Source organism: Sulfitobacter guttiformis (genome assembly GCF_003610455.1).
Classification (GTDB): Bacteria; Pseudomonadota; Alphaproteobacteria; order Rhodobacterales; family Rhodobacteraceae; genus Sulfitobacter; species Sulfitobacter guttiformis.
On record NZ_RAQK01000001.1, the window covers coordinates 1881759 to 1939429 of the forward strand.

Annotated in this window: 52 protein-coding genes and 1 pseudogene (2 of these 53 cut by a window edge); 32 read left to right on the plus strand and 21 right to left on the minus strand. The window is 56.4% G+C overall.

The genetic code is table 11. The annotated features are described in order from the left end of the window. The 4 genes from C8N30_RS09300 to rarD form a co-directional block, all read left to right on the plus strand. Positions 1 to 588 carry the final stretch of a GcvT family protein gene (locus tag C8N30_RS09300; RefSeq protein ID WP_025064236.1) on the plus strand. The gene continues 1860 nt to the left of window position 1, outside the view, so only the last 588 of its 2448 coding nucleotides appear in the window; its start codon lies beyond the left edge, outside the window; the stop codon is at positions 586 to 588. Beyond that, complete coding sequence (locus C8N30_RS09305; RefSeq protein WP_025064237.1) at positions 585 to 1487, plus strand: homocysteine S-methyltransferase family protein; 903 nt, start codon at positions 585 to 587, stop codon at positions 1485 to 1487. Before C8N30_RS09300 ends, C8N30_RS09305 begins: the two co-directional genes overlap by 4 nt. Positions 1488 to 1500: 13 nt before the next feature. Beyond that, the gene (locus C8N30_RS09310) at positions 1501 to 3945 is read left to right on the plus strand and encodes a GcvT family protein (RefSeq protein ID WP_025064238.1); all 2445 of its coding nucleotides are present in this window, start codon (positions 1501 to 1503) and stop codon (positions 3943 to 3945) included. Between the two features lie 66 nt (positions 3946 to 4011). Further along, positions 4012 to 4929 carry an EamA family transporter RarD gene (gene rarD, locus C8N30_RS09315; protein WP_025064239.1) on the plus strand — a complete coding sequence of 306 codons (918 nt, stop codon included), beginning with the start codon at positions 4012 to 4014 and terminating at the stop codon, positions 4927 to 4929. On the opposite strand, the gene C8N30_RS09320 is transcribed toward rarD, so the two are convergent. After that, complete coding sequence (locus tag C8N30_RS09320) at positions 4926 to 5336, minus strand: nuclear transport factor 2 family protein (protein ID WP_025064240.1); 411 nt, start codon at positions 5334 to 5336, stop codon at positions 4926 to 4928. The two genes, rarD and C8N30_RS09320, sit on opposite strands and share 4 nt — an antisense overlap. A 75-nt stretch (positions 5337 to 5411) precedes the next feature. Here C8N30_RS09320 and C8N30_RS09325 point away from each other — a divergent pair, with 75 nt between their 5' ends. Beyond that, a complete protein-coding gene (locus C8N30_RS09325; RefSeq protein ID WP_025064241.1) occupies positions 5412 to 6059 on the plus strand; it encodes a pseudouridine synthase in 648 nt (215 codons plus the stop codon). 107 nt (positions 6060 to 6166) lie between these two features. On the opposite strand, the gene C8N30_RS09330 is transcribed toward C8N30_RS09325, so the two are convergent. Further along, positions 6167 to 7594, minus strand: coding sequence for an aldehyde dehydrogenase family protein (locus C8N30_RS09330; RefSeq protein WP_025064242.1), 1428 nt, complete (start codon positions 7592 to 7594; stop codon positions 6167 to 6169). Between the two features lie 129 nt (positions 7595 to 7723). On the opposite strand from C8N30_RS09330, the gene C8N30_RS09335 reads away from it, so the two are divergent. Beyond that, entirely contained in the window at positions 7724 to 8377 is a 654-nt protein-coding gene (locus tag C8N30_RS09335) for a peroxiredoxin (RefSeq protein ID WP_025064243.1), read from the plus strand. 146 nt (positions 8378 to 8523) lie between these two features. Here C8N30_RS09335 and C8N30_RS09340 read toward each other — a convergent pair whose 3' ends face one another. Then, positions 8524 to 9072 (minus strand): L,D-transpeptidase, encoded by a 549-nt coding sequence (locus tag C8N30_RS09340; RefSeq protein WP_025064244.1) that lies wholly within the window; start codon positions 9070 to 9072, stop codon positions 8524 to 8526. Between the two features lie 346 nt (positions 9073 to 9418). Beyond that, positions 9419 to 11551 (minus strand): polyribonucleotide nucleotidyltransferase, encoded by a 2133-nt coding sequence (gene pnp / locus C8N30_RS09345; protein WP_025064245.1) that lies wholly within the window; start codon positions 11549 to 11551, stop codon positions 9419 to 9421. 832 nt (positions 11552 to 12383) lie between these two features. Here pnp and C8N30_RS19580 point away from each other — a divergent pair. Continuing rightward, positions 12384 to 13196: pseudogene (locus C8N30_RS19580) on the plus strand (integrase core domain-containing protein); the annotation flags it as partial. A gap of 833 nt (positions 13197 to 14029) precedes the next feature. Here C8N30_RS19580 and C8N30_RS09365 read toward each other — a convergent pair. The 7 genes from C8N30_RS09365 to rbfA all read right to left on the minus strand — a co-directional run bounded on the left by C8N30_RS09365 (position 14030) and on the right by rbfA (position 19537). Beyond that, a complete protein-coding gene (locus tag C8N30_RS09365; RefSeq protein ID WP_025064248.1) occupies positions 14030 to 14443 on the minus strand; it encodes a hypothetical protein in 414 nt (137 codons plus the stop codon). Positions 14444 to 15176: 733 nt separating this feature from the next. After that, complete coding sequence (gene rpsO / locus C8N30_RS09370; RefSeq protein WP_025064249.1) at positions 15177 to 15446, minus strand: 30S ribosomal protein S15; 270 nt, start codon at positions 15444 to 15446, stop codon at positions 15177 to 15179. A gap of 165 nt (positions 15447 to 15611) precedes the next feature. Then, positions 15612 to 16676, minus strand: a complete 1065-nt coding sequence (locus C8N30_RS19795) for a calcium-binding protein (protein ID WP_025064250.1) — start codon at positions 16674 to 16676, stop codon at positions 15612 to 15614. Between the two features lie 115 nt (positions 16677 to 16791). After that, complete coding sequence (locus C8N30_RS09380; protein WP_025064251.1) at positions 16792 to 17307, minus strand: DUF1643 domain-containing protein; 516 nt, start codon at positions 17305 to 17307, stop codon at positions 16792 to 16794. Between the two features lie 7 nt (positions 17308 to 17314). Beyond that, entirely contained in the window at positions 17315 to 18238 is a 924-nt protein-coding gene (gene truB, locus C8N30_RS09385; RefSeq protein ID WP_025064252.1) for a tRNA pseudouridine(55) synthase TruB, read from the minus strand. Between the two features lie 91 nt (positions 18239 to 18329). Further along, positions 18330 to 19118, minus strand: a complete 789-nt coding sequence (locus C8N30_RS09390; protein ID WP_025064253.1) for a phosphodiester glycosidase family protein — start codon at positions 19116 to 19118, stop codon at positions 18330 to 18332. Then, the gene (gene rbfA, locus C8N30_RS09395) at positions 19115 to 19537 is read right to left on the minus strand and encodes a 30S ribosome-binding factor RbfA (RefSeq protein WP_025064254.1); all 423 of its coding nucleotides are present in this window, start codon (positions 19535 to 19537) and stop codon (positions 19115 to 19117) included. The genes C8N30_RS09390 and rbfA overlap by 4 nt, the downstream gene beginning before the upstream one ends. An 84-nt stretch (positions 19538 to 19621) precedes the next feature. On the opposite strand from rbfA, the gene dapB reads away from it, so the two are divergent. After that, positions 19622 to 20437, plus strand: coding sequence for a 4-hydroxy-tetrahydrodipicolinate reductase (gene dapB / locus C8N30_RS09400; RefSeq protein WP_025064255.1), 816 nt, complete (start codon positions 19622 to 19624; stop codon positions 20435 to 20437). Between the two features lie 105 nt (positions 20438 to 20542). Further along, positions 20543 to 20899 (plus strand): hypothetical protein, encoded by a 357-nt coding sequence (locus C8N30_RS09405; RefSeq protein ID WP_025064256.1) that lies wholly within the window; start codon positions 20543 to 20545, stop codon positions 20897 to 20899. Between the two features lie 82 nt (positions 20900 to 20981). On the opposite strand, the gene C8N30_RS19595 is transcribed toward C8N30_RS09405, so the two are convergent. After that, on the minus strand, positions 20982 to 21122 hold the full coding sequence (locus tag C8N30_RS19595; protein WP_051567310.1) for a DUF1674 domain-containing protein: 141 nt from the start codon (positions 21120 to 21122) through the stop codon (positions 20982 to 20984). 188 nt (positions 21123 to 21310) lie between these two features. Between C8N30_RS19595 and C8N30_RS09415 the strand changes: the two genes are divergently transcribed. From C8N30_RS09415 to C8N30_RS09445, 7 genes are all read left to right on the plus strand, one after another. Beyond that, positions 21311 to 22582, plus strand: coding sequence for an RsmB/NOP family class I SAM-dependent RNA methyltransferase (locus C8N30_RS09415; RefSeq protein WP_025064258.1), 1272 nt, complete (start codon positions 21311 to 21313; stop codon positions 22580 to 22582). A gap of 291 nt (positions 22583 to 22873) precedes the next feature. Then, positions 22874 to 24643, plus strand: coding sequence for a heparinase II/III family protein (locus C8N30_RS09420; RefSeq protein ID WP_025064259.1), 1770 nt, complete (start codon positions 22874 to 22876; stop codon positions 24641 to 24643). A 20-nt stretch (positions 24644 to 24663) separates the two neighbouring features. Beyond that, positions 24664 to 26250 carry a bifunctional phosphoribosylaminoimidazolecarboxamide formyltransferase/IMP cyclohydrolase gene (gene purH, locus C8N30_RS09425; protein ID WP_025064260.1) on the plus strand — a complete coding sequence of 529 codons (1587 nt, stop codon included), beginning with the start codon at positions 24664 to 24666 and terminating at the stop codon, positions 26248 to 26250. A gap of 21 nt (positions 26251 to 26271) precedes the next feature. Beyond that, a complete protein-coding gene (gene lspA / locus C8N30_RS09430; protein ID WP_025064261.1) occupies positions 26272 to 26796 on the plus strand; it encodes a signal peptidase II in 525 nt (174 codons plus the stop codon). A gap of 53 nt (positions 26797 to 26849) precedes the next feature. After that, positions 26850 to 27353: a DUF3035 domain-containing protein gene (locus C8N30_RS09435; protein ID WP_025064262.1), complete on the plus strand. Its 504-nt coding sequence runs from the start codon at positions 26850 to 26852 to the stop codon at positions 27351 to 27353. A gap of 132 nt (positions 27354 to 27485) precedes the next feature. Beyond that, positions 27486 to 28799 (plus strand): M16 family metallopeptidase, encoded by a 1314-nt coding sequence (locus C8N30_RS09440; RefSeq protein ID WP_037968633.1) that lies wholly within the window; start codon positions 27486 to 27488, stop codon positions 28797 to 28799. Beyond that, entirely contained in the window at positions 28799 to 30106 is a 1308-nt protein-coding gene (locus tag C8N30_RS09445) for a M16 family metallopeptidase (RefSeq protein WP_037968635.1), read from the plus strand. Before C8N30_RS09440 ends, C8N30_RS09445 begins: the two co-directional genes overlap by 1 nt. 64 nt (positions 30107 to 30170) lie before the next feature. On the opposite strand, the gene C8N30_RS09450 is transcribed toward C8N30_RS09445, so the two are convergent. The 3 genes from C8N30_RS09450 to uraH all read right to left on the minus strand — a co-directional run bounded on the left by C8N30_RS09450 (position 30171) and on the right by uraH (position 33961). After that, on the minus strand, positions 30171 to 32507 hold the full coding sequence (locus tag C8N30_RS09450; RefSeq protein WP_025064265.1) for an aldehyde dehydrogenase family protein: 2337 nt from the start codon (positions 32505 to 32507) through the stop codon (positions 30171 to 30173). A gap of 16 nt (positions 32508 to 32523) precedes the next feature. Then, the gene (gene deoC, locus C8N30_RS09455) at positions 32524 to 33525 is read right to left on the minus strand and encodes a deoxyribose-phosphate aldolase (RefSeq protein ID WP_025064266.1); all 1002 of its coding nucleotides are present in this window, start codon (positions 33523 to 33525) and stop codon (positions 32524 to 32526) included. A 76-nt stretch (positions 33526 to 33601) separates the two neighbouring features. Next, positions 33602 to 33961: a hydroxyisourate hydrolase gene (gene uraH, locus C8N30_RS09460; protein ID WP_025064267.1), complete on the minus strand. Its 360-nt coding sequence runs from the start codon at positions 33959 to 33961 to the stop codon at positions 33602 to 33604. Between the two features lie 289 nt (positions 33962 to 34250). Here uraH and C8N30_RS09465 point away from each other — a divergent pair, with 289 nt between their 5' ends. The 10 genes from C8N30_RS09465 to C8N30_RS09510 all read left to right on the plus strand — a co-directional run bounded on the left by C8N30_RS09465 (position 34251) and on the right by C8N30_RS09510 (position 45582). Then, positions 34251 to 34841, plus strand: coding sequence for a rhodanese-like domain-containing protein (locus C8N30_RS09465; RefSeq protein WP_025064268.1), 591 nt, complete (start codon positions 34251 to 34253; stop codon positions 34839 to 34841). Positions 34842 to 34846: 5 nt separating this feature from the next. Continuing rightward, positions 34847 to 35902, plus strand: a complete 1056-nt coding sequence (locus C8N30_RS09470; protein ID WP_025064269.1) for a LysM peptidoglycan-binding domain-containing protein — start codon at positions 34847 to 34849, stop codon at positions 35900 to 35902. Between the two features lie 155 nt (positions 35903 to 36057). Then, positions 36058 to 37470: an allantoinase PuuE gene (puuE, locus tag C8N30_RS09475; RefSeq protein ID WP_025064270.1), complete on the plus strand. Its 1413-nt coding sequence runs from the start codon at positions 36058 to 36060 to the stop codon at positions 37468 to 37470. Then, positions 37467 to 38276: a bifunctional allantoicase/(S)-ureidoglycine aminohydrolase gene (locus C8N30_RS09480; RefSeq protein ID WP_037968053.1), complete on the plus strand. Its 810-nt coding sequence runs from the start codon at positions 37467 to 37469 to the stop codon at positions 38274 to 38276. Before puuE ends, C8N30_RS09480 begins: the two co-directional genes overlap by 4 nt. Next, on the plus strand, positions 38273 to 38761 hold the full coding sequence (locus C8N30_RS09485) for an ureidoglycolate lyase (RefSeq protein WP_037968054.1): 489 nt from the start codon (positions 38273 to 38275) through the stop codon (positions 38759 to 38761). The genes C8N30_RS09480 and C8N30_RS09485 overlap by 4 nt, the downstream gene beginning before the upstream one ends. Positions 38762 to 38817: 56 nt before the next feature. Continuing rightward, a complete protein-coding gene (locus C8N30_RS09490; RefSeq protein WP_025064272.1) occupies positions 38818 to 40134 on the plus strand; it encodes a uracil-xanthine permease family protein in 1317 nt (438 codons plus the stop codon). Between the two features lie 114 nt (positions 40135 to 40248). Continuing rightward, the gene (locus C8N30_RS09495) at positions 40249 to 41472 is read left to right on the plus strand and encodes a urate hydroxylase PuuD (protein WP_025064273.1); all 1224 of its coding nucleotides are present in this window, start codon (positions 40249 to 40251) and stop codon (positions 41470 to 41472) included. 74 nt (positions 41473 to 41546) lie between these two features. After that, positions 41547 to 43394 carry a DNA mismatch repair endonuclease MutL gene (gene mutL / locus C8N30_RS09500; RefSeq protein ID WP_025064274.1) on the plus strand — a complete coding sequence of 616 codons (1848 nt, stop codon included), beginning with the start codon at positions 41547 to 41549 and terminating at the stop codon, positions 43392 to 43394. Next, complete coding sequence (locus C8N30_RS09505) at positions 43391 to 44563, plus strand: DNA recombination protein RmuC (RefSeq protein ID WP_025064275.1); 1173 nt, start codon at positions 43391 to 43393, stop codon at positions 44561 to 44563. Before mutL ends, C8N30_RS09505 begins: the two co-directional genes overlap by 4 nt. After that, a complete protein-coding gene (locus C8N30_RS09510; protein ID WP_025064276.1) occupies positions 44560 to 45582 on the plus strand; it encodes a pyridoxal-phosphate dependent enzyme in 1023 nt (340 codons plus the stop codon). The genes C8N30_RS09505 and C8N30_RS09510 overlap by 4 nt, the downstream gene beginning before the upstream one ends. 21 nt (positions 45583 to 45603) lie before the next feature. On the opposite strand, the gene C8N30_RS09515 is transcribed toward C8N30_RS09510, so the two are convergent. Together C8N30_RS09515 and C8N30_RS09520 are read right to left on the minus strand one after the other, a co-directional pair. Beyond that, positions 45604 to 46254 (minus strand): ChrR family anti-sigma-E factor, encoded by a 651-nt coding sequence (locus C8N30_RS09515; protein WP_025064277.1) that lies wholly within the window; start codon positions 46252 to 46254, stop codon positions 45604 to 45606. Between the two features lie 5 nt (positions 46255 to 46259). After that, positions 46260 to 46766, minus strand: a complete 507-nt coding sequence (locus C8N30_RS09520) for a sigma-70 family RNA polymerase sigma factor (RefSeq protein ID WP_051567311.1) — start codon at positions 46764 to 46766, stop codon at positions 46260 to 46262. Positions 46767 to 47057: 291 nt separating this feature from the next. Between C8N30_RS09520 and C8N30_RS09525 the strand changes: the two genes are divergently transcribed. Genes C8N30_RS09525 through C8N30_RS09545 form a run of 5 tightly spaced genes read left to right on the plus strand, consistent with a single transcriptional unit; the run spans position 47058 to position 51669 of the window. Beyond that, positions 47058 to 48374, plus strand: coding sequence for an NAD(P)/FAD-dependent oxidoreductase (locus C8N30_RS09525; RefSeq protein WP_025064279.1), 1317 nt, complete (start codon positions 47058 to 47060; stop codon positions 48372 to 48374). Further along, on the plus strand, positions 48371 to 49129 hold the full coding sequence (locus C8N30_RS09530; protein WP_025064280.1) for a DUF1365 domain-containing protein: 759 nt from the start codon (positions 48371 to 48373) through the stop codon (positions 49127 to 49129). The genes C8N30_RS09525 and C8N30_RS09530 overlap by 4 nt, the downstream gene beginning before the upstream one ends. Further along, positions 49126 to 50370 (plus strand): MFS transporter, encoded by a 1245-nt coding sequence (locus C8N30_RS09535; protein WP_025064281.1) that lies wholly within the window; start codon positions 49126 to 49128, stop codon positions 50368 to 50370. The genes C8N30_RS09530 and C8N30_RS09535 overlap by 4 nt, the downstream gene beginning before the upstream one ends. A 1-nt stretch (position 50371) precedes the next feature. Continuing rightward, complete coding sequence (locus C8N30_RS09540; RefSeq protein ID WP_025064282.1) at positions 50372 to 50938, plus strand: DUF3833 family protein; 567 nt, start codon at positions 50372 to 50374, stop codon at positions 50936 to 50938. After that, complete coding sequence (locus tag C8N30_RS09545; RefSeq protein WP_025064283.1) at positions 50935 to 51669, plus strand: SDR family NAD(P)-dependent oxidoreductase; 735 nt, start codon at positions 50935 to 50937, stop codon at positions 51667 to 51669. Before C8N30_RS09540 ends, C8N30_RS09545 begins: the two co-directional genes overlap by 4 nt. A gap of 99 nt (positions 51670 to 51768) precedes the next feature. Here the strand turns inward: C8N30_RS09545 and C8N30_RS09550 are convergent, their stop codons facing one another. Both C8N30_RS09550 and C8N30_RS09555 read right to left on the minus strand, forming a co-directional pair. After that, positions 51769 to 52386 carry a glutathione S-transferase family protein gene (locus C8N30_RS09550; RefSeq protein ID WP_025064284.1) on the minus strand — a complete coding sequence of 206 codons (618 nt, stop codon included), beginning with the start codon at positions 52384 to 52386 and terminating at the stop codon, positions 51769 to 51771. Between the two features lie 22 nt (positions 52387 to 52408). Beyond that, entirely contained in the window at positions 52409 to 53062 is a 654-nt protein-coding gene (locus C8N30_RS09555; protein ID WP_025064285.1) for a histidine phosphatase family protein, read from the minus strand. A gap of 175 nt (positions 53063 to 53237) precedes the next feature. Here C8N30_RS09555 and fdhF point away from each other — a divergent pair, with 175 nt between their 5' ends. Next, positions 53238 to 56006 carry a formate dehydrogenase subunit alpha gene (fdhF, locus tag C8N30_RS09560; RefSeq protein WP_025064286.1) on the plus strand — a complete coding sequence of 923 codons (2769 nt, stop codon included), beginning with the start codon at positions 53238 to 53240 and terminating at the stop codon, positions 56004 to 56006. Between the two features lie 100 nt (positions 56007 to 56106). Here fdhF and C8N30_RS09565 read toward each other — a convergent pair whose 3' ends face one another. Continuing rightward, positions 56107 to 56808 carry a response regulator transcription factor gene (locus C8N30_RS09565; RefSeq protein WP_025064287.1) on the minus strand — a complete coding sequence of 234 codons (702 nt, stop codon included), beginning with the start codon at positions 56806 to 56808 and terminating at the stop codon, positions 56107 to 56109. Next, a protein-coding gene (locus tag C8N30_RS09570) for a PAS-domain containing protein (protein WP_025064288.1) crosses the window boundary here: on the minus strand, positions 56805 to 57671 show its end. The gene runs 1038 nt beyond the window's last position; the window shows 867 of its 1905 coding nt (coding positions 1039-1905); its start codon lies off the right edge, out of view — the gene reads right to left on this strand; the stop codon is at positions 56805 to 56807. The genes C8N30_RS09565 and C8N30_RS09570 overlap by 4 nt, the downstream gene beginning before the upstream one ends.

Below are 57671 nucleotides of genomic sequence, written 5' to 3' on the forward strand. Positions count from 1 at the left end.
CAGCCCGCTGTTGTTGCGGGTGTTGGCTGTGCACTGGCGCGCGTGTCTTTCGCGGGAGAGCTTGGTTGGGAAATACATGCGGCTATTGCCGATATTCCCGCGCTCTATGATGCTGTAATCCGCGCAGGCGCCAAGCCGTTTGGAATGTTTGCGCTCAACTCGATGCGGATCGAAAAAGGCTACCGCACGTGGAAGGGTGATCTGTCCACAGATTACACTGTTCTCGAGGCGGGACTGGACCGGTTTGTGAAGCTCGATAAACCACAGGAATTTCCGGGAAAGGCAGCACTTGCCGCGGAGCGCGCGGCGGGGGTCAAGAAACGATTTGTCACGATGACGGTAGAGGCGGGTGATCAGGACGCCCCCTATATGTCCACCGTTTATTATGGTGGCGAAGTGGTCGGGGAGACAACGAGCGGCGATTGGGGCTACCGTGTTGGTAAATCCATCGCACTGGGGACCGTCCGGGCCGATCTGGCAGTGGAGGGAACTCAGCTGGACATCAGCATTTTCGGACGTATGTGCAAGGCAACCATACACGCGGACCGCCCCCTGTGGGATCCTGAAAATGAAAGAATAAAAGCATGACACAAATAACTCTCCTCGACGGCTCAATCGGGCAGGAACTTGTCAAACGTAGTGACGCGCCTGCAACCCCCCTGTGGTCCACAAGTGTCATGATGGAGCAGCCCGATCTGGTCGGGGCCGTGCATGGTGATTATTTTGCTGTGGGTGCCACGGTTGCAACCACCAACACATACGCCGTGCACCGCAGCCGTTTGGAACGCGCGGGCATGGCTGAACAGCAGGCAGCGTTGGTCAAAACAGCGGTGCAACAGGCGGTATCGGCCCGTGATGCCCATGGCGGCGGGCGTGTCGCGGGCAGTCTTGGGCCAATGCTGGCGAGTTTCCGGCCCGATTTGATGCCCGATGTGGGCATTGCCTCCGAACGCTTTCGCGAGATTATTGCCCTGCTGGGCGATCGTGTTGATATTCTGCTGGCCGAAACGGTTTGCTCACTTCAGGAAGCCGAGGGAATTTTTCAGGGTTACGCCGCATCGGGCTCGAACAAGCCGTTGTGGATGTCGTTCTCTGTCGATGACGAGGACGGTAGCAAACTGCGCTCGGGCGAGCCGTTGTTCATCGTGACGCAGATGATGCATCACTACAAACCCGCCGCCGTTCTGCTCAACTGCTCCATGCCCGAAGCGATCACCCAAGGATTACCGATCCTGACCGATTGCGGTTTGCCCTTCGGCGCCTATGCCAACGGATTCACCCAGATCACCGATGCCTTCAAGGAAGATGCCCCGACCGTCGATGCATTGAGTGCGCGCACAGACCTTACGCCCCAAGCCTACGGTGCACAGGTGATGGAATGGGTCGGCGCCGGTGCCACGATTGTGGGCGGCTGTTGCGAAGTCGGTCCCGCCCATATCGCCGAAATTGCCCGCCGTTTGAAGGATGCGGGCCACACCATTGTTTGAAAAGGTTTAGCCCATGGCTGATGTTCCTGCGCACGCACGTGTCGTTATTATCGGAGGTGGCGTCATCGGCTGCTCTGTCGCGTATCATCTCACCAAGTTGGGGTGGAAGGATGTGGTGCTGCTGGAGCGTAAACAGCTTACATCAGGGACCACATGGCATGCGGCGGGGCTGATTGCTCAGCTTCGTGCGACCAAGAACATGACCAAACTGGCAAAGTATTCTCAGGAACTCTACGGAAACCTTGAGGAAGAGACAGGGGTTGCCACAGGATTTAAGCGCTGTGGATCCATCACAGTGGCGCTAACGGATGAGCGGCGCGAAGAAATCTACCGCCAAGCGGCAATGGCGCGGGCCTTTGGTGTCGATGTGGAAGAAATCTCCCCTCAGGAAGTGCTCAAGCGCTATGAGCATCTCAACATCGACGGGGTAAAGGGAGCGGTTTATCTGGACAAGGACGGGCAAGGCGATCCGGCGAACATCGCGCTGGCGCTGGCTAAAGGCGCGCGGCAGCGCGGCGGCCGCGTGATCGAGCGGACTATTGTCACCGGCATCACAAAACAGGGCCGCCGCGTCACGGGTGTGGACTGGCAGCAGGGCGAGGAGACTGGCCACATCACCGCAGATATGGTGGTGAACTGTGCCGGCATGTGGGGACATGAAGTGGGCCGTATGGCGGGGGTGAACGTACCATTACATGCGTGCGAGCACTTCTATATCGTGACTGAAGCCATTCTTGGCCTGAGCCAATTACCCGTTCTGCGCGTGCCTGATGAATGCGCCTATTACAAAGAGGACGCAGGCAAGATGCTCTTGGGGGCATTTGAACCACATGCAAAGCCGTGGGCGATGGAGGGCATACCGAAGGACTTTGAGTTTGACCAGCTACCTGAAGATTTTGACCACTTCGAGCCGATCCTGGAGGCTGCTGTCAGCCGGATGCCGATGCTGGCGGAAGCGGGTATTCACACCTTTTTTAATGGGCCCGAGAGCTTTACCCCGGATGATGCTTACCACCTTGGGCTAGCGCCCGAAATGGACAACGTCTGGGTTGCGGCAGGGTTCAACTCTATCGGGATCCAGTCCGCGGGCGGGGCGGGAATGGCGCTGAGCCAGTGGATGGATGCAGGTGAAAAGCCGTTTGACCTTGGCGATGTGGACATCAGCCGGATGCAGCCGTTTCAGGGCAATAAGACATATCTGTTCGAGCGGTCAAAGGAGACGCTGGGGCTGCTCTATGCGGATCACTTTCCCTACCGCCAGAAAGCGACCGCTCGTGGCGTGCGGCGTACGCCCTTCCACGATCACCTGCTGGCGCGAGGGGCCGTCATGGGCGAACTAGCCGGTTGGGAGCGCGCCAACTGGATCGCGCGCGAAGGGCAGGAACGAGAGTATCGCTATAGCTGGAAGCGGCAGAACTTCTTTGAGAACGTGGCAGAAGAGCACCGTGCCATACGGACGAATGTGGGCATGTATGACATGTCTTCCTTTGGCAAAGTCCGCGTCGAGGGACGCGATGCTGAGGCATTTATGAATTACATCGGCGGCGGTGACTATACGGTACCGAATGGTAAAATCGTCTATACCCAGTTCCTCAATCGCCGTGGCGGGATCGAAGCCGATGTGACGGTGACGCGGATGTCCGAATTTGCTTATCTGGTGGTCACGCCTGCGGCTACGCGTTTGGCGGACGAGGCATGGATGCGGCGCAATATCGGGAACTTCAATGTGGTCATCACGGATGTGACGGCAGGCGAAGGGGTGTTGGCTGTAATGGGGCCACAATCGCGCGCGCTGCTGCAAGCGGTATCGCCTAACGATTTCAGCAATGACGTGAACCCGTTCGGCACTGCGCAGGAGATCGAGATTGGCATGGGCCTCGCCCGAGTGCACCGCGTAACTTACGTGGGGGAGCTGGGTTGGGAGGTCTATGTCAGTGCGGATCAGGCGGGGCATGTATTCGAGACGCTGATGCATGCGGGGCAGGACTTTGATCTTAAGCTGTGCGGGATGCACATGATGGATACCTGCCGGATGGAAAAAGGGTTCCGACACTTTGGCCATGACATCACTGCCGAAGACCATGTGCTGGAGGCGGGGCTGGGATTTGCCGTAAAGACGTCGAAGCCTGATTTTATGGGGCGCGAGGCGGTGCTGGAGAAAAAAGAAGCGGGGCTGGAGATGCGGCTAGTGCAGTTCAAACTGACCGATCCCGAGCCGCTCCTCTACCATAATGAACCCGTGCTGCGCGACGGCGAGATTGTGGGGTATCTCAGTTCGGGGGCGTATGGTCATACGCTGGGCGGGGCGATGGGTCTGGGCTATGTACCGTGCAAGGGAGAAAGCGCTGCAGAGTTGCTGGCCTCAAGCTACGAGATCGACGTGATGGGCATGCGGGTCAAGGCAGAGGCATCGCTGAAGCCAATGTATGATCCTACCTCCGAGCGGGTAAAGATGTAGCGGTACAATCTAGGGCTTTCCCTCGCCCCCCTCGTTGGCCTAACGGTTCAGGGCAAGGAGACCAATATGCGCACAGTCAACAGCACAACACACATTGCCGATCAGGACACGCCGCAGGGGCTATTGTTTGCGGGCGGGGCATATGTGCTCTGGGGGTTCCTACCGCTTTATATGAAGCTGCTGAGCCATATTCCGGTGGCTGAAGTGATCGCGCATCGCATCATCTGGTCGGTGCCTGTGGCGTCAGTTGTTTTAATTTGGCTGGGCCGCACGGCGACATTGCGCGCGGCGTTTCGCAATCCGCGCATGTTGGCAATGGGCTGTGTCACGGCGGCGTTGATTTCGCTTAATTGGGGGATCTATGTTTACGCCATCGTTACGGATCGCGCGCTGGATGCGGCGATTGGATATTACATCAACCCGTTGTTCAGCGTCTTTCTTGCGGCGGTGCTCTTGGGCGAAAAGCTGCACCGGATGCAGTGGGTTGCCGTTGCGATTGTGAGCGTGGCGGTGCTCGTGCTGATTATTGATGCCGAGGAGACGCCTTGGCTTGCGTTTGGTATGATGCTTACCTGGGGGTTCTACGCGCTGGCAAAAAAGAGCCTGCCGATCGGGCCAAATCAGGGGTTTCTGATGGAGGTGCTGCTTCTGTTGCCGCCTGCGCTGGCCTATGCAGTTTATATGGGCAGCACCGGCGAGGCAAAGTTTTTGGGTGGTGAGGGCATGGATACGTGGCTGCTACTGGGCTGCGGCCTTGTTACGGCGGTGCCACTGCTGTTCTACGCCAACGGGGCCAAGCTGTTGCGCCTGTCCACCATCGGCATCCTGCAATATATCGCGCCGACAATGATCCTGCTCAATGCGGTGTTTATCTTCGGCGAGCCGTTTGGGCGTGCACGTGCAATTGCATTGCCGTTGATCTGGATCGCACTGGTGATTTACACCGTTTCGATGGTGCGCCAGATGCGTGCAAAGCGGGCTTAACTGAGCGCGGACTTGTGCTTCATGAACGACGGATCCTTCGAGACACGCTCGTTCATGGCGGCGCGCAGTGCTCCTATAGTTTTATAAGGCCGCATGACTACCTCGAAGGTCTGCATCAATCCCTCGTCGTTGAGCGTGACGAGGTCAACGCCAACACAATCGAGGCCGTCAACCTTGCATTGGAATTCAAGGGCCCAATCCTTGCCAGATCCCATCACACGGCGATATTCAAAATCGGTGAAAACTTCGTTCACGTGCCCCAACACTGCAGCCACTGCTTGGCGGCCGTTCCACGTCGCCCAATAGGTTGGGGGCTGAAATGTGACATCTACCGCCATGAGGGCTGGGACACCGCTGTGATCATGGGCAAGTACGAGGTCGTGAAACTTCTGGATTGTCGGGTGCATTGTAATCTCCTCTTTTGTCAGAGCGTGACATGGGACGGGTTGAAAACCTAGCCTGCGCGTGGGACTGAGAAAGATATGGACGCAACGTATTACCCCCCAATGGACCCGCTCGAAGTGCTGCATCTGGACCATGAGGTTATTCTACTCGATAAACCTGCTGGTCTGCTGTCAGTGCCGGGCAAAGGGCCTGACCTTGCCGACTGCCTGCTGGCACGGGTTCAGGGAGCGTTTCCCGATGCGCTGCTGGTGCACCGGTTGGACCGTGATACATCAGGTGTAATGATTTTTGCGCTCACCCGTCACGCTCAGCGTCATCTTGGGCTGCAGTTTGAAAAGCGGATGACAAAGAAGACCTATATCGCACGCGTTTGGGGTGTCCCGCTGGAAAAATCGGGTACGATCGACCTTCCGCTCATCGTGGACTGGCCGAACCGGCCCCGTCAAATGGTGTGTCACACAACAGGGAAACCCGCGCAAACGGACTGGCGGATGGTAAAGGATGAAGGAGAGACATCCCGGATCCGGCTTTCCCCTCACACTGGCCGGAGCCATCAGTTGCGTGTTCACATGCTGAGCTTGGGGCACCCTATTCTTGGCGATCCGTTTTATGCCTCGGGACCTTCTCGCGATTACCCGCGCATGATGCTCCACTCGGAAGAATTGCGGTTTAAACATCCCGACGGTGGCCAGACTACGCGAATCCGCAGCAAGGCCCCTTTTTAGGAAAGCTAAAGTGTGGACCGTTAAGCCGAAATTACAACGAAACAGGCGATTGAAACAAAAGAGGGCTACCCGCAGGCAGCCCTCTTTTTTCGAAGTATTATATGTTTTTACTCGGCCGCCCATCCTGAGACAGCTTTGACTTCGAGGAATTCTTCAAGGCCAAAGACGCCGCCTTCACGGCCGTTTCCTGACTGTTTATAGCCACCGAAGGGCGAGCCTTGGGCAAAACCCTGACCGTTGGTCTCGACCATGCCGGAACGCAATTGCCGCGCAACGCGGCGACGTTTTTCAGTATCTTCGGTCTGTACATAGTTCGTCAGGCCGTAGGGCGTATCGTTTGCGATTGCTACTGCTTCCTCTTCGGTCTCGAAGGGGATGATCGACAGCACAGGACCAAACACTTCTTCGCGCGCAATGGTCATCTGGTTGTTAACGTCCGCAAATACGGTCGGCTTGACATAATAACCGCGGTTCAGCCCGTCGGGACGGCCAAGTCCGCCCGCGGTGAGGCGAGCCTCTGCAATGCCCTTTTCGATGAGACCCTGAATTTTGTTGTATTGGGCCTCCGACACAACGGGGCCGATGTGCTTGCCTTCCTCTGAAGCGGGTCCAACGTGGGTGTTGGCTGCGACTTCGGAGGCGCTCGCCACAGCTTCGTCATAGCGGGATTTATGGACAAGCATCCGCGTTGGTGCATTGCACGACTGGCCGGAGTTGCGGAAACAGCGGATTGCACCCTGCTTGGCCGCGTTCGGCTCTGCGTCCTCAAATATGATGTTCGCACCTTTGCCGCCCAATTCGAGGCTGACGCGTTTGAGCGAATCTGCCGCAGCTTTGGAAATTGCGATGCCCGCGCGTGTGGAGCCGGTGAAGCTTACCATATCGACCTCGGGATGTGAGGAGAGCTGGCTGCCCACACCGGGACCATCACCATTCACGAGGTTGAACACGCCTGCGGGGAAGCCTGCTTCATGCACGAATTCAGCAAAAAGCAGTCCAGACAACGGTGCGATCTCTGAAGGTTTCAGAACGACCGTGTTGCCAGTGGCAAGCGCCGGGATGACTTTTAAGATGATCTGGTTCATCGGCCAGTTCCAAGGGGTGATCAGGGCGCAGACACCGATGGGCTCCAGCAATGTTTTTTCCGATGCCGTGAAGTCACGTTCGAAACTGAAATCTTTGAACGCGTTCAGGAAGCCGCCAATATGCCAGCTTCCGGCGCCGACCTGCTGCTGGCGGCTGAGAAGGATGGGAGCACCCATTTCCATTGACATGGCCTGCGCCATTTCCTCCTGACGCGCATCATAAATTTCCGCCAGTTTCTCGATCAGCGCTGTCCGCTCTTCCTTGGACGTTTGTGACCAGCTGGCGAATGCTGCGCGGGCAGCGGAAACAGCCGCTTCGGTGTCGGCAGCACCGCCCAACGAAATAATTGCGCACTGTTCTTCTGTGGAGGGATCTATCACAGGAAAGTCGTTGGCAGCGGCGGGGGCGACCCAAGCGCCATTGATATAGAAGTTGCGTTTCTCCAGCATGGTGATGCTCCTTGTATGATGTTTGCGCCTACTGTGTCATTGCGCACAGCAGGCCGCAAGACAGGGGATGAAACTCTCAAGAGGAATGACTAGGTTGGTCGTATTAGAGTTTTATTGGAGGACGCCACGATGAGCTTGCGTATTAATGACACGATCCCCGACCTGACGGTTGAAACAGATCACGGAACGATGAGCCTGCACGATTTTGTGGGTGATCATTGGGCCATTCTATTTTCTCACCCAAAAGATTTTACGCCTGTTTGCACCACTGAATTCGGCGCGGTCGCCCAGCTGGCGGACGAATGGGAAAAGCGAGGGACCAAGGTGATCGGGGTTTCTGTCGATGGGGAAGAGGACCATAAAAAGTGGAAAGCCGATATCGAGACCGTGGCCGGAACCAAGGCCGGATTTCCGATCATTGCGGATGCGGATCTGGTACTGTCCAAGGCGTTTGATATGTTGCCCGCCGAGGCCTACCTGCCGGATGGACGCACCCCGGCTGATAGCGCCACAGTGAGGTCTGTTTTTATCATCGGGCCTGACAAGAAACTGAAGCTGTCTATGACATATCCAATGACCGTTGGCCGGAACTTTGCCGAGGTTCTGCGGGCGCTGGACGGATTGCAAACCTCAGCCAGTCAGGGCGTTGCGACGCCAGCAAACTGGAATGTTGGGGATGATGTAATCATTCCAGCGTCGGTTTCGGATGCCGATGCAACTGCAAAATTTGGCACCTTCAATAAGGTTTTGCCCTATCTGCGCACGGCCAAATTACCATCTTGATCACATGGTACCATAAGTTTCTGAAAGGCGGGCCTCTATGGCTCGCCTTTTGATAAGTAGAGCCCCTCGGCTTCGGGAAAGCTGCGGCAGTTGTGCTGCGATCACTAAGCCTTCCCGCGCTCTACTGTCAAAAAAGCGCTGGCCTATTAGTGTAGGACAACGCGTGTACCGGTCGGAACGCGATTGTACAAATCAATGACATGCTCGTTGATCATGCGCACACAGCCGTTCGAAACCCGTGCCGCAACTGTCTGAGGTTTTGGCGTGCCATGAATACGCAGATATGTGTCGCGGTCACCTTTGTAGAGATACAATGCGCGCGCGCCTAACGGGTTAATCCCACCGCCCTTCATGCCACCGGCATGTTGCTTATACAGTTCCGGCTCACGCCTGATCATCGCAGGGGTGGGTGTCCAGCTTGGCCATTCAGCCTTGCGGCGGATGCGAAAGGTACCAGAATGGTAGCGCTCTTGTGTGCCGATACCTACTGAGTACCGCAGTGCTTTTCCGTCAGGCAATGTCCAATAAAGCGCAAACTGGCCGGGATCTACATGGATTTCCCCGGCGCGAAACCCGTCTTTAATCTCGACGATCCGAGGCTGCAAATCTTCGGGCACCTCATAAGCAAATGCTGGGCCTGCAAAAGCGGCGGCAGCGCCGGTCAGCAGCAGTTTGCGACGGTCGAAAAGGGACATAGAGAAACTCCGGCTTTTGGTCTAATTCTACTAAAGTAACAAATGTCTGACGGAAAAGTTGCAAACGGTTTCGCATCTAACGGGTTTAAGGTTGGAATGCTATCGCTGGCGATGCAGTCAGTTATCTTCTATCGTTTTGAAATAAAATAATAAAATTAGCGTGAGCGGAGATTTCGTCCATTGGGATAGTTGCATTTTTGTCTAAAGGATATGTGCAGGATGGTGGAAATCTGTTTCGTGTCCTGAGCAAGCCTGCCCCGCTACACATTAGAATTTCGCAACCCGCAAATAGAAAAAGGCCCCTGCGTTTCCGCAGGGGCCTTTGCGCTAGATAATTCCGCAGAGATTACTCTTCGGCTTTTTCTTCTTTTACTTCTTCTCCGGTTTCCTGATCGACAACTTTCATCGACAGGCGGACCTTGCCACGATCGTCAAAGCCCAAAAGCTTCACTTTTACTTCCTGACCTTCCTTCAGAACATCTGAAGGGTGATTCAGGCGGCGGTTTTCAATCTGGGAAACATGTACCAGACCGTCGCGCTTGCCGAAGAAGTTCACGAAGGCGCCGAAATCAACGATCTTCACTACAGTACCGGTATAGACGGCACCTTCTTCAGGCTCGGCCACGATGGACCAGATCATGTCGTAGGCTTTCTTGATCGAATCTGCGTTTGGTGACGCGATCTTGATGATGCCTTCGTCGTTAATGTCAACTTTTGCGCCGGACACTTCGACGATCTCGCGGATGACTTTACCGCCAGAGCCGATTACTTCGCGGATTTTATCCGTTGGGATCTGCATCGTCTCGATCCGTGGAGCGTGTGCGGAGAATTCACCGGCACCGGAGATGGATTTGTTCATCTCGCCAAGGATGTGCAAACGACCCGCTTTGGCCTGCGCCAATGCTTTTTCCATGATCTCGGGCGTGATACCTGCGATCTTGATGTCCATTTGCAAGGACGTGATACCTGCTTCGGTACCAGCAACCTTGAAGTCCATATCGCCAAGGTGGTCTTCGTCACCAAGAATATCGGAAAGGATCGCATAGGAGCCATCCTCTTCGAGGATTAGGCCCATAGCAACGCCTGCGACCGCCGCCTTGAGCGGAACACCTGCGTCCATCATCGACAGCGAGCCGCCGCAGACGGAAGCCATCGAGGAAGATCCGTTTGATTCCGTGATCTCGGACACGACGCGGATGGTATACGGAAAATCGGTCGCGGCAGGCAAAACGGCCTGCAACGCACGCCATGCCAACTTACCATGGCCGATTTCACGGCGACCTGGAGGGCCCACGCGACCAACTTCGCCAACCGAATAGGGTGGGAAGTTATAATGCAGCAGGAAGTTGGATTTAAAGTTGCCGTGCAGCGCGTCGATAAACTGCTCGTCGTCTCCGGTACCCAATGTCGTAACGACCAGACCTTGTGTCTCGCCACGCGTAAACAGGGCAGAACCGTGTGTACGGGGCAGGATGCCGGTCTGGGAAACGATATCGCGGATCTCGTCGGTGCGACGACCGTCGATACGCTTGCCTGTTTTTACAACGTCCCCGCGCAGGATAGAGGCCTCAAGGCCTTTCATCGCAGAACCAAGGTTGCTGTCGGCCAACTGCTCTTCGTTCAGCGCTGCCATGATTGTATCGCGTGCAGCAGAAACTGCGGCGGTACGTTCTTGCTTGTCACCGATTGCAAATGCAGCGCGCATTTCTGTCTCGCCTGCGGTTTTCACGGCAGCCGACAATTCGGAATAATCGACAGGCTGGAAGTCAAACGGCTCTTTTGCCGCCGATTCTGCCAGCTCTACGATCAGGTCGATCACAGGCTGGATGTGCTCGTGTGCGAACTTGACCGCCCCCAGCATCTCTTCTTCCGTCAGCTCGTAAGCTTCGGATTCAACCATCATCACGGCGTCTTTTGTACCGGCAACAACCAAGTCAAGGCGCTGGTCAGGGTTGTTCTTGAGGTCCTGCATGTCGTCGATTTCAGGGTTCAGAACGTACTGACCACCTTCAAAGCCAACGCGGCAAGCAGCGATCGGGCCCATGAACGGCGCGCCGGAAATGGTCAGCGCGGCGGACGCCGCAATCATCGCAACCATATCGGGGTCGTTCACCAGATCGTGCGACAGCACAGTACACATCACCAGAACTTCATTCTTGAAGCCGGGGACGAACAGCGGGCGGATCGGACGGTCAATCAGACGGCTTGTAAGTGTTTCTTTTTCGGTGGGGCGGGCCTCACGCTTGAAGAAACCACCCGGGATTTTACCCGCAGCGTAGTATTTTTCGTTATAGTGCACGGTCAGCGGGAAAAAGTCCTGACCCGGCTTTTGCTTGCGTGCGAATGTCACGTTCGCCATTACGGACGTCTCGCCATAAGTGGCGATGACGGAACCGTCGGCTTGGCGCGCAACTTTCCCTGTTTCGAGTGTGAGCGTCTCTTCGCCCCACTGCATGGATTTCTTGACTTCGTTAAACATCATCGTTTCCTTGTTGGCCCATTGGCCATTGCATAGAGGGCGTATTCCCTCTGACCCCTACATCTTGCTTTGGCTGCCGACGGGGTCTGTGCGACTGCTTTCAGATGAGTGGGCTGTACATGAGAAAGCGAGAGATGGGAAGGGAGGGGTATTTTATGCTAGGAGTTTGGAACGTCGATGTCAGCTGTATGGATAAATGCTCCGTCCGATGGATTTTGTCCAAATTCTGCTTTTTGGATCTACCCGTTCAGCAAGCAGTGGCTTTTGGCAGGATAAGAATTACGCCTTGCAGTCGATATGACTACCGCTTGAAGCATTTTCAGTTTCAACATCATGCCACTGAACGCCGGAGAATGCGGACCCACACGGTTGAGTGGAGCACTCGCCAAACTTTTCGCAGAGGGGCAAATGGTGTTCTTTTGACCTAAGGCGAGTGGTATCTTTGTTAGCTTCAGTCATGCGTCGAACGGACTCTGACAGAAGTGCCTAGGATATGCCTTTACTCTGATATGCAGGATCGACGGCCACTGACAAACTCCCAATATTTGGGGCAGCAGAATAATGCCTGACGAGATCTTTGAAATTTATCAAGGCTCGCAGCTTCGTCGCCATTGTAGGCCAGTGTTTCCATTCCAAGGCATCGTTTCGCATCTGATGGTCATGCATCCCGAAATTTTTGATTGCTTATTCACCTGCCCCCGCCAACCTTTCCTCATTTTGATGTAGAGTTTGCTCCGCCTTTGAAGGAGCAAAAAATGCGACAGAGCCGTTTTGCCGAAGCCCAGATTATTCACTGTCGGCAGGATATTGCGTAGCAATGCAAGAGAGGCGCGTTGATCCAAACACTGTTCTGCGTGATCATCCGCCGGACAATCCTGAAGTTCGCGAAGAGGTACAGGCGATTGCCAGCAAGCGCCATTGCCTTGGCTATCGCCGAATTAGCATGCCGCTGGAACGCATTGGAACGATCAGGAGCCATAATCAGCTATATCGGCTTTATACCGAGAAAAAGCTGGGGGTCAGACGGCGACGCGGCCGCAAACGAGCGCGGGGGGGGGAGGCGAACGCCAATGCACGTGGATTTGCAGCGTGGCGAATGTTGGGTACTGAATTTTTGCGTTCGACACATTTGGTGCCTCCCGTAAAGTCCACATGCTCGCTGTGAATGGCGCCTGCTGCCGAGGGAATCTGTGCCTGATTACCTTTACCGGCATCTCGGGCGCTCGGTTTGCCCGTGAATTGGCCGCACTGGTGTGCGTCTACGGAAAGCCTGACTGTTATGTTAGTGAGAATGGGACCGAGTTTACCAGTGGCGCGATCCTGAAGTGGGCCGGAGAGAACGACATGAACTGGCACTATATGGAGCCTGAGAAACTACAGCAGAGTGGCTTCATTGAAAGCTCCAATGGCAGCCTTGGAGGCCAACTGCTGACTTCGAGACGTTACTGACGCCAGAGGGAAATTGGCGCTCTGGCGATACAATTACAACAATGGCAGACCGGACTCCTCATTGGAGAACCAAACACCCGCTGAAGCGCGTCGAGCGCGTGAGCAATTTGAGGGGCCTGCCTGCGATGCGTTTGCTCAAACTGGTGAAAGCTCACTGAAAAATCATAAAGGTCTAAAACCGCTCCCGAGCCGCTGACGAACTTTTCAACAGCATCGGCGAATTCTGTTGAAAAACCTTTGTTGATTCAGGGAGCTACAACTGCTTCGATTTGCTGGTGAATGTGCGTCTATTGGCGATAATAGGACTTACGTTAGAAGCGCAAGGCGCACTGTTCTAAAAGCTTTCCGCCGACGATTATATGTCTCAGGATCACCTGCTGCGCGCGATAGACCGACTGGTTGATCGCAAGATCGCGGCATACAGCCCGTTGACTGATAAAGCGGGCCGCACAAACGGGACCTAGCGCAAAACTCAATTCCAATGGGACGGCGGGAACGACAAACTTGACTGTTTATAAAGCCAGTCACTCGAGCAGTTTCGCCGGAGTTATTCTGATCTTAACCGACGCTTGGAAGGCAAACGCATCACCAAATATCGGCCTTGAAGCTGACGTGCCAAGCTTGCCCAATCCAAAGTCAAATGCTGCCTCAATGCCGACTATCCCTTCATCCCGCATGTGAGAACACGATGACGCCCGCTAGGTCGAGCGCGACATCGCCAAAAACCAAGCGCTACGCAATCGCGATGGGTCTCTGGAAGAAAGTAGAGGTGCACTTGCACACCTCAAACGCATCCTCGGGCTGGGGCGGCTCTGATTACGCGGCCCATGCGGTGAAAATGACGAATTTATTCCCGCCGCACCAGCCTGAAACTCCTGCGAATTTGCAAAAATCTTTCCTGCGCCGCAGCAAATGCAAAAAGCCCGCTTACAACGGCGTTCGTGTACTGAAAAATGATGCTGCTTTGGCGCCGGCAACAACGTGCTTTTCAATAGAACCAGCTCAAAGCTGCCATCCGCCGCATTGCCGCTATTTTGCAGCTAAGGCTTGGTGGGATTTTTCTAGCGCCTCGACCAGACCGCTCAGAAACCCGTCTGCGGTCACATCGATTAACGCTTTGCCTTCTTCGTCCTGCAACGTGAACGGCTGTGGCTCTATCTTCTCCAATTCCCGCAAACTCTTTCCGCCGCCGTGTTTCAGCACGTTCGCCGCGAGGTAGTAGTGGTAGACCGTCTGCGCGAGGTCGATATGGCCTTCTGCTGCCAGCTTGTTGCGCAGCTTTACAAAGAACGGACCGCGGGCAAAGTTGTGCTGCAAGCGGGCCTCGAAGGCCGAAACGGTCTCAATCACCATCGCTTCGATCTCGGCAACGGCTGGTTCGGTACTATCGGCGAGAGCCCGAGCGTTGTCGAGAAGTCGGGCGACGTCTGGAGTGTCGGTCATGGCATGGTCCTTTGAAAATCGTTCACGCCATAACTTGGCTTTTGAGGTCTCTTACGCGTTTACGCCTAGAAAGTAATCCTCGCATTTGCTCTCATTCTTGTCGAAGAGGTTCGGAGTTTCGTCAAAATATTGCTGCGTCTGCGGGCGGCAGTTCCGGTATTCGAAGCAGTAACAGCGATAGGACGTGGTCCTCCCAGTATCTCGGAGCCGACCGTCAGTAGAAAACCACAGGGCGGCATACTGCCTTATTGGCGCTCTGTGTGATAGTCGGTGGTGGTAGTTTCCAAGGGGTGATCGATGCAGGTCAACTGGTCCGCATGCACGCAACGCCTATTCAACAATTGTGCAGAACTATAAAGCAGTTCGCTCGCGCGGCTGATCGCTTTTTGCGGACGGGAGACCCCATTTGACACCCATGTCATTGTTCTCGCGCGCTGTCTTTTCAAGCGCAGGCTCTGCTGGTGGGAGGTGGCAGCCATCCATGGCCCAGAATCACTTGTTTGAGGGGGCACTCGTGCCGGCTGTTCATGACTATATTTGATATTGGGGAGCCCGAAAATTGCGTGATCTGTCAAAAAAATTGAGTTTGTTTAGCAAGGGGCACAGTTAAGTCAGCCTTCCCACAAAGAATGGGTGCGCAGATAACGCTTGCCTCCAAATCACGCGCGGGCAACGAAAAAGGCCGCACCCCGAAGAGAGAGCGGCCTTTCTAAACCTCGGGTTTAAGCGCTGCTTAGCGGCGCAGGCCCAGACGTTTGATCAGGTCTTGGTAGCGTGCATCATCCTTGGACTTTACGTAGTCCAGAAGTTTGCGGCGCGTTGCGACCATTTTCAACAGACCACGGCGGCCGTGGTTGTCTTTTTTGTGCGTTTTAAAGTGCTCTGTCAGTGTCGCAATGCGTGAGCTGAGCACAGCAACTTGCACTTCTGGGGAACCGGTATCGCCTTCTTTGGCGCCGAATTCGCTCATGATGCGTGTTTTTTCTTCCTTCGTAATCGACATCGGGGTCTCCTTGTCAAAAGGGTTAATCGGGATGGCACAGGCCGGGATGTCGTCCAGCGCAGGCCCATGGAGGAATCGCAGGTATACCCTACAATCCGGCGCGTATAGGCGGGTTGAGGGATGTTGGCAAAGGCTTATTTCAGCGGGTCAATCCGGTTTTCATGGTCAGGCGGCTGTGAGATCAAGCTGTGTTGCAGAACTCAGGGGAACAAGGGCGATGTCGCCAGGCAAGATATCTGTGCCGTTCACTGCTGCAATCACCGTACCATCGATCAAAATAAGCGTCTGGTCGAAACGGTCCGGATCAATTTGGAGCGTCAGTTCAGGCTCGGCCGCTCCCGCCTCGCTGTCGTCCCATACCAGTAGCAAACTATCATCATCTGCTACGTAGTCCATAATCTGCGCGGCTTCACCATGAGCGAGCCAGTCGCCCAGCACAATTTCGTCTGCACCTTCACCGGCTGTCACAATATCAGCGGAACCAGCGATGATTGTATCATCCCCCCCGCCGCCATTTAAAAAATCGCCCTCGTCATCGTCGCCGCCCGCGCCGTTGCGTGTCACACCGCTGAGCACGTCGTTGCCCCAGCCGCCAAACAGAACGTCGGCGCCTGCGCCACCGATCAGCGTATCGTTATCAAGACCGCCTGAAAGGGTATCATCGCCGCTTCCTCCGTCGAGCATATCGCTTCCGGCAGAGCCCTGAAGCGCGTCATTGCCCCTATCCCCAAACAGGGTATCGTCGTCATTGTGGCCTATCAACACATCATCCTGATCGCCGCCGTAAATTAAATCCCTGCCATCGTCGCCGTGCAGTGTATCGTTTCCAGAATCGCCACCCAGAAGATCGTCGTCGTCATCGCCACGCAATTCGTCATTGCCGTCACCGCCCGACAGCGTGTCGGCACCGTCCTGACCGCTGGCGCGGTCGTTGCCATCGGTACCGTCAAACAGATCATCGTAATTAGTGCCCTGAATGAGAGTGACACTATCGGCAGCAATGGAGTTCAGAGGAGGCAGTAACGCCGCATCATCACCGCCACGCGGGTCATAATCATCTTCAAAATTAGACTGCATATTTTGGTTTGGGGCATCTTCCAGATCGAAGGTTTCAACCTCGGGGCTAGAGGCATCTACAAACTCATCTTCGCCGCTTTCATTTGCTTGGGGATCTATAAAAGAGACAGCACCCACCGCCATCAGCCCCATTAATCCCGCCAGCCATAACATAGTGCGTGTTCCAGTTTTATAGAGGCATCTGCCCTTTGGTATATGTGCAGATTTACCCCACTACGTCAAAAGACTATGGTGAAGACGGTTAACAATATGTGACGGACACGTCGGTTTATGCTCCGGTGGTCCAGACACAGGGCTGGGCGCTGTAGGGCAGATAAAGCGGATGCCGCGGGTGCCCCTCTTTTGTGAGGCCCAGATGATGAAGGATGTGCCCGTTTGCACGCAGGCTGGCGGCCACACTCGGCCCGCGGTCGCGGTGCGCGCCGTGAACGCCCCATGCAGCAATGATGACATCCCCCCATGCCGCTGCATCTTCAAGCGCTGACGCATTATCGGGGCCTATCGGATTTTCGGCCGCCTTCATGTCCCGCGGATCGGTGGCGCGTAGCGCAAAAATATTTACGGCTCGGAAGCCGCCAAATCCCAGACGTCGGGTGCGCTGTTCGCAGCGGTGGATCGTCGGGTCGTTCTGGATCTCTGTCGCGGTAGAGGGGTTGAGCATCACGAACACTAACCGCCGCTCACGGGCTTCCCACACTCGGGTGAGGCTGTAGCGGAAGACCTCGCAATCGGAATAGACCGCCATTGAGGGCGCATCGCCCTTTGTGTGGCTTCGGGTAATCACACGCGCATTAATTTCCGTTGATATCGGAAGGGTTGAACACACGGGAGGGGTGTAGTTCGCCCGATTTATAAATGCCTACGGCGACTGCCGTGCCTTCATGAACAGCCCAGCATTCATCTCCGTATTCAACATCCTTCGCGAACACCATGCCGGGATTTCCGTTGCGCAGTCTGGTGGCACCCTCGCTGCTGGCGGTAACTTGTGGCAAATCCTGCAGGCCCATTTCCAGTGGCCCGAGATAGTCGTCCAAAGCTGGAGTCTTTGCCATTTCCTCTACTTGCGCCAACGTTATGGCATTAGCGATGTCAAACGGACCTGACCATGTGCGGCGCAGCTCCCTGACGTGACCTTTACAGCCCAGAACCTCACCCAGGTCGCGGGCAATGGAGCGGACATAACCGCCCTTGCCACAGACCATTTCCAGGGTGACGTGGTCTGCATCGGGACGCTCGAGCATGATGAGACTCTCAACATAAAGTGGCCTGGCAGCGATCTCCATCGTCTCACCGTCGCGCGCGCGCTTATAGGCCCGCTCGCCGTCGATTTTCACGGCCGAGAATTGCGGTGGCACCTGTCCTATATCACCGACAAAAGCGTGAAGCGCCTCTTTGATGGTGGCATCGTCGGGGCGCAGGTCCGAGGTGGCGATAATCTCGCCTTCCAGATCATCGGTGTTGGTGGCGGCGCCCAAGCGAACCGTAAAGACATAGGCCTTTAGCGCGTCGGTGATGAAGGGCACGGTTTTTGTGGCCTCCCCCAGCGCAATTGCCAAAACGCCTGTGGCATCCGGATCAAGAGTGCCCGCATGACCGGCCTTGCGGGCATCAAAAGCCCAGCGGACTTTATTGACCACAGTCGTAGATGTGGGGCCCGCAGGTTTATCGATCACCACCCAACCGGAAATATCGCGCCCTTTGCGTCTGCGTGCCATGTGCTGTCCTTGGTCTGTCAGAATTTAAGAAGTAGTGCGCGCCGTTTTGCAGATTGCGGGCGCGGGTGCAACGGGGGCACTTGACGCTGACCTACTCCTCGTAAGGATCGTCAAGCGGCAGCGGCAGCGGCGGAGGTTGTTGGCCCTCGACCACGCCAATGATCGGCCCGAGGGCGCCAAAGCCGATGTCGTTCCGATTCAGCTCTGGTGCGCGCAGCCGCGATACATTCCCATCGAAGTAGAGGGCGTTCTTCAGGCCCAGATGATCACGAAACAAGCTGCCAAAGGTATGAAAGGTCACAGGACTGTTCGAGATAACAAAACTAGCGATAGTGCCATCCTCACTGGTGCCAACTCCGTTCCGGACGTATTTCGAGGTTGCATCAACCAAGAAGCGCGGGTGGAGCTCGCCGTCGATCACGAGCATCGGGCCGGACTGGGTAGCGCTCCCGCAGTCGGGTTTTTCCTCGACATAGCGCAGGGTTTCAAACACATCGGCGCGCCGGTCGCGCAGGCACAGAATACCGTTTGGCAGCAGGCCGAAATTGCCCGGGCCTGCGTTTGTGACCACATCCTGAATCATCCCGCCGTCCTCGATATAAAGGCCGACAGGAGAGCGATCACTGTGATACATACCTGCATTCGCAGCAAAGCCGAGCGCAAAACCTTGCTCCTCAAGCGCGGCATTCAGGGTGCTGAAATAACCGTAGGGGCGTGTTCCACTCTCGTCATAAAGAAACAGGCGCAGAACTTGTTGCGTCAAATCTACATCGCAGACGATATACCCGACATCTTTGTACATTTCCTCGCGGCAGGTTTGAGCGAGTGCAGGATGAGCGACAAACCAGACCGCAGCACAAAATGCTGCGTTGCGGATCACGCTTCGTCCGCCTCGTCATCGTCGGGTGCATCCGCATCGCGGCGCACGCGGTCTTGTGCCAGCATTCGCCGTGTCTCGTCCATCTGGTCGAAGGTGCGGTCGAGTTGGAACCGCAGCTCGGGCGAGAATTTCAGCGTCAGCTTTTTCGCAACAAGCTTGCGCAGCTCGTATTTGTTGCGCTCTAGCAGCGCAAGGACCTCGTCCTGACCTATGCCGCCCAAGGGCAATACATAGGCGGTCGCGACCTTGAGATCGTTGGAAGTGCGCACTTCGCCCACGGTGATGGACATGCGGTTGAGATCGGGATCATGCACGTCGCCACGCGCCAGCACATCGCTGAGGGCGCGGCGAATGGTTTCTGCCACGCGCAGCTGGCGCTGGTTGGGGCCGGTGCTTTCATGAGATTTGTTTTGAGCCATGGGGACCGTCTAAGCGGTCTGAACTTCTTTGCCAAGCGGGTGTGCGCAGGCTACACCCCTCAAGAGTAGATAAAGGAACGTAACATGACACAGACAGCCGGGATCACAATTACGGGCGTTTCGGGCCGGATGGGTCAAATGCTCGTGCAGCAGGTAGCGGAGCATGCGCAGACCCTTCTGGTAGGCGCTGTCGAACGGTCGGGCCATGACTGGGTGGGTCAGGATCTGGGGGTTGCCATGGGTGGGCCTGCGAACGGCGTGATCGTTACCGATGATGCAGCGCAGGCCATGCGTGATGCGCAAGCCGTGATCGATTTTACTGCGCCTGCTGCGACCTTGGGGTTCGCGGCGATGGCGGCAGAAGCGGGCATTGTGCATGTCATCGGTACAACTGGCATGACGGAGCAGGAAATCGCACAGCTTAAAACCCCTGCGGAGCGGGCGATTATCGTCCGTGCGGGTAACATGAGCCTCGGCGTGAATTTGCTCACGCTACTGACGCGCAAGGTTGCGGCGGCGCTGGACGCTGATTTCGATATCGAAATTATAGAATCGCATCACAACCGGAAGGTCGACGCACCTTCGGGCACTGCGCTTATGCTGGGGGAGGCCGCGGCCGAGGGGCGCGGCGTGACATTGGCAGAGGTGAGCGATTCGGGTCGGGACGGCATGACAGGCGCACGCAAACGGGGAGACATCGGTTTTTCTGCGATTCGCGGCGGCGATATTGTGGGGGAGCATGACGTTATGTTCGCCGGCGCAGGCGAGCGGATTATCCTTCGTCACATCGCCTCTGATCGCGCGCTCTTTGCGCGGGGCGCACTCAGGGCAGCGCTTTGGGGACAGGGACGCAGTCCCGGTGAATATGATATGCTGGATGTACTAGGGTTGGGTGACTGACGGAATTATTGCTCTAGCATCGTACGACAAAAAGTATCGCAGCAAATGAAACCAAACAGTCATTTGCTTCGGATATGTTTCAACTGACCTCGAAGGAGAGATCTGATGAAACCGTTGCTATCCATACTCGCTGCCCTTGCGTTTATTGCTGCCACTCCGGCGGTGGCGGAATTGGCGAAGATCGAAACAGCGTCCGAATTCAAAACCTTGATCGGTGGCAAAACACTTACCAGACCGCTTATAAAAATGGCTGTGAGCACGGGCGGTGCAATTGAGGGGCAAGGTGCGGCATGGCCCATATCGGGCAGCTGGACTTGGAAAGACGGCTTTTTTTGCCGTAGCCTTGAATGGGGTGGCGACGACTTGGGGTACAACTGCATGGAAGTGAAGGCTTCCGGCAGCAAAATCCGTTTCACAGCAGACCAAGGTGCGGGCGATAGCGCCGATTTTTCGCTGCGCTAACACCGTCCTGTCCGAACAAAGTGGATCATTTTCGATTCTGGAGTTTCCAAAGGAAGCTTCAGACACATCTCATATGGTGATCTTAAAAATCGATCGCTATGCCTTTTTTCTCCCAGTCGCCGTACCGCACCGCTTCCGGCCCATCACGTCCGCCGATTTCCGGTGGTAGGTCAATTTGATGTGCTTTTGCGCGCCGCTCTGCGGCCTCCGCCAATGCCCGCATTGCAGCAGGCGGCAGGTCCGGCCCGGGCTCAGGCGTGGGCGGGATGGGAGCATCGGGAATAGGTGGTTCTTTAGGTGTGGGATCTTTTGCCATGGGATGTTCCTTTCTCAACTCTCTCTTGATATACGTCGTCCCTTGCCCCAGACAACCTCAGACACCTGCAAGACCGTATTCAGAAAGCTAACACAATGTCAGACACCGGCGTATCGGCCCGTAAATCCGCTGTTTTCCTGCTCGACCAGATATTGGGAGAAGGAAAGTTGATGTCTGAACTTCTTGGCGCTGGCGTGCTGGACCGATTGCCTCCTGAGGACCGCGCCCGTGCCCAGCGTCTTGCTCAGGATACGCTGCGCGGGATGGAACGGGCAGACCGGATTTTGCAAAAGCACCTAAATAAATACCCGCCACTGACAGTGCGTAATGCGCTGCGCGTCGGCACACTTGAGCTTTGTACGGGCGGTGCGGCGCACGGCGTGGTAAATGCGATGGTTTCGGTCGTCGCGGCGGACAAGCATCTGAGTCACCTCAAAGGGCTGACCAATGCCGTGCTGCGCAAGGTTGCCGCCGAGGGCGAGGAGGCATGGACAGAGCGCCGCGCGCCGCGCCTGCCCAAGTGGTTGCGCGGGCCGCTGGTAGAGGCATGGGGATCCGAGGCAATAGCCGCAATTGAAACAGCCCATTTCAAAGGAGCCCCGCTCGATCTGACGGCCAAGGGCGATGCTGCGGAGTTGGCAACGCGTTTAGGGGGCACATTATTGCCAACAGGCTCAGTCCGGTTGCACGATGGTGGGCAGGTGTCTGCCATGGAAGGTTTTGCCGAGGGTGACTGGTGGGTACAGGATGCCGCCGCTGCACTGCCCGCGCTCATTCTGAATGCACAACCAGGCGAGGTCGTGCTGGATCTGTGCGCCGCGCCGGGCGGTAAAACAATGCAGCTTGCCACAACAGGCGCCGAAGTGCGCGCCGTGGACGACAATCATTCGCGGATGCAGCGGGTAAAGGAAAACCTTGCGCGCACGGGACTGACGGCACGAACCTTCATCAAGGACGCACGCCAGTTTCAAGGCGAGTTTGACGCTATCCTCCTCGACGCGCCTTGCTCTGCTACGGGCACAATCCGGCGCCATCCTGATTTGCCCCACGCCAAGGATGGCTCGGACTTTGGCGCATTGATCCAGTTGCAGGAGGAATTGCTGGATCACGCGTGGACCTTGCTCAAGCCCGGAGGGCGGATGGTGTTTTGCACCTGTAGTCTGCTGCCTGACGAGGGCGAGGTGCAGATCGACGAGGCACTCGAGCGGCACGGTGACATGACTGTGGACCGGGATGCGCTCGGCATTGCTGGAATTGACCCCGCGTGGATCTCCTCCGAAGGGGGCCTGCGCCTGCGCCCGGATTTCTGGGTGGAGCATGGCGGAATGGACGGATTTTACATCGTCTGTTTGCGTAAATCAGCCTAAAGAGTTTCCGCATTGCCCTCTAGGCAAGATCAGCGATTTTCGGACCAAGAATGTTGCATGACTTTCCTATCCCTGGGTTCGGTGTCTAGTCTTCGCGGAGGGTTAAATGCTGCGAGGTTCAATCACTAAGTCCAATTCACAGCCCCTGACATCATGGGCAGTCGGCATATTCTGCAGGCGTATGGGTGTTGAAATACACACCTGAGCGAAAAGAGGCCTGAAAAGCGGTGACTCAGAAGTTATGGCGCGCTAGATTGTGGTAAACGCCACTAGAGCGTATAGGCAGGGCACATGATCCAATTTCCCCAGTTAAACGCGCAGCGCACGCGGCTATTGAACAGGTTACATGCGCGCATGGCGGGTCGTGCGCAGGGGCAGGTGCGGGGTTTTGTCTCTTCTCCCGAGCCGCGCACAATCGGATCGTTTGCCCGGGGGCGGCAACTCGCAGCGGGTAATTTCCTGTTTGCTGGCAGCTTGATCACCGCGCCGCAGCGTACACCATGGGAGATTGAGGCGCCTGATTCCGCCTTTGCCGAGGCCCTGCACGGGTTTGCTTGGCTTGATGATCTGGCGGCGGTGGGTGATCAGATCTCACGCCGTGCTGCGCAAAAATGGCTGTGGCAGTGGATTTCACTTTATGGCACCGGGCGCGGGGTTGGCTGGTCGCCGGACCTTACGGGGCGTCGGTTGATCCGGTGGATCAATCATGCGTTGTTCATGCTTCATGGTAGTGGGCAGAACGCGCCCGACAGCGAAGCATTTTACCGCTCGCTGACCCAGCAGACCCGCTTTTTGTCCAAACGCTGGCATGCCGCCGCCCCCGGTCTTGCGCGGTTCGAGGCACTGACGGGACTTATCTATGCAGGCCTCTCGCTGGAAGGTTTGGAGAGTCTCGCCGATCCCGCGATCAGGGCGTTGGCGCGGGAATGTGAATCCCAGATTGATGCGCAAGGGGGGCTGCCGACGCGCAATCCCGAAGAGTTGCTGGATGTATTTACCTTACTGACATGGGCGGCGGCGGCACTGTCGGATGCGGGTCGCGGCACGCCCAAGGCTCATTTGGATGCAATCGAGCGGATCGCACCAACTCTGCGGACCCTGCGCCATGCCGATGGGGGACTGGCGCGGTTTCATGGCGGCGGTCGCGGAGCCGAAGGGTGGCTTGACCATGCCCTCGCCTCGTCAGGGGTGCGCAGCATGCAGCCCACCGGATTGTCTATGGGATATGCCCGTCTGTCCGCAGGGCGGACCAGTTTGATCGTGGACGCGAGTCCCCCTCCGGGTGGATCGGCCTCCGCGAATGCCCATGCTTCGACATTGGCATTCGAGCTTACCTCGGGACGCAGGCCCCTTATCGTGAATTGTGGGTCTGGGTCATCCTTTGGCATTGATTGGCGCCGGGCGGGGCGGGCAACGCCGTCGCATTCCACCCTCAGCCTTGGCGGTTACTCCAGTGCGCGGCTCGATACGCCTGACCGCCGAACGGGAATCGAGGCCCTCATTGACGGGCCGACCCACGTGCCGGTCGAAATCACACAGTTGAATGACGGTTTGAAGTTTCAGGGTGGCCACAACGGTTATGTACTCACCCACGGTCTCACTCATGCACGCACGCTTGAGCTGACGTACGATGGGCGTGCTGTGGCCGGAGAAGATATGCTGCTGGCGATGGAAGATGTAGAAAAGCGCCGCTTTGATAGGGCATTAGACCGGACCCAACTCAAAGGATTGCGGTTCGAGGTGCGGTTCCATCTTCATCCAGAGGTCGACGCCACCATCGATCTGGGTGGAGCGGCGGTTTCCATGGCCCTGAAATCTGGCGAAATCTGGGTTTTCCGTCATGACGGGACTACGGCGCTCACGCTCGAGGCAGGCGCATATCTTGAGACAACGCGTCTCAAACCGCGTGGGTCGAGCCAGATTGTTTTGACGGGCCGTGCGATAAATCCGGCCACCCGCGTGCGGTGGTCCTTGTCCAAAGCGCAGGAAACTGCGATTGGCGTGCGTGATTTGGAACGGGATGACCCGTACCTCGACACCGGTTTTGAAATCGAAGACTAATTAAAAAAGGAGCCCCTGCCATGGCTGATCTCTATCCCGTAAAACGTGCACTTCTCTCTGTTTCCGATAAAACGGGGCTGGTGCAGTTTGGACGTGCGCTCGCTGCGCAGGGGGTCGAGTTGCTGTCGACTGGTGGCACTGCAAAGGCGCTGCGCGAGGCGGGGCTTGAGGTGAAGGACGTGGCCGAAGTGACAGGCTTCCCTGAGATGATGGATGGTCGTGTCAAGACGCTACACCCCGTTGTTCACGGTGGATTGCTAGCGCTGCGTGATGATGCAGGTCACGTCGCCTCAATGGAGGAGCACGGGATCGGCGGCATCGATCTTGTTGTGGTGAACCTCTATCCATTTGAAGAGACTGTCGCGAAAGGCGCGGAATACGCAGAGGTAATCGAGAATATCGACATCGGCGGTCCTGCGATGATCCGCTCTGCGGCGAAGAACCACGGATTTGTGAGTGTGATTGTCGATGTTGAGGATTACGCCCCTTATATCGCCGAACTTGAGGCAAATGCGGGCCAGACTACCTATGCGATGCGCCAACGTTTGGCCCAGACCGCTTATGCCCGCACGGCAGCCTATGACACCGCGGTAAGTACTTGGATGGCAAATGCAGTTGGTGGTACGCCGCGCCGTCGCACGTTTGGCGGCACCCTGACGCAGACACTACGCTATGGTGAAAATCCGCATCAGTCTGCGGCCTTTTACAGTGACGGGTCCAGCCGTGCTGGCGTGGCAACAGCGAAGCAGCATCAGGGCAAAGAGCTTAGCTATAACAATATCAACGATACCGACGCCGCATTCGAGCTGGTGTCGGAGTTCGATCCGTCGAATGGCCCTGCGGTAGCGATTATCAAACATGCCAATCCTTGTGGTGTGGCAACGGGAAAGACGATGGCCGAGGCTTATGCGCGCGCATTCGACTGTGACCGTACATCTGCATTTGGCGGCATTATCGCGCTGAACCAGACGCTGGATGTGGAAACAGCCGAGGCGATTAGCGGTATATTCACCGAGGTTGTAATCGCACCTGATGCAGATCCGGAGGCGATCAAGATTTTCGCCGCAAAAAAGAACCTGCGTTTGCTGACGACGGGCGGGCTGGCTGACCCCACAGCGGCGCGCCTCGCGCCGCGTCAGGTGTCCGGTGGGTGGCTCGTTCAGGACCGGGATGTAGGTCGGATTACGATGGGCGATTTGAAGGTTGTGACAAAGCGTCAGCCAACCGAGCAAGAAATGAAAGATATGATGTTCGCCTGGACCGTGGCGAAGCATGTGAAATCCAACGCAATTATTTACGTCAAAGATGGTGCCACTGTAGGCGTCGGCGCAGGCCAGATGAGCCGCGTTGACAGCACGCGGATTGCAGCCCGCAAAGCGGTGGATATGGCCGAAGTCATGGGTCTGTCCGCGCCGCTGACGCAGGGATCGGTCGTGGCCTCTGACGCGTTCTTTCCTTTCGCCGACGGTCTTGTGACTGCGGCAGAAGCGGGGGCGACCGCGCTTATCCAACCCGGTGGTTCGATGCGCGATGATGAAGTGATTGCGGCAGCCGATGAAGCCGGGTTGGCAATGGTGTTTACCGGAATGCGTCACTTCCGGCATTAAGTTAACGAAGGGGCATGGTTTATGCGGATGATTTTCTGGGCGGGCTTTGCAGCTTTTTCCATCGACCAGATCAGCAAGTACTTGGTGATCCACATGATGGAGCTCGCTCGCATCCGCAGCATTGACGTGCTGCCGCCTCTCGTGAATTTCCGCTACGGAGAGAACCGCGGCATCAATTTCGGCCTGTTCGGCGGCGGATCAGAGCTCAGCCGCTGGTTTTTGATTATTCTTGCGATCGTTATTTGCACTGCTGTGATCTTGTGGGCGCGGAAAAATGTGCACACCCGCACCGCACAAATCAGCGCGGGTCTTTTGGTCGGTGGGGCGCTGGCGAATGTAGTGGACCGTCTGATTTATGGCTATGTCCTTGATTTCCTGAATATGTCTTGCTGTGGCATCGTTAATCCGTTTGTCTTTAACATCGCGGATATTTTTATATTTGCGGGTGCGCTGGGCCTCATTTTCTTTACTGATGATACGCCCAAAGGCCCAACCAAAGTCAGCAGGAAAAGGCAGCATAAGACGCCAGCGAAAAAAGTCGGGTGACATTATACCTTTGCCTGCGATATTGAGGGGCAACGGCGATCTGGAGGCCTTTGATGCGTAAATTTGCTCTTTTGTTTGTACTGCCTGCATTGGTTGCGGGTTGTGCGAATGTCGGCCTGCGTGATTTGCAGAGTAATTCCAAAGGGCCGGACGAGTTTGGCATCGAGCCCGTAGCGAGCTTGCAAGCCCCCGCCAGCTATAGTGAATTGCCGACCCCGACACCGGGCGGTGCAAACCTCGCGTCTAGATCCGCTTTGGCTGAAGGGACGCAAGCTTTTGGCGGGACGGTAAGTGATCCGAATGGCCCGATTCCTGCCAGCGATGGCGCTTTGGTACAACATGCAAGCCGTCTGGGCGTAAGTGCGGGTATCCGCGAAACGCTTGCGCAGACCGATGCAGATTTCCGTCGCCGCAAAGCGCGCTTGACTCAGTTCCGCATTGTGCCTGTTGATCGTTATAATCAGGCATACCGTCGCGAAGCGCTCGATGCGCGTGCTGAGCAGAACAGATGGCGCAACGCCGGCGCGCGTACGCCTTCCGCTCCGCCAGCTAACTGAATAAGCATTACAATTATGTGATCTTGCTCTGCACAGCTTGAACAGTTGTGCAGGTGACGTACTTTTACAGTGCGCGTTCAAGTCTGATCGAAAAGGACCCCCCTTATGTTGCGATACGCCCGAAACGTCTTGATGGCGTCCCTGATGCTGCCCGTTGCCGCAATGGCAGAGACGACCGGAAAGGTGACCGATTTCACCCTCGAAAATGGTATGCAGGTTGTGGTGGTCGAAGATCACCGCGCGCCCGTGGTGCAACATATGTTGTGGTACCGTGCGGGATCGGCCGACGAGCCTAAAGGCTCTTCCGGAGTAGCGCATTTTCTTGAACACCTCCTGTTTAAAGCGACGGACAAGATGGAAGCGGGCGAGCTTTCAAAGACGGTTGCAGCCAATGGCGGGCGCGACAATGCCTTTACCAGCTATGATTACACCGCATATTTTCAGCGGGTCGCGGCAGACCGCCTTGAATTGATGATGAGCATGGAAGCGGACCGCATGAAGAACATCCGCCTCACGCCCGAAAACATTGCGACAGAGCGGGACGTCATCATCGAGGAGCGTAACCAGCGCACCGAGAACAACCCCCAAGCGCTTTTTAGCGAGCAGATGGACGCCGCTCAGTATCTTAACCACCGCTATGGCACGCCGATCATCGGGTGGATGCACGAGATGGAAGAGCTAGACCTCGAAGATGCTTTGGGATTCTACGAGCTGTATTACTCGCCCAACAACACCGTGCTGGTGGTGTCCGGTGATGTCACGCCCGACGAAGTCCGCAGCATGGCCGAAAAGCATTATGGTCCAATCCCGCTGAACCCCGATCTGCCCGGGCGGTTGCGCACTGAAGAGCCCCGCCAGAACGCCGAGCGCCGCGTGATTTTCCGCGATGCACGTGTGGCACAGCCCTATGTTTCGCGCAGTTATCTTGTGCCCGAGCGCGATAGCGGCGCGCAGGAGACTGCGGCTGCCCTGACTATTCTCGCTGATATTTTAGGGGGTGGAACGACCTCTCACTTCACCGAAAAGCTCCAATTCGATACGCAGGTCAGCACCTATACTGCTGCGTGGTATTCAGGCATTTCGCTTGATGATACCACATTTACGATGATCATTGTCCCCTCCGAGGGGGTGAGCCTTCAAGACGGCGAGGCGGCCCTTGATAAGGCATTTGCTGAATTCATGGACACTGGTGTTGATGCAGAGCAATTGGAGCGGATCAAGCTTCAGATCCGCGCATCCGAAATCTATGCGCAGGACAATGTGGACGGTATTGCCAATCGCTATGGCCGCGCTCTGACCTCCGGTCTCACGGTGGAGGATGTCGCCGCATGGCCCGACATCCTTGATGCTGTGACGGCCGATGACATCATGGAAGCAGCACAGCTGCTGCGCCGCGAAGCATCAGTGACAGGCTGGTTGCTGCGCCCTGAAGGAGAAAACAAATGATCCGTTTTGCCACTGCACTGTTTCTGGGCGCAACTGCGGCACTTCCTGCCCGCGCAGAAATTGATATTACGACTGTTGCCTCGCCCGGGGGCATCGAGGCATGGCTCGTCGAGGAACATTCGCTGCCGTTCATCGCCCTTGAAATAGCATTCACGGGCGGCACTGCGCTTGATGTAGAGGGTAAGCGCGGCGCGATCAATTTGATGACGGCCCTGCTTGAAGAGGGTTCAGGAGGGTTGGATGCCCGTGGCTTTGCCCGTGCAAAAGAAGAACTTGCGAGCAGCTTCAGCTTCAGCTCGGATTCCGAGCAGGTGTCGATTTCGGCGCGGTTCCTAACCGAGAATTTTGACGCCTCCGTTGCCCTGCTGCGTGATGCGATCAAAAATCCGCGTTTCGAGGATGCAGATGTCGAGCGGGTACGCGCACAAGTGGTGGCAGGTCTTTCCTACGCCGAAAAGGATCCCGGTGATATTGCGGCCAAGGCGTTCGCATCTATGGCCTACGGCAACCACCCCTACGGGACCGAAGATTCCGGCACTGTCGAGAGTGTCGCCGCTCTTTCCCGTGATGATCTGGTCGAGGCGCACCGCAATGTCCTCGTTCGTGACAATCTTTTGGTGGGTGCTGTTGGTGATATCACGCCCGAGCAGCTTGGTACATTGATGGATACTTTGCTGGGTGATTTGCCTCAGTCCGGACCGATGTTTCCGCCAGAAGTGGAGCCGCTGATTAAGGGCGGTGTGACGGTCATTGAATTCGACACTCCCCAATCGGTGGCCCTGTTCGGACAGCGTGGTATCAGTTTAGACAATGAAGATTATTTCGCCGCTGTTTTGCTTAACCATATCATTGGAGGCGGCTCGTTCGAGAGCAGATTGATGCAGGAGGTGCGTGAGAAACGCGGTCTGACTTATGGCGTCAGCAGCTATCTTTACTCACGAGATCTTGCAAACGCGATAATGGGGTCGGTCAGCTCGTCAAATGACCGGATCGCGGAAGCAATTGATGTGATAAAAGATCAATGGCAACAGGCCTCCGAGAGCGGCGTGACCGAACAAGAGTTGAACGACGCGAAAACCTATATGACTGGCGCATACCCTCTGCGCTTTGATGGCAATAGCACGATTGCAGGCATTCTCGTCGGGATGCAGCTTATCGGGTTGGATCCCGAATACGTCAAAACCCGCAACGAAAAGATTGAGCGCGTGACGCTGGAAGATGTGCAACGCGTCGCAGGGAAGCTGCTTGATCCGGACAACCTTCACTTCACCGTAGTAGGTAAGCCCGTAGGCCTCTTGCCTGAATAATCTGCTACACTCTGCGCCCTGTGAAACGGCGCAGAGTGTAATTTATAAAGGGAACAGCGGCAGGTTATTCGCCGTAAGGCACCCAGATGTTTTTGACCTGAGTGGCATGAGACAGGAATGTTTTGGCGTCTGGCGCGAACCAGTCCTGCGCGATCCCATTTTGAACCCATGTGCGTTTGAGATTAGCAGCTGACTCATGCTCGATCACTGTATCGAGTGTAGGGGCCGAAAAGCTCCAGACAGCGTTGATATCCATATGGCGGGCCATCGTGTCCGCTACGTCCGCGTGTGGACCCGTGAGGATGTTGACGACGCCCGCAGGGATGTCAGATGTTTCGAGAATTTGCACGAAATCTGTCGCAGCAAGGGGGAAAGCCTCGGATGCGCTTAGGATGACAGAGTTTCCCATCGCGATGGCGGGTGCCATTATTGCGATCAGGCCTAAAAGCGGGGCCTCGGACGGGCACAGCGCTGCGATCACGCCAACGGATTCTTTCATGGCAAGGGCGACACCGCGTATCGGGACGCCGTGAATCTGACCATCGTATTTGTCGGCCCACGCCGCATAGGTGAACAGGCATTTCACGGCAGCTTCGACTTCTTTCGCACCGGATTTTCCGCCCTGCATCTGGTCGAGGCGCTGCGCGAATTCGCTGGCGCGGGCGGCGAGGTTTTCAGCGGCATAATACAGAATTTGCGCACGCAGGTGTCCAGTGGTTCTGCTCCAGCCTTTGGCTGCTTGCGCGGACTCAACGGCATTGCGAACATCCTTTCGCGATGCTGTGGGAACATGGCCTAAAAGCGCGCCGTTTTTTGCATAGATTGCGGTGGAGTAGCCGCTGTCAGGACGGGTTTGCTTGCCGCCGATATAAAGCTTGGCTGTTCGGTCAATGCCGTCTTGTGGCGCGCCAATTCCTGTCATCGCAGCGGTTGTCTTTAGGGCTTTGCCCTGTTTGATCGGCTTAGTGTACCCTTGCAGGCCTTCCCATCCGCCTTCACGGCCAAAGCCGCTCATCCGCACACCGCCGAACCCGGCGGCGGCATCCATCATATTTGTGCCGTTAATCCAAACGATCCCCGCTGCCAGCTTTGGGGCGATATCGAGTGCCAGATTGATGTTTTCGCTCCAGACCGTCGCCGCGAGGCCATACCGTGTGTTGTTCGCGATATTAGCTGCCTCTTCCGGCGTGCGGAAAGTGGTAGCGACGAGAACAGGCCCAAAAATCTCCTCCTGCATCAATGTGTCGGCGGGATGCAAGCCAGTGATAAGTGTAGGGGGGTAAAAGCTGCCTCCTTGGGGCATTTTGCTGTCTGCAATATAGGTGGTGCCTGCGGTATTGGCGGCAACCATTGCAGTGATAGCATCGAGCTGCTTGGGGTTTACGATCGCGCCTACATCAATACTTTTATCGAGAGGTGACCCGATGCGAAGTTTGTCCATGCGGGCGCGAAGCTTGGCATAAAACAGATCCGCGATCGGTTCATGCACTAGCAAACGGGAACCGGCACAACAGACCTGTCCCTGATTGAACCATATCGCATCGACAAGCCCCTCCACCGCTGAATCGATGTCGGCATCGTCGAAGACGATATAGGGAGATTTACCCCCCAGCTCCAGCGATAGCGCTTTACCGCTTCCTGCTGTCGCCTCGCGGATGCGGCGACCAACTGCAGTGGACCCCGTGAAGGCAATTTTGTCTACCTCTGCCGCAACAATCATTTCACCTACTGCGCCGTCGCCGGTCACAATGTTGACGACGCCCTTTGGCACGCCGGCCTGTTTGCAAATATCGGCAAACAGCAGCGCTGTTAGCGAGGTATATTCAGCAGGCTTGAGAACAACCGTGTTGCCCATGGCTAGCGCTGGCGCGACTTTCCACGCCAGCATCAGCAAAGGGAAGTTCCACGGAATGATCTGCCCACAAACACCAAGGGCTGCGGCATGAGGCAGTTCGGTGCCCATCAGTTGCGCCATACCTGCGTGGTAATAGAAGTGGCGTTGGGCCAACGGGATATCAATGTCGCGGGCTTCACGGATCGGCTTACCGTTATCAAGGCTCTCCACGACTGCAAAGAGGCGGCTGTGTTTTTGCAGCAATCGCGCAAGCGCATAGAGGACGCGCGCTCGGGCATGGCCGCCTGCAGCTTCCCACTTGGGCTGTGCACGACGAGCCGCCTTTACGGCGGCATCAACATCGGCCTGCGTCCCTTGGGTCAGATCGGCGAGGGTCTCGCCCGTGGCGGGATCGCAGCTGGGGAATACCTCGCCCACTGGTGTCATTGTTCCGTCAATAAAATGGCCAAAACGGCCCCCCTGATCGACAATCCATGCCAGTGCTTCGGAGGCGTTCTCGGGGGCGGTGCCATAGTCCATGGTCGCGAATATTTCGGATACGGTCATGTGTGTCGCTCTCGGTTTAGGATGTGGGGTGGCGGTAGGTGGCGGAGTAGTTTCCGGTCACGTGATGTTCCAGCTGACGCTCGATATCATTGAGCAGCGAAGAAGCCCCGAACCGAAACAGATCGGGCTGGAGCCAGCGATCGCCCAACTCCTCCTTCATTAGCGCCAGATAGGTGATTGCGTCCTTTGCCTTGGAGATACCGCCTGCCGGTTTGTAGCCGACGCGAAAGCCGGTGCGGTCGTAGTAATCGCGGATAGCGCGAATCATTACTAGGGTTACGGGCAGGGTCGCATTTACGCTTTCCTTACCGGTGGAGGTTTTGATGAAATCGGCCCCGGCCATCATGCATACAATGCTGGCGCGGGCGACATTACGCAGGCTGCCCAGCTCGCCTGTGGCAAGGATCGCCTTGACGTGCGCATCACCGCACGCCACACGAAAGGCACGCATTTCATCATAAAGCGCTTGCCAGTTCCCCTCCAGTACATGGCGGCGGGATATAACGATATCAATCTCGGCGGCACCTGCAGCGACTGACTGCTCGATCTCGGCGATCCGCAGCGGCAGGGGGGACAGGCCTGCGGGGAAGCCGGTGGAAACGGCTGCGACGGGAATCCCGCTGCCTTGCAGCGCCTCGAGGGCAGGAGCGATCATTTCGTGATAAACACACACGGCGCCGACTGTAATTGCAGGCATGCCGAGGGTATCCAGAACCGATTCAGCAACAGGCTGGCGTGCTTTGGCGCACAACCGGCCTACACGGCGCGCTGTATCATCGCCGGACAGGGTCGTGAGGTCGATGCAGGTGACTGCCTTGAGCAGCCAAGCTGCCTGATAGGCTTTTTTGACTGACCTTCGCGCAGGCAGGGATGCCGCGCGTCTCTCGATCGCGGACGTATTAGCCTGCGCGCCAAGAACCCAGTTCAGATCAAGCGGCATGCCAGCATTACGCGGCTCTGTCACTTGCGGCAGCTGTGCGATGTGGTGATCAGTGACGGAATAGGTATCGATGGACATAACCTGCCCCTTTCGGAAAATTACCTTTTCAAAATGGCATGCCGACCCAACCCCTTGCAAGGAGCGTGGCGCAAGGTCAACTGCCGCGATAAGTGGAATAGCCGAACGGCGACAGAAGCAGTGGCACATGATAGTGCGCGTCTACCTCAGAGATACCAAAACGGATTGGAATTTCATCAAGGAAACGAGGCGCCTCGGGCGGTATTCCAATGGCATCGAGATAGGCGCCTGCCTCGAACACCAACTCGTAGGTTCCGGTGCGAAACGCTTCTTTCGGCAGAATGGGACTGTCGGTGCGGCCGTCTCCGTTTGTACGCATTTGCGCACATTGCTGCCGCTGCCCTTCCTCGATCCTGTAGAGCGTGATCTGCAGATTTGCTGCAGGTCGGCCCAATGCGGTGTCGAGAACATGTGTGGTCAAAAAACCGTCAGGCATAAGAGGGCTCCAGTTAATTTAAAAACCGCATGGTTATTGTCCCCTTTTCTTAACCGAATTGGCTGTAGTGTACAGGAATTCAGCGAAAGGATGGGCATTTCCCCGGTAGCAGTTTCGCGGGAGCAGGTAATGCAACATATCCCTGCTTGCGTGGTTTTTTACTTTGACGTGTGATTCGCTCTCGGACTATATCTGGGACGAGTATGGTCGGATTACCGTTTTTGTTGCAGCGCAAACTATATATGGTGTCCGGCGTCTGGGGGACTGCATGAAATTAAGAGGGGCCGTGATGGCCGCTGCGCTTATGGTGCAGGGGGTGGCCGGACAAGCGCAAGATCACGCAGCTTCTGCGCAGGCAGTGTTCACCTTTGCAGGACAAAGCGTATCAATTTCCCCGCGTGCCGCTGATGCGGCGAAATACGCAGGCAGGTTTGCGATGCTGGCACCGTCTTGTGATCCTTTTTGTATTGCCCCCAGCAATGCTGCCGATGGCATCGAGACATTGGTCGAAGGGCAGGTTCTTGAATTTCTGGTGACTGCCGTCGCTGCGAATACAGGATTGCTGGTGGATGCGCGTATGCCGCAGGGCCGCGCACTGGGGTTTATCCCCGGTTCGGTCAGCATGCCGTTCGAGACGCTGGCCCCCGAAAACGAGTTTCGTGATGAGATCCTGAAAGCGCTTGGTGCGCGTGCCTTTCAGGATGTGTTTAACTTCGCCGACGCGCAGAACCTTGTCATATTTGATAGCGGCCCGACCCAAAATGATGCAGGCGTGCTGATCGCCCATCTTCTTGAGGCAGGCTACCCCCCCGATAAAATCCGGTATTACCGTGGTGGCATGCAGGTGTGGTCCGTTGTCGGTCTGACAGTTCAGGAATAATAACTGTGAAAACCCGCAAACCAAAAATTTCGTTTAATGCTACGCCAAATGTGCCAGCGCCCGATGCACAGGATTATGCGGCGGCTGCTACGCAGACATATTCCGCAGCTGGCGATACTTGGCCAGCGCCTGCCTACCCTTCTGCTTCGTCAACATCCGGTCTAGGCGCCTACGGGCAGCCACCCCATAGCGAAAAAGGGTTTTTCGTGCGTAACAGGCGACTTGGTGGAATGGCAGCGATGGTCGGTTTGACACTTGTTCTGGGATTTGGGGCGGTGTTTTGGACGCCCTTCGGTGACGAAGAGGCCGGTCGGCAAATGGCGGAAAGCACCGCTTTTGAAGCCAGCGCAGATGCCGACGATACCGCAACACGTGCAATTGCCGTTGACTTGACCAATGTGAGTGCGGCAGTCGCGCAGCCTTCTGAAGCTAGGGGAGCGGCGTCTGGTCTGACGGCGGCTGTATTGGCCAGTTTGACAGCTAATGGTACGACGTCCGCGCAGCAGAGTGGCAGCACAAGAGAACCCGGCAATGACGCGCTGGAAGTTCTAAGTCGGAACAAAATACGCCTGTTACATGAGGCGGTTCTGGCTGGTCAGTATGACATCGAAACCTATCAACAAAACGGAGTAACGAGAGTCAGGCTGCGCGCTGGCGATACATCACTCGCCAATCCCTATGCCACTGTGTCCCTGAAAAAGACGATGCGGGCGGGCGAGGCCGAGTTCGCAAATTCACTGATGACCCCCGAAGGGGATATCGACGTGGATACGATGATGTTCAACTTGGTCCAGACGTCGCTTTATGCCGAGCAAACCGCACGGGCAACACAAGCGGCGAACGGCATGTCGCGTAAGATTTTTGCAGCCTCGTCCGCGCGCACTGACACGCTGAACAATAGACGCTTTTATAGTGTTCAGGCGGGTGACAGCCTTGCCTACATCTCTTTGCAATTCTTTGGAGACCCCGCCGCCTATGTGCGTATCCTCGCGGCCAACCAAAGTACTCTACAATCGCCCGACATGATCCAGATAGGCCAGCGGCTCCTCATACCCGGCTGAAAGAAAAATGAACAAGATGTCTCAGTGACATTCGGGCGAGCGGCGGGCTGGACAGCAATGTCCGGCCCGACTGTTTTTTGTAGCTCCGTTTTTGCAAATTGCGGGGCAGCGGTGTTTTGTGCAAGGTGACGGCGCACCGCGTGAAAGGACATCCCATGACCCGCTATCCCAGAGACTTTGCAGGCTATGGTGCAACTCCGCCTGATCCACAGTGGCCGAACGGAGCACGAATTGCAGTGCAATTTGTCCTTAATTACGAGGAGGGCGGAGAGAATAACATTCTGCACGGCGATGACGCATCAGAGGCGTTTTTGTCCGAGATTGTTGGCGCTACGCCTTGGCCCGGCCAACGCCATTGGAACATGGAAAGCATCTATGACTATGGCGCACGCGCTGGTTTCTGGCGTTTGCACCGTCTGTTCACAGATGCCCGTGTGCCTGTCACGGTTTACGGTGTGGCCAGCGCGCTGGCCCGTGCGCCCGAGCAGGTCGAGGCGATGCAAGACGCAGGTTGGGAGATTGCCAGCCATGGATTGAAATGGATCGATTACCGCGATCATAGCGAAGCCGCCGAGACCGCCGATATTGCCGAAGCGATCCGCCTGCACACAGAGGTCACAGGTGCAGCACCGAAGGGTTGGTATTGTGGCCGGACCAGTGCCAATACCGTGCGTCTGGCCGCACTTTCAGGTGCGTTTAATTACATTTCAGATACTTATGACGATGATCTGCCTTATTGGACTGACTGTGCCGGCACTGACCAATTGATTATTCCCTACACGCTTGATTGTAACGATATGCGCTTTGCCACCCCTCAAGGCTTCAACAGTGGTGACCAGTTTTATACTTACCTTTGCGATACTTTCGACGCGCTTTATGCGGAAGGAATTACAGGGCAGGCCAAGATGATGTCGGTGGGCCTTCATTGTCGGCTGATTGGCCGTCCGGGCCGTGTACAGGCCCTCGCGCGGTTCCTTGATTACATCAAGGGGTTCGAGGGGGTTTGGACCCCGCGCCGGATCGAAATTGCGGACCATTGGCGCCGCGTACATCCGCCCCGGCCGCGCCTGCGTCCCAGTCAGATGGAACTTGCAGAATTCGTTGATCGGTTTGGCGGAGTGTTCGAACACTCTGCTTGGATCGCAGAGCGTGCCTTTGACTTGGAGCTGGGCCCTGCACATGACAGTGCTGCAGGTCTCCATAATGCGCTGGCGCGCATGTTCCGCTCTGCCAGCCGGTCCGAGCGCCTCGGCGTTTTGGGCGCGCACCCGGATCTTGCCGGAAAGCTGGCCGCTGCAAAAAGCCTGACGGCAGAAAGCACGGAGGAACAGGCCAGCGCTGGTCTGGATGCGCTCACCGAAGGGGAGCGGGCGCAGTTTACCGAGTTGAACAGCACCTATGTAGCGAAACACGGTTTCCCCTTCATCATCGCGGTAAAGGATCATGACAAGGCCGGCATCCTGCGCGCCTTCCAGACCCGCATCGCCAACGACACAGCAACCGAATTCACCATCGCCTGCAAACAGGTTGAGCGCATTGCGCGCATTAGATTGGACCAATTACTATGATTTATGCCTTCCCCCCCGGTGGCCTGCCGGACCAGAGCGTTTCACCTGAAGGCACGGCAGTGTTCACGCCCGCTTATGCCGTCCTGCCCGCCGTAACCCAGCGCGATATCGTGACCAGCTACCTACCGGGGTGGACAGGCATGCGCATGTGGGTGCTCGCGCGCCCGATGTCGGGTTTTGCCGAAACCTTTAGCCAATACGCGGTCGAACTGGCTCCTGCAGGAGGCTCCGATGCGCCCGAAGTGGATGAAGATGCACAATCGGTGATTTTTGTGGCCGGCGGCAGGATAACTCTTAATATTGACGGCGCGCGCCATGTACTGGACGCGGGTGGCTACGCCTATATTCCGCCCGATACCTTGTGGACGGTCTGGAATGACGCGGACGCGGTGGCGCAATTCCACTGGATCCGCAAACGCTATGTCGGGGCCGAAGGTGTGGCTATGCCCGACGCTTTCGTGACCTCGGATCAGGCGGTAGCGCCCGTTGAAATGCCGGATTGTAACGGCGTTTGGGCCACCACTCGGTTTGTTGAGCCCGATGATTTGCGCCATGATATGCATGTCAATATCGTGACCTTCCAGCCTGGTGGCGTAATCCCCTTCGCTGAAACCCATGTAATGGAGCATGGTCTTTATGTGCTCCAAGGCAGCGCCGATTATCTTCTGAACAAAGATTGGGTGCCGGTCGGGCCCGGTGATTTTATGTGGTTGCGCGCTTTTTGCCCGCAGGCCTGTACCGCCACAGGAGACCAGCCATTTCGCTATCTTCTGTATAAGGATGTAAACCGTCACATGCCGTTATGAGCAATGAGCTGCGCGCAGAGCCGCTGACCGCGCAGGCGTTTGCCCCGTTTGGTGACGTGCTGGAGGTAGCGGGGGAGCCTGATAAAATTATTAACGCCGGCTTATGTGGTCGGTATCATGACCGCGCCTTACTCGATTTCGGACCGAACGGGCGCGCGGGCCTGAGCCTGTTCAACGCCCAGCCGCGCAGCCTGCCCTACAGGTTTGATCTGCTGGAGCGGCATCCAGAGGGCAGTCAGGCGTTTATCCCGATGACGCACCATCCGTTTTTGGTGATCGTGGCGCAGGACAACGATGGCATGCCAGGCACTCCCCGCGCCTTTATCACCGCGCCGCATCAAGGGGTGAATTTGCACCGTGGCACATGGCACGGTGTGCTCACGCCACTTTTTTCACCCGGGCTGTTTGCTGTGGTCGACAGAATAGGCACATCCGCAAACCTTCAAGAGGCAAGGCTTGATCTGCCATTCATTGTCGTCCCATAAAGTTTGAGGACCGCCGTAAGAGTGGCCGAGACAAATAAACATCAGGGACGAAATTAATGACAATTACACAGCATAATTATGCCGATCCGAATGAAATGCCGCCGCTGGCACAGGCGGTCCCTCTTGGGTTGCAGCACGTGCTGGCAATGTTTGCCTCCAACGTGACCCCCTCCATCATCGTAGCAGGCGCTGCGGGCCTCGCCTTTGGCGGGGCAGAGCAGGTTTATCTGATCCAGATGGCGATGCTATTTGCGGGCGTGGCGACCCTGTTCCAGACAGTCGGGTTCGGTCCGGTCGGTGCTCGATTGCCGATTATGCAAGGCACCAGCTTTGCCTTCGTCGGGGTCCTTGCGGGCATCGCCGCAACCCAAGGCCTCAGCGTGGCGCTCACGGCTTGCATCATCGGTGGTTTGGGCCACTTTTCTCTGGGGGCTGTGATCCAGCATTTGCGCTTTCTCTTTCCGCCTTTGGTGACGGGCCTCGTGATACTCGCGATTGGCCTTTACCTCATCCCTGTTGCGATCCAATACGCTGCGGGCGGCGCTGCAAAATTTCAGATGGAGGCGGAGAGTTTCGGCTCGCTCAAGCACTGGAGCGTTGCGCTGACAGTGGTGATTGTTTCTCTCGTGCTAAAGTTTTTTACAAAAGGCACGCTGAGCAATTCTGCCATCCTTATCGGATTGATCATCGGCTATCTTCTGGCATTAGCATTCGGGATGGTGAATTTTGGCGCGGTCGGCACAGCGAGCTGGTTCACCAGCATTTCAGCTTTACCCTACGGTTTCGAATTCAGCCTTGGTGCGGTGATCGCGGTCACGTTGGTGTCGATTGTTTCCGCAATAGAAACAGTTGGTGACGTCTCGGCCACCACAAAAGCGGGGGCAGGCCGTCAGGCCACCGACCGTGAAATAGCCGGAGCGACATACGCCGACGGGCTGGGAACCGCCGTTGCAGGTGTGTTTGGTGGTTTGCCCAACACCTCCTTCAGCCAGAATGTCGGCATTGTTGGAATGACCGGCATTATGAGCCGCCATGTCGTGACTATTGGAGGCATCATCCTCATCCTCTGCGGTCTGGTCCCGAAAATTGGCGCTGTTATTGCCTCAATGCCTCTACCTGTTCTGGGCGGCGGTGTGATCGTGATGTTCGGCATGGTCGCTGCAGCGGGCCTCAACATGCTGTCGGAGATTAATATGAACCGGCGTAATATGGTGATTATTGCGGTTTCTCTTGCTGCAGGGCTTGGCCTTAATCTGGTCCCAGAAGCGGTGCAATATCTCCCCGGCGTGGTAAAAATTATGGCAACCTCCGCTGTGGCTCCTACCGCATTTGTCGCCATTTTGCTCAATGTCGTACTGCCCGAGGATGTCTAATCCCGCCAGCGCGGCTTGCACACATACTCCCGCCGCGCTGGCCCTTCTTCATTTTTCAAATTAAACTAAGTTCTGCGCTCCCTTCGCGCACCACCATTTGCTTTCGGAGAATGCATGTACGATCTCGCTGCCCTGTCCTCATGGATCGAATTTGCTGTCCGCTGGCTCCACGTCATCACCGCCATCGCATGGATTGGCAGCTCGTTCTATTTTATCGCCCTTGATTTGGGCCTTCACCGCAACCGCAATCTTGCCTCCGGTGCGGACGGCGAAGAATGGCAGGTTCATGGCGGTGGGTTCTATCACGTACAAAAATACCTCGTTGCACCTGCGCAAATGCCCGATGATCTGATCTGGTTCAAATGGGAAAGCTATGCCACATGGCTGTCGGGTTTTGCCTTGCTGGTCCTCGTGTATTATCTGGGTTCCGAATTTTACCTGATTGATCCTGCGGTTCGGGAGCTGTCTACACTTCAGGCTATTTCGATCTCGCTGGCTTCATTGGCGTTTGGCTGGATCGCCTATGATCAAATCTGCAAAAGCCGGTTTGGGGACAACAACACGCGGCTGATGATATTGCTCTATCTGATTCTCGTTGCGATGGCGTACTTCTATACATCCGTCTTCTCAGGCCGCGCTGCCCTTTTGCATCTCGGTGCCTTCACAGCCACGATTATGAGTGCAAATGTATTCTTCACGATCATGCCAAATCAACGAATTGTGGTGGCCGACCTCAAGGCGGGGCGCACGCCAGATGCCAAATACGGCAAGATCGCCAAGCAGCGCAGTACACACAATAATTATCTTACACTGCCGGTGATCTTTCTGATGCTTAGCAACCATTACCCGTTAGCTTTTGCCTCCGAGATGAACTGGCTTATCGCGGCGCTTGTGTTTCTGATGGGCGTTACAATCCGCCACTATTTTAACAGCTTGCATGCGCGCAAAGGCTCCAAACACTGGACTTGGCTCGCGACATCACTGCTGTTTGTTACCATCATCTGGCTCTCCACTGCTCCGATGTTCAAAGCGCAGGAACCGGAACAAGCGGTGGGTGCGGCCGTCCGTTTTGCACAGGCCGAAGGGTTTGCGCAGGTGTCTGATATTGTAATGGGCCGCTGCTCGATGTGTCACGCCACTGATCCTGCGTGGGAAGGTATGCATTTTGCACCCAAGGGGGTGCGCCTCGAGACAGAGCATCAGATCGCAAATGCGGCGAAGCAGATTTATCTGCAAGCAGGACTTACTGACGCGATGCCACCCGCCAATCTAAGCTACATGCAGCCCGAAGAGCGGGCGCAGATTGTAGCATGGTACCGCGCTGCCACTGGCGGCTGACCCCTCAAATTAGCGGTGGATAACGCGGCACTGCGGGTTTCAGAATCGCACTGCCCTATGCTAGGTCTTGCGGCATGGCCCAACCAAACCCCAATATAAGCGCATCCCAGCCGGTTATCCGTCAACTCGACGAGATGGCGATCAACCGTATCGCTGCCGGTGAGGTGGTCGAACGACCGGCATCTGCAGTCAAGGAACTGGTAGAAAATGCTGTCGATGCAGGGGCCACCCGCATCACGGTTGAGTATGCCGATGGGGGCAAGACACTGATCCGCGTGACCGATGACGGGTGCGGCATTGCGGGGACTGATCTGCCGCTTGCCCTGTCGCGTCACGCCACGTCCAAGATTGACGGGACCGATTTGCTCAATATCCATTCGTTTGGCTTTCGCGGCGAGGCGCTACCCTCGCTGGGTGCCGTTGGGCGCCTTACGATCATCAGCCGGGCCGCCGGTTATGACGGGGCGGAGATCAGCGTGATCGGCGGCAAGCAAATGGCCGTAAAGCCGGCAGGGCTGAGCGCGGGCACCGTCGTGACATTGCGTGATCTGTTTTATGCCACGCCCGCCCGCCTCAAATTCCTCCGCACGGACCGCGCAGAAGCGCAGGCAATCGGCGATGTCATAAAACGTCTGGCGATGGCCGAGCCATTTGTGCGCTTTGTGCTGCGTGATGTGTCGGGCGATGGCCCAGGCTGTGAGGTATTCCGCGCCGAGGCCGAGCAGGGCGATCTGTTCGAGGCACTACATGGCCGTTTGCGTCAGGTGCTGGGGCGTGAGTTTGCAGAAAATTCGCTGGCGATCGATGCAGAGCGTGATGGCTTTCACCTCACCGGTTTTGCAGCGCTCCCCACATATTCGCGTGGCTCTGCAGTAACGCAATATCTCTTCGTAAACGGCCGTCCGGTAAAAGATAAAATGCTAGTCGGAGCTTTGCGCGGTGCCTATTTCGATTTCCTGAGCCGTGACCGGCATCCTGCTGCGGCGCTGTTTGTCGATTGTGATCCCACGTTGGTGGATGTGAATGTGCATCCGGCAAAATCCGAAGTCCGCTTTCGCGATCCCGGTGTGGTGCGCGGTCTTATTGTTTCGGGTCTGCGGCATGCGCTGGCGAATGCCGGGCACCGTGCGTCTTCCACTGTGGCCGATGCCACGCTTGGTGCGATGCAGCCGGAACGCACAGGCGAGGCGCGAATATACCAGATGGACCGCCCCTCGGCCGGAGTACGCAGCGCGGCCTATCAGGCCCAGTCACCTCAAGGTTTTGCCGAGACGCAAGGCATGTGGGGAAGGGTCGAGAGCGTCCCCGACGAGGTTCAGGAGCAATCCGATGCCCGCGCGGATTTCCCCCTGGGCACTGCGCGTGGTCAGGTGCATGAAAATTACATCATCGCCCAAACCGCCACCGGAATGGTGATCGTGGACCAGCATGCGGCCCATGAACGGCTGGTTTACGAAAAGTTAAAAAAACAGATGGCTGCCAATGGCGTTGCGGCACAGTCGCTGCTCATCCCCGAAATAATTGAGCTTTCCTCATCCGACCGAGAGGCAATCCTTGATGTTGCAGAGCAGCTTGCCAGCTTTGGCCTCGGGATTGAGCCGTTCGGAGGTGATGCCATAGCAGTGCGCGAAACGCCTGCGATCCTCGGTGAAGTGAACGCCGAAGCAATGATCCGCGATATTCTAGACGAGCTCGAAGGCGAAGGCGAAAGCCTGCTTGTGCAAGCGCGCATTGAGGCGATCCTGAGTCGCGTTGCCTGCCACGGCTCGATCCGGTCGGGCCGCTGGATGCGCGGTGAAGAGATGAATGCGCTTTTGCGCGAGATGGAGGCGACCCCGCATTCGGGACAATGCAACCACGGGCGCCCCACCTATGTTGAGCTCAAGCTTAGCGATATCGAGCGGTTGTTCGGGCGCACATGATCCAGCTTGGCGGCTTGCAATTTGACCTGAACGATCCGGCCGCGCTGGCATTGGCGATTGGTATCGGATTGCTCGCGCTTGTTCTTGTGCTGCTTGTTGTACTGGTATTGCGCCCCGCGCGGCTTCCTGCGCCGCTTTCGCACCAGCTTTATGCGCTGAGCAACGGACAGGAGCAGCTGCGCGGAAATCTGCAAACCGTGTCCGATACGCAGGCCCGTGCGCAGACCCAGTTGATCCAGAGCCTCGAGGCGCGGCTGGCGGCGGTGCAACTGAAAATGCAGCAACAGCTCGCCCAGATGCAAGAGCGTACCAACCAGACTTTGCACGGCTCTGCGCAACGCACGACTACCAGCCTGACACAGCTGCAGGAACGCCTTGCCGCAATTGATAAGGCGCAGGACAACATCACCAAACTATCGGGAGATGTTCTGTCCTTGCAGGATATCCTGAGCAACAAGCAGACGCGCGGGGCCTTTGGTGAAATCCAACTGAACGATATTGTTTACAAAGCACTGCCATCAGACAGCTATACCATGCAAAAGACCCTTTCTAACGGGCGGCGGGCTGATTGCCTGATCCATCTGCCGAACCCGCCGGGCCCGATCGTTATTGATGCCAAATTCCCGCTGGAGGCTTACGAGGCGCTGCACCGCGCAAAGACGGACTGGGAGTTGAAGTCAGCAGTGGCGAACATGCGGACATCGGTGCGCAAACATATCCGCGACATTGCCGAAAAATACATCCTTGATGGCGAAACCGCGGATGGCGCGCTGATGTTTCTGCCCTCCGAAGCGGTTTATGCTGAGTTGCATGGCAATTTTCCCGAACTGGTGCGCGAGGGATTTGACGCCCGTGTCTGGATCGTTTCGCCGACGACCTGCATGGCGACCCTCCACACCATGCGCGCCATTCTCAAAGATGCCCGAATGCGCGAGCAGGCAGGCGAGATACGCAAGACCCTTCGCCTGCTACACCGCGATGTTGAACTGGTGGTAGAGCGGGTGGGCAAGCTGGACACCCATTTCCGCCAAGCCCGCGAGGATCTCGAAGGGATCGGTACCGCGGCAGAGCGTGCAGGAAAGCGCGCCGCGAGACTGGACAATTTCGACTTCGAAGATGTTGAACCGGCAGACGTGCCACTCCCCCTCCCGAAAGGAACACAGGTATGACAATGCTAACTCCTGATCTCGGCGCACTGTCGCTGGGGGCTATTCGCGCAAATTCGGCGGATCTGGCGGGTGATATTCTCCGCACACCTTGCCTTACGCTTGATACAGGAGTGCTGGCCCGGATTTTGGGCGGCGGTGCTGCTGTATTGAAGCTCGAATGTTTTCAGCACACTGGCACGTTCAAGGCACGCGGCGCATTGAGTGTAGCGCGCAGCCTCGATGCAGAACAGCGCACGCGCGGGATCACTGCGGCCAGTGCGGGGAACCACGCGATTGCAGCAGCTTGGGCCGCACGCCAGATTGGCGCATCGGCCAAGGTGGTCATCCAGTCGAATGCCAATCCGTTTCGCGTAGCGCTGGCGCGTGCAGAGGGTGCAGAGGTCATTATGAAAGCCCCCGGCGCGGAGACATTCGCCGAAGCAGAGCGTTTGGTCCAGATGGAGGGGCGGTATTTCATTCATCCATTCGAGGGCCCGCTTACCTCATTGGGAACAGCAGGTGTCGGGCTCGAATTGATGGAGGACGCACCCGGTCTGGATGCTGTCGTGGTGTCGATCGGTGGGGGCGGTTTGATAAGTGGCATTGCCGCTGCGGTGAAGCAGATGAACCCCGATTGCAAAGTCTACGGGGTTGAACCTGTGGGCGCTGCGGGCATGTATCAATCTCTCCAAACGGGGTCGCCTGTGCGATTGGATGGAGTGAACACCGTCGCGGACAGCCTCGGAGCGCCAATGGCAATGCCTTTGGGATTTGCCCTGTGCTCGGCCTATGTCGACGAGGTTCTTTTGCTCGAAGATGATACGATCTGTGCGGGAATGGTCGCGTTCCAACAAGAGGCTAAGCTGGCAGTAGAACCTGCTGCGGGGGCCGCCCTTGCGGCTGTGATGGGGCCTTTGCGGGACAGGCTTCAGGGCAAGCGGGTGGGCGTGATCGTATGCGGCGCCAATATCGACGCGCAAAGCTATTTGGCACTTATGACCCGAGGGATGCCAGCATTTGACACAATGATAAAATGCTGAGGTCCCTTTGACTTTTCGCGCTTAGATCCGGACGAACTTTTGCAGGATGCGCGGCAGGAAGCCTTCAAAGCGCAATGGCGCGTCTGTTACGGCGAGGCAGATGCAATCTTCGTGAATATCAGCAACCGGGATATGCTGTACGTCTTTACCTGCAACTTCGACATCACCCCGTGCAAAATATTCATCTGCGTCCTGAAACGCCCCTTTCAACACCAGCGTCAGTTCTTTTCCATTGTGGCCGTGGTCCGGCATTGCAGCGCCGGCCGGAATGGAAAGCAGACGCGCACTAGCACCTTTTGACGTTGAAAGGATCGCCTGTTTGACGCCCATGCCGACAGGACGCCACTTAACGCTATCGAGGTCACCGCCAATGTAATTACGCAAAGGTTCAGGCAAGTCGCTGGTCACTGTGTGCTGCACAATTTGCAAAGTTGGTGTCACCTCGTCACCCAAACGGGCCAATGCATGTGCTAGGCTGCCTTCTGTCATCGGTGTCCGGCTTTCTTCCAGCAGGACACCCCCCACAGCATCATAAGCATGCGCATTTGCGCGGCAGGTATCGCAAAGCGAAATATGTGTGGCTGCAATCAAATTGAAAGCTTCGGGAAGCGTGCCCGATGCATATGCAATCAAGGTCGCGTCATCGAGATGGTGTTTTATGCTGTGTGTCATGTTGGCTACTTCATGGCGTGGCGCAGGCGGTCCAGCGCGAGGCGAATACGGGATTTGATCGTGCCAAGAGGCAGACCGGTGATGTGAGAGATTTCAGCTTGGGTCATATCGCCAAAGTAGGCTTGTTCAATCAATTTCCGCTGGTTCTCGGGAAGGGCACTGATTGCTTCGACCAATCGTGCTGTCTCCTGCTGCAGTTCGATAACGTGGGCCTGTTCCGGCTCTGGTTCGGGTCCCCATGTCAGTTCTTCCGGCTCTGGCCGGCGATCACGACGCAACATGTCAATGCGCCGGTTGCGGGCAATCGTAAAAATCCAAGTCGCGACCGAAGCGCGCGTGGGATCAAACTGACCTGCCTTGCGCCACAGGGTTGTCATGACGTCCTGTGCACATTCCTCTGCGATGGTCGCGTTTGTTCCCGATTTCATCAAATACCCTTTGATACGGGGGGCAAAGTGCTCGAATAGATCGGCGAATGCCTGCTTGTCGCGGTTGTCGCGGACACGCACCATTTCATCAACCCACGCGTGATCCTTGCCACTCTTTCGATCATTTTTTTTGTCTGGTTTGTTGTTCACGCACCGGCGCCCTGAAAACTTCACTGGCCCCGCCAAAGCTGTTGGCGCCTGAAGGCAAAAGCCGTCGGACGTTCTGCGCGATGAGGTCTGATGTGTTGTTAACATGTGAGGTTTACGTGGCAAAGCAGTTCTTGGATCAAAAAAGATATTTGAAACTCATTTACATCCACATTCGTATCTGAGCCGTATACCAATTGACCAAAAAAACAGGAAACAGCATCCTTTATGACGTCCCAAGTGCCAAACAAAAATGTCACCACCACAGCAGAACAACGCCGTATTGCGGTAATCGGGGCGGGAATAACCGGAATGGGAGCGGCGCACAGGCTGGCGCTAGATAACCATGTTACCCTTTTCGAGAGTGCCGCGCGGCTTGGCGGGCATGCGCGCACTAAGCTGGCTGGAAAAAATGGCGATCAGCCGGTGGACACAGGTTTTATCGTTTTTAACTACGCCAATTATCCTCACCTTGCGGCCTTGTTCGCCGAACTGGACGTCCCTGTCAAAAAGTCGAACATGAGCTTCGGCGCATCATTCGACGGTGGGCGCTTGGAATATGCCCTGACCAGTCTGAGCGCAATCTTCGCCCAGCGCCGTAATTTGGTGAACCCCGCGTTTCTGGGGATGATCCGTGATCTGGTGAAGTTCAACAAACATGCGCTAACGCTTGCGCAGGACAAGAGCCTGACCCTGAGAGAGTTTTTGGCGAAACTTGGCACAGGTGACTATTTCCGCGACCATTATCTGCTGCCTTTTTCGGGCGCGATCTGGTCGACGCCTACGGAAAAAATCATGGAGTTCCCCGCCCACGCTTTGATCCAGTTTTTCCAGAATCATGCCTTGCTGGACTATTCCGGACAGCATCAGTGGTACACTGTCGAGGGTGGCTCGATCTCTTATGTGAACCGGATCGAGGCCTCTATGATAAACCGAGGTGTAGATATCCGCCTGAACGCCGCAATTCAGGGCGTGCGCCGCGATGCGCAAGGCGTCGAGGTGAAGACAAAGTCCGGGGACTGGGAGCGGTTTGACGAAGTGGTCATGGCGACCCATTCCGACGACACGCTCGCCATGCTCACCGATCCGAGCGCGCAGGAGCAGGCTGCGCTGGGCGCGATCCGCTATCAGCCAAACGATGTTATACTGCATGCCGACACAAGCGTAATGCCAAGGCGTAAGCTGGCATGGGCCTCGTGGGTCTACACGGAAGACGCAAAGATGAAATCCGACAGGATAGATCTGACATATTGGATGAACTCTTTGCAATCCATCCCCGAAGATGATCCGCTATTCGTGACCCTGAACACAAAACGCACGATCCGCGAAGATTTGATTTATGATCGCGTGACTCTGCGCCACCCTGTTTATGATCTGGCCGCTTGGGATGCTCAGGGCAAGGTTCACGCGATGAACGGCGAGCGGCATACGTGGTTTTGCGGGGCATGGTTGCGCAACGGCTTCCACGAGGACGGGTTAGCAACTGCGATGGAAGTTGTGGATGCGCTTCAACAAGGTCAATTCCGCACCCTGGCAGCAGAGTGAACACGCGCGTCGACCATATAGTCGGCCAGACCTATCATGGGCGCAAGGGTAAGGTTGAGAATGCTTTTCGCTACTCCGTCGATTACATTTTGCTCGATACTGAGGCTGTCGTTGAGGGGCCCAGCCTGTTTGCGCGCAACAGCCGCGGACTGATTTCACTGCATGATAGCGATCATGGTGGGCCTCCAAAGGAGGGGCGCGGGGCGGAGTGGGTTCGCGAGGTGCTGGCTCAATACCTGATTTCAGGTGTCACCCGAATCGAGCTTTTGGCCCAACCAAGGGTATTTGGTCATGTCTTTAATCCGGTCAGCTTTTGGCTGTGTCGCCGCGAGGATGGTGCGCTGATTGCTGTCATCTCGGAAGTGACCAACACTTATGGCGACCGCCATAGCTATCTATGCCATCATCCCGATCAGGGCGAAATCACGCGCACAGACCACTTACATGCGGCCAAGATCTTGCATGTATCGCCGTTTCAACCCGTCGAAGGGGATTATACCTTCCGCTTTGATATAAGCGATACACGCATTGGGGTCTGGATAGATTATGGTCGTGCCACAGGCGGCCTGATTGCTACGCTGACAGGCAGACGCGAACCGCTGAGCAACGCGGGAATTCTGCGCAGTCTATTGCGGCGGCCCTTTGGTGCGCGTCGCGTACTTGCCTTGATCCACTGGCAGGCGCTCAAACTGTGGATCAAGGGCGCGCTGTTTCGTAGCCGTCCGGTGCCGCCACGCGATGAAGTATCCAAATGAGCGTTGAGCCGGCGGACAGACGCTTGCCTGCATATGCGCTGTTCGCTGCGTTACTGGCCTGTGCCGGGCTTCCCATCTACATTCACGCTCCCAAATTTTATGTCGATGAGTATGGCGTTTCCCTATCCGCACTCGGCGCTGTCCTATTCGGGCTACGTCTGTTGGATGTGGTACAGGACCCTCTTTTGGGAAGGTTGTCGGAAAAACTGCGCAAGCAGCGCGGCCTTTCGGTTGGTATCGGGTGCTGTGTGATCGCAACGGCCATGCTGGGTCTTTTTGCTGTGCCTCCAATGACAACGCCGGTCTTGTGGTTCGGGATTATGCTTACGCTGGTGTTCTCTGCGTTCAGTTTCCTGACAATCTGCTTTTACGCCCAAGGGGTGGCAAAGGCCGACAAGATGTCAGGCCAGGGGCATCTTCGGCTTGCGCGTTGGCGCGAAACGGGTGGTCTGTTGGGCGTTTGTGTGGCCTCGGTGACGCCCGTTGCGCTTGGCTTTATTGTCGATGCGCCGTTCGCTGGATTTGCTGTCGGTTTCGCGGTGCTGGCGCTTGGCTCCGCACTCGCTATGCGAGGCGAGTGGCTGTCGATAGATGTGCCTGAAGGCACTGGATTTGGCACTGTTTTGCGCGACAGACTGGCACGACGGTTGCTCTTTATTGCACTGTTGAACGCCGCCCCCGCTGCCGTCAGCTCCACCCTATTTCTGTTTTATGTCGAAAGCGCGCTGGAAGCTCCGGGATATGAGGGGCCTCTTTTGTTGCTGTTCTTCCTATCGGCGGCAGGCGCTGCGCCGGTCTGGGGCGCGCTGGCGGAGCGTTTAGGAACCCACCGCGTGCTTCTAAGTGCGATGATACTTTCGATTTTTGCCTTTGGTGGGGCGCTATTCCTTGGTGCAGGTGATGTCTGGCTTTTTGCAGTTGTCTGCATAGCATCTGGCGCTGCGATGGGCGCTGACCTCACGCTTTTGCCTGCGCTCTTTGCTACGCGTATGGCGAAAATATCGCCCTCAGCTGCTGAAGGTTTCGGTTTGTGGTCATTTGTGTCAAAATTTACCTTGGCGTTGGCGGCTGTTATCCTACTTCCAGCACTTGAAGGGGCAGGTTACGTGAGCGGTGCACAGGCACTGCCCCCGGAAAAAGCCGTCGATCTGTTGCGCCTGCTCTATGCAGGTGTGCCGTGTGTACTGAAACTGGCCGCGATATTTTTGCTGTGGCGAACTAAACTTGATGAGGGCGCTTAACATGGGCGATGCAGCAATTTTCTTTCTGGTCGGGGCGGCGGTTGTCTTGGGCATTCTGGCCATACGGCGCAGATTTGGCGATTTTATGGGGCAAAAACCAAATGACTATGGGGATGAATTCCCGCTTTTCGACATGCGTGAGCATCTGAACGGCGCTATGGTTTGTGACGGGGTTATTTTTGGGCCGCTGGGTCGCGTGACCAGCACATTCGAAGCGGATTTCGACATCAGCTGGGATGGCACCATTTGCACGATGAAAGAAGTATTCAGGTACAATGACGGCTCAACCCAGAACCGTGAATGGCGAATAGAGATGGATGGCGGCGGCAATTTTGAAGCTTTTGCCGATGATGTGCCCGGAAAGGGCCGCGGCGAGGTGTCGGGGCCGGCTGTCTTGTTCAACTATCCAATCACGCTGCCCGCAGATGCGGGTGGTCACACGCTTAAGGCATTTGACTGCATGTATCTGACAAAAAACGGCACGGTGGTGAACCGTAGCCAGTTTCGCAAATTTGGTTTTAGGGTCGCCGAGTTGGTTGCCACAATACGGAAGAAGGATACAGAATGATGCAGTGGCAAGGAAAACGGTATTGGCTGGTTGGTGCAAGTGATGGACTTGGGGCGGCATTGGCGCTGCGCCTCAGCCGTGCGGGTGCCGAAGTTATCCTTTCTGCACGCTCTGAGGACAAGCTCAACAATCTGGCAGATAGCTTGCCGGGCAAGACACAGGTCGTGACGCTCGATGTGTCGGATAACGAAAGTGTCATAAAGGCGGCGGAGGCCGTTGGTCCGGTTGACGGTGTTGTTTATCTGGCTGGGGTCTACTGGCCTTTTGGTGCCAAAGAGTGGAACGCAGAGCAGGCAAATGCGATGGCGGACATTAATTTCACGGGTTTGATGCGGGTCATGGGGCAGGTGGTGCCGGATATGGTCGCGCGCGATGCCGGTCATATTGTAATTACCTCCAGCCTGACAGGATTTCGCGGATTGCCGGGCTCGATCGGATATACGGCGGCCAAGGCGGCGACGATGTCGCTGGCGGAATGCATGTACGCGGATCTGCACAAGACCGGCGTGCATGTGCAGGTCGTCAATCCGGGATTTATCAAGACACAGTTGACTGATAAAAACGATTTCAAAATGCCGTTTCTGATGACCCCCGAAGAGGCGTCGCAGGAGGTGTTCGAACACATGAACACCGACAAATTCAAAAAGAGCTTTCCCTTCGCCTTTTCACTTTTGTTCCGCGGAAGCCAGTTTTTGCCGGACTGGCTTTATTTCCGGATTTTCGGCGCCTGATGTTCGCCGCAACGTTTAAGGCAATGTGCCGCCCCTCGGGGCGGCATTCGTTTGTTCATGACATCATCCGATCGCGGCCGCTGCTGCCTTCAGTCGGGATCAGAGCATCCCTTTAGCGCGCATTGCCTTTACACTGTCGCGCTGCTCCATCCGGTGCAGGAAAGCATCTATTTTGGGGAAGTCGGACACCGTCACGCCGTCACCCGTCAGCCAGCAGCACACTACAAACAGGTATGCATCAGCTAAGGTGAAACGCGTACCGCAGACATAATCACCGCGCAAACACTCGGTTTCGACAAAGGCTGCACAGGCCGCCATTGTTTGCGGAACCTTCGCTTTCATGTCGGCAAAGCTATCTTCATTATCGGCCCAGCGGCTGCCTCGCATTTTATGGGCGTGGGCCACATGCATGGTCGAAGCGAGATAATACATTACGCTGCGCATATGTGCTGCGTCCTCGGGGCTGTCAGGCGTAAGGTTAGCATCTGGTGCGAGGGCCGCGATATAGTCAAGAAGTGCCCCTGTTTCGGTCAATACTCTGCCATCCGCCAGAACCAGCGCAGGCACACGTCCCTTAGGATTGATGGCGAGATATTCAGGTTTTGTCTGCGCTCCTTGGGCAAAGTCGAGACGGGCAAGATCGTGGGCAAGACCTGCCTCGATCAGGGCAATTGCAGGTGCTATAGAAATGGTGCCGTTGGCATAAAAAAGCTTCATGGAGGGACCTTTCGGAGGTTGATCAGATGTTGGTGCGCGATGCGCGCCTTGTGGCGCTGTCCAGATGGGGGGTGGCGTTGAACAAAACCGGTGACAGCGTGCCGCCGATCGGGTGTAGCTGGTGCAGCGAGGTGTGGAAAATGGCGATTGCCGTCCGCGCTGTCGTCTCCACGCTGAGGTCCATTTGTTGGCCAATCACATTGGCGATTAGCCCGCCGGAGGTGACGACCAACGCGGGTCCGTCCCCTGCTGCAATCTCTGTCAGCGCGTCGCGAATGCGGGTCTGGAAATGGGCGTAAGTTTCCGGTGCGCCCTCGAGCTTCTCGTCTTTCCAGTAATTGAATACTGTGGGCAGATGCGCGATAAATCCAGCCTGCTCTGTCGGAAACGGAATGCCGTGCTGTTGCGCCAGCAGGCCGCCCAAAGTGAAATATTCAAGTTCGTTCAGGCGGGCATCGCGGGAAGGCTCTAGATCCATCGCCATGCCTTCTGCGGTTTCGATATGGCGGCGCAGAGTGCCGGTATAAAGGCGCGTATTATGCGCTTGGGTCTCGCGCAAATGCTCGCCAAGCCAGCGTGCCTGTTGATGGCCCAGATCGCTGAGGCGGTCATAGCTGACCTCGTCCTGAGCGGTGGAATTGGCCTGACCGTGGCGGATTAGGGTAATGGTGGACATGGACACTCCTGATTGTTGCGGAAGTGATAGGCGAGGTCGCGGGGCAACGAAAGGGGCGTATCGGAAACCTCATGTGCTGCGCATGGCGGAAAAGCGTGGCGTCGTGTCGGGAACGGCCTTCCCGCAAGGGCATGTCACAGATACAAGTTTTCAGAGCGATTTGGAGTATTTCGGCATGGCAGATAAGGTCACATTCACCCTTGACGGCGAAACTGTTGTAGCTGAGTCAGGTCTGACGATCTGGGAAGTGGCTAATGGTCGCGGCCTGAAAATCCCGCATTTGTGCCATAAGCCTGCACCGGGCTATCGCCCTGATGGCAATTGCCGCGCCTGCATGGTCGAGATCGAGGGGGAGCGGACACTGGCCGCCTCATGTATCCGTGAACCTGCTGACGGTATGGTCGTGGTAACAAACAACGCCCGTGCGGTGAGCGCGCGCAAAATGGTTGTTGAGTTGTTGATGGCAGATCAGCCGCAGCGCGACATTGCCCACGATAAATCCAGTCACATGTGGGACATGGCTGAGATGAACGGCATCGACGGATCGCGGTTTCCCAAACTGGCAGAGGGGCGTATTCCCCTGCTTGATGACAGTCATGTGGCAATGAGTGTCAACCTTGACGCCTGTATTTCCTGCGGGTTGTGCGTGCGGGCCTGCCGCGAGGTTCAGGTCAATGATGTGATCGGCATGTCAGGGCGCGGGCATGACAGCTACCCGACTTTCGATATGGCGGACCCGATGGGGCTGTCGTCGTGTGTGGCGTGTGGCGAATGCGTGCAGGCCTGTCCGACAGGCGCGCTTATGCCTGCTACTGTAGTCGATGAACAGCAGGTCGGGGACAGCGCCGATTTCGACCGCGAGGTCGAGAGCATTTGCCCGTTTTGCGGTGTGGGGTGCCAGATTTCGCTTAAGATAAAAAACGATAGGGTTAAATATGTTGAGGGGATCAACGGCCCCGCGAATGAGGGGCGGCTGTGCGTCAAGGGGCGGTTCGGGTTTGATTACATTCACCACGAACACCGCCTCACCAAGCCACTGATCCGTCGCGCTGATGCGCCCGCCAAGGGCTTGAACGTCGACCCAGGCAACTATCTCGATTTCTTCCGCGAGGCGTCATGGGACGAGGCGCTGGACGCAGCGGCGAACGGGCTGCGTAAAATTGACGGCAAGGGTGTCGCGGGCTTTGGCTCTGCCAAGTGCACAAACGAGGAAGCCTATCTGTTCCAGAAGATAATCCGGCAGGGTTTTGGCCATAATAACGTCGATCACTGCACGCGGTTGTGCCATGCTTCCTCCGTTTCGGCGCTGTTGGAGAACGTAGGATCAGGCGCGGTGTCTGCGACCTTCAACGAGATCGAAAACGCTGATGTGGCAATTGTGATCGGGGCCAACCCGACAGAGAACCATCCCGTCGCCGCGACCTATTTCAAGCAATTCACCAAGCGCGGCGGCAAGCTCATTGTAATGGACCCGCGTGGTCAGGCGCTCAAACGCTATTCTTCGCATATGCTGCAATTCCGGCCCGGTACGGACGTCTCGATGCTAAACGCGATCATGAATGTCATCGTTGAGGAAAAGCTCTATGATGAGCAGTATATTCAAGCCTATACCGAGAATTGGGAGGCCGAAAAGGCGCACCTGAAAGATTTTACGCCCGAGAAGATGGCTGCGATCTGTGGTATTGACTCGGAGATGCTGCGCGACGTGGCGCGGACATTTGCGGGGGCACAGTCTGCGATGATCTTCTGGGGCATGGGCGTGAGCCAACATATTCACGGAACAGATAATGCGCGTTGTTTGATAAGCCTTGCGCTGATGACGGGTCAGGTCGGGCGCCCCGGTGCGGGCCTGCATCCGCTGCGTGGCCAGAACAATGTGCAAGGGGCATCTGATGCAGGAATGATCCCGATGTTTTTGCCGGACTATCAGTCGGTGACCGATGAGGGTGTGCGCTCTGCCTTTACGGACGTATGGGAGAGTGGTGATTTCAGCGCCGAAAAAGGACTGACAGTCACCGAGATTTTGGACGCGGTGCATAGCGGTGATATCAGGGGCATGTATATCCTTGGTGAAAACCCTGCGATGTCGGACCCTGATGTAGAGCACGCCCGCGATGCGTTGGCCAAGCTCGAGCATCTGGTAGTGCAAGACATTTTCATCACCGAAACCGCGAATTTCGCCGATGTGATCCTGCCAGCGAGCGCGTTTGCCGAAAAATCGGGAACTGTGACCAACACCAATCGTCAGGTCCAGATGGGCCGTGTCGCCGTGCCACCGCCCGGTGATGCGCGTGAGGACTGGTGGATCGAGGTGGAGCTGGCCAAGAAACTGGGCCTGAACTGGAGCTATGAATCCCCTGCGGATATTTTTGCCGAGATGAAGCTTAACATGAAGTCGTTGAACAACATTACATGGGATCGCCTTGAGGCACAAAACGCGGTGACCTATCCGTCGCTTAGTCCCGAAGATCCCGGTCAGGCGATTGTTTTTACCGATGGTTTCCCGCGTGTTGGTGGCCGTGCACGCTTCACCCCTGCAAGTATCATCGCGCCTGATGATACGCCCGATGCGGAATATCCAATGATTTTGACCACGGGAAGGCAGCTTGAGCATTGGCACACCGGCTCGATGACGCGGCGCTCTAATGTGTTGGACGGATTGGAGCCGGAAGCGAATTGTTCGCTGCATCCATCCACCCTGCGCAAGCTTGGTGTGGAAGCGGGGGACTTGGTGCGTTTGACGACCAAGCGTGGCAGTATTGAAATTATGGCGCGGATGGACCGTGCTGTATCGCCTGATATGGTGTTTCTGCCCTTTGCCTATGTGGAGGCTGCGGCAAATATTCTGACCAACCCCGCAGTTGATCCATTTGGAAAAATTCCGGAGTTCAAGTTCTCGGCTGTGAAGGTCGAGGCCGTGGGCGCGGTGGTTGCTGCGCAATAACGGCGACCACTTACGGCTAGCGTTTTTGGCCCTCCCGCAGGGTGCTAAATGCAAAAACAGAGGAGGTGCCTGTGGGCACCTCTCCGCTCCACATCTTCCCCTAGATCCAGACGACATCGCCCAAAAAGATATAGCCTGCGCCGTAGATCGTTTTGATCAGTTGCGGGTTTTTGGGATCTTCGCGCAGTTTTGTGCGCAGTCGCGAAATGCGGACATCCATGGCGCGGTCAAAACTCTCTGATGCCGCACCGCCAAGGTGCTCTTGCATCTGGGCGCGGCTGATAAGGCGTTTTGGTGCATCGAGAAACAGTCGCAAGACTTCGCCCTCCGCATGGCTGAAAGGAGTTTCGATGCCGCTTTCGTCTTCAAGGACGTAGCGGTCGAAATGGGCTATCCAGTTTTTGAAGCTTGCGGTGTTGCTGGCGCGGGGACTTGGTTTCGCGCCGCGCAGGCGGGCACGGATCCGCGCGACGACTTCGGTGGGATCAAATGGTTTGGAGATATAATCATCTGCCCCAAGCTCTAGGCCCGTGACGCGGTCCTGTACCTGCGCACGCCCCGAGATGATGATGACAATCGCGCCTTGTTCGAGGGCGAGGCGGTGCACCAGCGTCAGACCGTCGGTGTCAGGCAATGAGAGATCGACCAAACATACATCAGGGGTGCGCTTTGCCAAGGCAGCCTCGAATGCAGAGGCGCGACCAAAGCTCATGGTTTCAAACCCTGCTTCCTGAAGGACATCCGACAGCAATGTGCGGATTTCTGGTTCGTCGTCTAAAATACTGACGAGGGGCTTGGTCATGGGTTCGCCTTTTGTGGAATAATGAGCGCGGCAAGGTCTTCGGCGCTAAAGGGTTTGCGTAGCACAGGAGCGTGTCGCTGCGCTTCCATAAACAGTGGAGCATCGGAGGGCAAAGAGGTCATCAATATAAGCGGCGGGCCAGCGGGTCCTAGGCGGCGGGCGAGATCGGTGCCATTGGCCTCTCCCTCCAGCTGGATATCGCTTAGAATGAGGGCAATGTCGGGCAGATCGGCCAGTAGGGCGCTTGCTTCGTCCACCGATGCCGCCTCAATCACCGAATGCCCCAAATCCATCAGCATGTCGCGCATGAGAGCGCGCAGATCATCGCGGTCCTCGACCAACAGAGCAAGGCCGGTCTCTGCGGGCACCGCGGCGCGGTAGGGTAGGCGCAGGGTTACGCGCGCGCCTGTCTCCGTATTGGCAAGGCGCAGATCGCCCCCTGCAAGTTTGGTCATGTCATAGACCATAGGCAGCCCAAGGCCCGATCCTTCGGCGCCTTTGGTCGTAAAGAACGGGTCGAGGGCATGGACCAGTGCATTTGGTGAAAAGCCTGCACCGGTATCGCTCACCTCGAACTCGAGCCAGGTACCGTGCACATGGCGCAGTGTGAGTGTGATTTCACCCGATGCGCCCATGGCATCGCGGGCGTTGAGGATCAGGTTGAGCAGACTGTCCTGCAACATGCCGCGGTCGAGTAATACGCTGCCGATGGGCGGAGTTTTGACAGTGAGTCGCATGCCCTCTGGCAATGTTGGTTCTGTCAGGGTGACCAGATCATTCATGAGTACCTGTACGTCAGTCACGGTCAGGCGCAGGCTGCGCGGGTTGGATATCCGAGAAATGGAGGTCAATAATGCCCCCCC

Coding starts and splice junctions, on each gene's coding strand:
- C8N30_RS09305 (WP_025064237.1), top strand. CDS start 585: ATGACACAAATAACTCTCCTCGACGGCTCAATCGGGCAGGAACTTGTC.
- C8N30_RS09310 (WP_025064238.1), top strand. CDS start 1,501: ATGGCTGATGTTCCTGCGCACGCACGTGTCGTTATTATCGGAGGTGGC.
- rarD (WP_025064239.1), top strand. CDS start 4,012: ATGCGCACAGTCAACAGCACAACACACATTGCCGATCAGGACACGCCG.
- C8N30_RS09320 (WP_025064240.1), bottom strand. CDS start 5,336: ATGCACCCGACAATCCAGAAGTTTCACGACCTCGTACTTGCCCATGAT.
- C8N30_RS09325 (WP_025064241.1), top strand. CDS start 5,412: ATGGACGCAACGTATTACCCCCCAATGGACCCGCTCGAAGTGCTGCAT.
- C8N30_RS09330 (WP_025064242.1), bottom strand. CDS start 7,594: ATGCTGGAGAAACGCAACTTCTATATCAATGGCGCTTGGGTCGCCCCC.
- C8N30_RS09335 (WP_025064243.1), top strand. CDS start 7,724: ATGAGCTTGCGTATTAATGACACGATCCCCGACCTGACGGTTGAAACA.
- C8N30_RS09340 (WP_025064244.1), bottom strand. CDS start 9,072: ATGTCCCTTTTCGACCGTCGCAAACTGCTGCTGACCGGCGCTGCCGCC.
- pnp (WP_025064245.1), bottom strand. CDS start 11,551: ATGTTTAACGAAGTCAAGAAATCCATGCAGTGGGGCGAAGAGACGCTC.
- C8N30_RS09365 (WP_025064248.1), bottom strand. CDS start 14,443: ATGACCGACACTCCAGACGTCGCCCGACTTCTCGACAACGCTCGGGCT.
- rpsO (WP_025064249.1), bottom strand. CDS start 15,446: ATGTCGATTACGAAGGAAGAAAAAACACGCATCATGAGCGAATTCGGC.
- C8N30_RS19795 (WP_025064250.1), bottom strand. CDS start 16,676: ATGTTATGGCTGGCGGGATTAATGGGGCTGATGGCGGTGGGTGCTGTC.
- truB (WP_025064252.1), bottom strand. CDS start 18,238: ATGGCACGCAGACGCAAAGGGCGCGATATTTCCGGTTGGGTGGTGATC.
- rbfA (WP_025064254.1), bottom strand. CDS start 19,537: ATGGCTCAAAACAAATCTCATGAAAGCACCGGCCCCAACCAGCGCCAG.
- dapB (WP_025064255.1), top strand. CDS start 19,622: ATGACACAGACAGCCGGGATCACAATTACGGGCGTTTCGGGCCGGATG.
- C8N30_RS09405 (WP_025064256.1), top strand. CDS start 20,543: ATGAAACCGTTGCTATCCATACTCGCTGCCCTTGCGTTTATTGCTGCC.
- C8N30_RS19595 (WP_051567310.1), bottom strand. CDS start 21,122: ATGCGGGCATTGGCGGAGGCCGCAGAGCGGCGCGCAAAAGCACATCAA.
- C8N30_RS09415 (WP_025064258.1), top strand. CDS start 21,311: ATGTCAGACACCGGCGTATCGGCCCGTAAATCCGCTGTTTTCCTGCTC.
- C8N30_RS09420 (WP_025064259.1), top strand. CDS start 22,874: ATGATCCAATTTCCCCAGTTAAACGCGCAGCGCACGCGGCTATTGAAC.
- purH (WP_025064260.1), top strand. CDS start 24,664: ATGGCTGATCTCTATCCCGTAAAACGTGCACTTCTCTCTGTTTCCGAT.
- lspA (WP_025064261.1), top strand. CDS start 26,272: ATGCGGATGATTTTCTGGGCGGGCTTTGCAGCTTTTTCCATCGACCAG.
- C8N30_RS09435 (WP_025064262.1), top strand. CDS start 26,850: ATGCGTAAATTTGCTCTTTTGTTTGTACTGCCTGCATTGGTTGCGGGT.
- C8N30_RS09440 (WP_037968633.1), top strand. CDS start 27,486: ATGGCGTCCCTGATGCTGCCCGTTGCCGCAATGGCAGAGACGACCGGA.
- C8N30_RS09450 (WP_025064265.1), bottom strand. CDS start 32,507: ATGACCGTATCCGAAATATTCGCGACCATGGACTATGGCACCGCCCCC.
- deoC (WP_025064266.1), bottom strand. CDS start 33,525: ATGTCCATCGATACCTATTCCGTCACTGATCACCACATCGCACAGCTG.
- uraH (WP_025064267.1), bottom strand. CDS start 33,961: ATGCCTGACGGTTTTTTGACCACACATGTTCTCGACACCGCATTGGGC.
- C8N30_RS09465 (WP_025064268.1), top strand. CDS start 34,251: ATGGCCGCTGCGCTTATGGTGCAGGGGGTGGCCGGACAAGCGCAAGAT.
- puuE (WP_025064270.1), top strand. CDS start 36,058: ATGACCCGCTATCCCAGAGACTTTGCAGGCTATGGTGCAACTCCGCCT.
- C8N30_RS09480 (WP_037968053.1), top strand. CDS start 37,467: ATGATTTATGCCTTCCCCCCCGGTGGCCTGCCGGACCAGAGCGTTTCA.
- C8N30_RS09485 (WP_037968054.1), top strand. CDS start 38,273: ATGAGCAATGAGCTGCGCGCAGAGCCGCTGACCGCGCAGGCGTTTGCC.
- C8N30_RS09490 (WP_025064272.1), top strand. CDS start 38,818: ATGACAATTACACAGCATAATTATGCCGATCCGAATGAAATGCCGCCG.
- C8N30_RS09495 (WP_025064273.1), top strand. CDS start 40,249: ATGTACGATCTCGCTGCCCTGTCCTCATGGATCGAATTTGCTGTCCGC.
- mutL (WP_025064274.1), top strand. CDS start 41,547: ATGGCCCAACCAAACCCCAATATAAGCGCATCCCAGCCGGTTATCCGT.
- C8N30_RS09505 (WP_025064275.1), top strand. CDS start 43,391: ATGATCCAGCTTGGCGGCTTGCAATTTGACCTGAACGATCCGGCCGCG.
- C8N30_RS09510 (WP_025064276.1), top strand. CDS start 44,560: ATGACAATGCTAACTCCTGATCTCGGCGCACTGTCGCTGGGGGCTATT.
- C8N30_RS09515 (WP_025064277.1), bottom strand. CDS start 46,254: ATGACACACAGCATAAAACACCATCTCGATGACGCGACCTTGATTGCA.
- C8N30_RS09520 (WP_051567311.1), bottom strand. CDS start 46,766: ATGGTGCGTGTCCGCGACAACCGCGACAAGCAGGCATTCGCCGATCTA.
- C8N30_RS09525 (WP_025064279.1), top strand. CDS start 47,058: ATGACGTCCCAAGTGCCAAACAAAAATGTCACCACCACAGCAGAACAA.
- C8N30_RS09535 (WP_025064281.1), top strand. CDS start 49,126: ATGAGCGTTGAGCCGGCGGACAGACGCTTGCCTGCATATGCGCTGTTC.
- C8N30_RS09540 (WP_025064282.1), top strand. CDS start 50,372: ATGGGCGATGCAGCAATTTTCTTTCTGGTCGGGGCGGCGGTTGTCTTG.
- C8N30_RS09545 (WP_025064283.1), top strand. CDS start 50,935: ATGATGCAGTGGCAAGGAAAACGGTATTGGCTGGTTGGTGCAAGTGAT.
- C8N30_RS09550 (WP_025064284.1), bottom strand. CDS start 52,386: ATGAAGCTTTTTTATGCCAACGGCACCATTTCTATAGCACCTGCAATT.
- C8N30_RS09555 (WP_025064285.1), bottom strand. CDS start 53,062: ATGTCCACCATTACCCTAATCCGCCACGGTCAGGCCAATTCCACCGCT.
- fdhF (WP_025064286.1), top strand. CDS start 53,238: ATGGCAGATAAGGTCACATTCACCCTTGACGGCGAAACTGTTGTAGCT.
- C8N30_RS09565 (WP_025064287.1), bottom strand. CDS start 56,808: ATGACCAAGCCCCTCGTCAGTATTTTAGACGACGAACCAGAAATCCGC.